Below are 57,671 nucleotides of genomic sequence, written 5' to 3' on the forward strand. Positions count from 1 at the left end.
TGGGGTTTTCGGTTTGCGAGGCATCGTCACTCCTTGGCGACATGTTATGCCTCAAACACGAAATTAATGACAGCCCCGTGGGGGTCGACGATCCTACCGTCGTCGTCATGACCCCGGGCATCTACAACTCCGCGTACTTCGAGCATGCCTTTCTGGCGCAACAGATGGGTATCGAGTTAGTCGAGGGGCAAGACCTGTTCGTCGAGGACAACCTCGTCTATATGCGAACCACCAATGGTGCGAAGCGCGTCGACGTCATCTATCGCCGAATCGACGACGACTTTCTCGACCCGTTGGCCTTCCGCGCCGACTCCACCTTGGGCGTGCCTGGCTTGCTCAGCGTCTACCGGGCGGGGCGCGTCACCTTGGCCAATGCCATCGGGGCCGGCGTTGCCGACGACAAATCCATCTACCCGTTCGTGCCGGACATGATCGAGTTTTACCTCGGTGAGAAGCCCATTCTCAACAACGTTCCGACCTACCAATGTCGTCGAGCGGACGATCTCGCCTACACCCTCGACAATCTTGGCGAACTCGTCGTCAAAGAAGTGCATGGTGCCGGAGGCTACGGCATGCTCGTGGGCCCGGCGGCCACCCGAGCCGAAATCGAGGCATTCCGCCAACGGCTCATCGCCAAACCCGACGGCTACATCGCCCAACCTACGCTCGCACTGTCCGCGTGCCCCACCTTCGTCGAGGCCGGCATTGCGCCGCGACACATCGACCTGCGTCCCTTCGTGCTCTCCTCCGGCAAAGGCGTCACCATGGTGCCGGGCGGACTCACCCGCGTTGCGCTTACCGAAGGCTCACTCGTCGTCAATTCCTCCCAGGGCGGGGGGACAAAAGACACCTGGGTACTCGAAAAATAAGCCACGTTCGCCGGACACGACAAAAAATCCTATCGGGAAGCCATCATGCTCAGCCGTACCGCCGATCACCTGTTCTGGATGGCTCGCTACATGGAGCGGGCCGAAAACACCGCACGCCTGCTCGACGTCAACTTGCAGAACCTGCTCTTGCCGCAAGATGCCATTGATGACGACGACGATGCCGACGGCGCCCGTGCGCACGCCGGCACCTTCAACGACGAGGCTGGCTGGCGCGCCACCTTGCGCATCTCCGAACTCGAGCCCGCGTTCAATCGCAAACATGGGCGTGCCACGCGTGCCAATGTCCTCGACTTCGTCGTACGTGACCGCGATAACCCGTCGAGCATCGCCTGTTGTCTCGAGGCGGCACGCGAAAACGCGCGCGCCGTGCGGGGCACGCTCACCACCGAACTATGGGAAACCGTCAACAGCACCTGGCTCGATTTTCCGCGCATGCTCGACTTGCTGGAGCGTGACCCGGCCCAACTTTTCGAATGGGTCAAAGTGCGCTCGCACCTCTCGCGCGGCGTCAGCTTCGGCACCTTGTTTCAGGATGATGCCTTCTACTTTACTCGGCTGGGACTATTCCTGGAGCGCGCCGACAACACCGCGCGAATTCTCGACGTCCGCTTCCACGAAGCCGTGCGCACCGACCGCGCAGGCCCCGACGCGTCCCATCCCACCGACTTCTACTACTGGTCCGCCGTGCTGCGCAGCGTGTCCGGCTTCGAGATCTACCGCAAAGTCTACCGAGACGTGATTACCCCAGAGCGCGTCGTCGAACTGCTCATGCTCAACGCGCACATGCCACGCTCCTTGCTCGCCTCGCTCAGCGGCGTATGCGAAAACCTCGCCACCCTGTCCAATGCCCAGTCCGGGGATGTGGAACGCTACGCGGGAAAATTACAAGCCGAACTCAAGTACACCGACATCCAGCAGATCCACCAACAAGGCCTCCACCCCGTCCTGACTGCATTCCTCGAGCGCGTCTCCGTGCTCGGCAACAAGATCAGCCAGACCTTCCTGATCCCGCTCGCCGCCTGATGCCATGCGACTGACCATCCGCCACGAGACCACCTACCGCTACGACACGCCGGTGCGTTACACCATCCAGCAGCTTCGGCTCACGCCGGTGGCGTCCGAAGTGCAGCGTATCGCGCACTGGCGGCTGAGCGCGCCCGGCAAACTCACGCCCGCGCGCGACGCGTTCGGGAACGACATGCATACCCTGGTGCTTCATCAGCCGCACAGCGAAATCCATCTCATGGCCGAAGGCGAGATCGACACCACACCGCTCATCGATGGACGGCTCGGCGAGACGACCCACGCCGTACCGGTGTTATCCTTCGCGAGCCCGACGCCGCTCACCGCGCGCAGCGACGCCATCGACGCGCTTGCCGCCGCCGCCGGTGTCGCCTCGCCGGGCGACCTGTTGGCGCTCGCCGCCACCATCTGCGAACATGTCGACTACGCATCCGGCATCACGGCCGTGACCAGCACCGCGGCTCAGGCACTGGCGCTTGGGCGGGGTGTCTGTCAGGATCACGCCCACCTGATGCTTGCCGTATGTCGAGCGCGAGGCGTGCCCGCGCGATACGTCAGCGGATATCTTGATCCCGGCGACGTGCCGCACGCGGCCAGTCACGCATGGGTCGACGTGTGGCTCGACGGGGCGGGCTGGGTCAGCATCGACGTGACTCATGCCTGCTTCGCCAGCGGCAACTACTGCCGATTGGCCGTCGGACGCGATTATGAGTCTGCCGCGCCCGTCAGAGGCATGCGCAGCGGCGGTGCGACAGAAGCGCTGCACGTATCGGTCACAGTCGATACCGTGCCGCTCGATCAACAACAATAGCTTTCAGCGTGCCTGGGCCGAGGGCCCCGCACGGCAAGACAGGAACGACATGACGTATTGCGTGGCCATGAAGCTCGATGCCGGGCTCGTCTTTCTCTCCGATACCCGGACCAATGCGGGCGTCGATCACGTGAGCACCTTTCGCAAGATGCTCGTGTTCGAGCGCGCGGGCGAGCGCGTGCTCGTCCTGCTCTCGGCGGGTAACCTCGCGCTCACGCAGGCCGTGCGCCAACAACTTGTCGAAGCGCGCGACACCGAAACGCTGTGGAACGCCAAAAGCATGACCGACGTCGCGCGTGTCGTCGGCCAGGCGATTCGAGACGTCCACACACGCGATGCCAAGGCGCTCGAAGCCTTCGGTGTCGACTTCAATTGCAGCTTTCTGCTCGGCGGGCAAATCGCCGGTGCGCCGAGCCGCCTTTATCAACTGTACTCCGCAGGTAACTTTATCGAAGCGTCGTCGGTCAACCCGTACTTCCAGATCGGCGAGTCCAAATACGGCAAGCCCATCATCGATCGGCTCGTCACGCCCGCGACCTCGCTCGACGACGGCGCCAAGTGCGCGCTGATTTCCATGGATTCCACGCTTCGCTCCAACGTCTCCGTGGGGCTGCCGCTCGATCTTCTCGTGTATGAAGAAAACAGCCTGCGCGTGACGCGGTTCGCGTTGCTCGACGACGAAAACGTGTACTACAAGATGATCCACGAATCGTGGGGGGCACGCCTGCGCCAAGTGTTCGACGAACTGCCCGAACCGCAGTGGGCTGCCAGCGAAGTTAGCGTGCCGGCATCGCTGCCGCCACGCGCCGCGCCTCCCGAAGGCGCGCCGGGCGCGGACGACGCGTCCAGCGTGCAGTCGCTCGCGCAAACGTTCTCGCTAAAGATGCCGAGCTGAGCCGTCGCGGCATGACCATAAAAAACGGCGTGACCGCGAAGTCACGCCGTTTTGCCGGGTAGCCAGGGGCCAGAGCCTCAGCGCGACGCTGCGCGCGCCAAGAGCGCGTCGCCTCGGTCACTGCGCCAATATAGCCAGACGCTGATGGCAAGCGTCAGCACTTCAGTGATCAACAGCGTGTACCAGATCGCCGCGCCGCCGAACCCAACATTGAGCAGCCAAAGAATGCCCAGCAGCAACACCCAGCTTCGCAGCATGGCAATGGCCGCCGACGGTCCCGGTGACTCCACGGCCGTCAGAAAGCCCGCCACAATCAAATTGCCGGCTGCGGGCAGAAACGCCAGCGCGTACCAAAGCACCGCGTGCTCGAGAATCGACCACGCCTGAACGCCTGCCGGCAAGAACAGGAACGTCAGCGGGCGAGCCAGTGTAGCCATGGCGACCGCCACCAGCACCGAGAACCCCATCACCGCCATGACGCCGAGCCGGAACGACTCGCGCAACGCGTTCAGATCGCGCGAACCACGGTAGAAGCTGATCATCGGCTGCATGCTTTGCACGAGCGCCACCATCGTCACCGTGGCACCGAGCGTCATGTATTCCAGAATGGCGTAGGCGGCCAGCCCGGGCTCGCCAAAGTTCCACAGAATGACGCGATTGAACGCGAACACGGTCACCGCCGGGGCGATCGCCCCCAGAAACTCCGAGGCGCCGTTGTACATCACGCGCCAGATATGGACTTCGGTGTCTGCGAAAGCCCGCGATGCAGGCACGACCTTCTTGGCCAGCACGAAGTGATAGGCGAGCATCACGCTGCTGGAGACCATCATCGACAAGCCGGTGGCGAGCGACGCCCCGTACATGCCCATCTCCTTCACCACGATGAACCAATAGTCCAGCGCCACATTGGCGAGCGCGCCAAGAAACATCGCGTACAGTCCGAATCGCGCCGCCGGCGCGCCTTCCACGCGCAGGAACAGCTCCATCGCGTAAAGACCGTTCGCGAAAAGCACGAACCAGCCCCATCCCGACAGAAAGCCCACCACGTGTTGTGTAATTTCGCCGTGTGCGCCGAGCGCAGCGGCGATTTCGTGACGGAAGTACAGCACCCCGGCGCTCATCGCGATACTGAAGGCGAGCATCACCCAGAGCACCTGCGAGAATGCGCGACGCGCCTGTGCGTCGCGTCCCTCTCCCAACAAGCGGGCAATGAGCGTGGCGCCGCCCACACCGATCATGACACTGAACGCATACGGGACATACAGCAACGGGACGACGAGATTGAGCGCTGCCAATGCCTGTTCGCCGACGTATCGACCGATGAAGATCCCGTCGATCAACGTGTAGACCGTGTATACCCAGCCGGAAAGAATGGTTGGAATCGCGAGCGACGTAAATTGTTTGAGCAGCGGCGTCCTTGTGCCCTGCGTGGATTGATGAAGAGTGGAATGAGACATGGTCCCCCCGATGACATATCGCCGCGTCGTGTCGGGACGCAGCTCACCGTGGCTTGCACATCGAAACTTCGAGATGGGAGATCGATCGGGCACGCGCAAGCGACGGCGCACCCGTCCCGCCCGCAACATCACGCGCAGCAGTGGCGCGCAGACGTCGTCAGGCAGTCAGATCGGACGGCGGAAACATTGCCTGGTGCAGATGCACCCAGACAACGCCTTGCCGGGAAGCGGAGAAAAGCAGGAAATTCATGATGTCTGATTCGTGATGCGCCTGCCGCTGTCGGCATCGCACCCGTAGTTTGACGTGATGGGAAGGTTGAGCGGATGCCGCCTTCGCAAATACGTCACGCCCGGACTGCCGGACGCGTACTACAGACCTGCGTACCCGTACCGAAGTTCCCAAGCGATTGTTTTGTCGGGGAACAGTCGCAAACGTGCACGTCACTTTCACCGCTTACAACGCCGTGCAGTGCATCAGCGCAACCTAACGCGATGACGTAAAAAAACGGGGCGCCGAAGCGCCCCAACATGGGTCCAGCAAGAAAGACGTTCGTGAAGGTTACTGCTGCGCGCCGCCGTTGAACCACGCGGCGATCTTCTGGCGTTCGTCGTCGGTCATCTGGGTCACGTTGCCCAAAGGCATCGCCTTGAGCGCCACCGCCTGCTGATAGATCCGCTGGGCGTTTTGCGAAATCTCGGCCGGCGTATCGAACATCACCCCTGCCGGTGCGCTGCCCATCATCGTCGGCTTGGCCGAGTGACACGTCGCGCAGCGTTGCGTCAGGATCGGCTGGATTTCCGAGAGCTTCACGTTCGACGCCACCGCTTCGCCATGCGCACCTGCGGCGGGCGTCGGGGCAGGGCGCGGTGCGGCGAACACGGCGACCCCGGCGAGCAGGGCCGCGCCCGCGACCGGCAGCACGTACAGATTCTTCCCCGCGTGACGCAGCACGAAGAACTGACGAATCATCGCGCCCGCAGCCATGATGATCGAAAGAATCACCCAATTGTGCGGATTGCTATACGTGAACGCGTAGTGGTTGCTGATCATGATGAACACGACCGGCAATGTGAAATACGTGTTGTGAACCGAGCGCTGCTTGCCCAGCTTGCCCCAGATCGGGTTCGGCACCTCGCCTTTCGACAGCGCATCGACGCTCTTGCGCTGTCCCGGGATGATCCAGAAGAACACGTTTGCCGACATCGACGTCGCCATCATGGCGCCGACAATCAGGAAGGCCGCGCGCCCGGCAAAAATATGCGTCGTGGCATACGTCGCGGCGACCACGAACAGCGCAACCGCAATGCCCAGCACCCGTTCGTTCTTGCCCAGCATGCGGCACAGGAAATCGTAGACAAACCAGCCGCCAATCAGAAACGCCACCGCAAGACCCACCGCCTGACCCGGCTGCAGATCCATCACGGTCTTGTCGATGAGATACGTCTGCGGCTGCAGCAGATACAGCGCACAGAACAGGCCAAAGCCCGAGAGCCACGTCGTATACGACTTCCACTTCGACCAGTGCAGGTCTTCCGGCATCTGCGGAGGCGAGTTCAGGTACTTTTGCGCGTGGTAGAAACCGCCCCCGTGCACCGACCACATCTCGCCGAACACGCCCTTTTGCTTGTCGTCGGCCGCCTTCGGCGGCTTCAGACCATTGTCCAGCATCACGAAATAGAACGACTCGCCAATCCAGGCGATGGCCGCTATCACATGCAGCCAGCGCAACAACAGATTGACCCAGTCGGTAATAAACGCTTCCATCTTATGTTCTCCTCAACTGCCTGACGTTCACGCTCGCGCTTATCAACTACCGCGATACGTGGAAAAGCTCCACGGCGACACCAGAAGGGGCACGTGGTAATGCTGGGAAGGCTCGGCCACACCGAAACGCAGCACAACGCGATCCACGAAGCGCGGCGACGGGACGTCCACGCCCTGGGCGGCGAAATAGTCACCTGCATGGAACACGAGTTCATATTCGCCCGCGACGAATTCCTCGCCTTCGAGCAGCGGCTTGTCGCAACGGCCGTCGTGATTCGTCTGCACGTCGCGCAGCGAGCGGCGCTCGCCGTCCACACGCCATAGCTCGACACGGATGCCCGCGCCTGGCTTGCCGTGCGATGTATCAAGTACGTGGGTAGTCAGTCGTCCCATGATGTCTCCTGTGATGGATGGATGCATTGTAGGGAGATGGCGGCGTGGCAACGGGCGCAATACCAAAGATAAAAACGCGCACATACCACGCCACGCCGGACAAATACGTGACAGGCATCCCTGCGACATGCCGACGTGCTCAGCGTACCCCGCATGCCCTGCGATGGGGATTTTTGGGAGCACTATTTGTTTCGTTTATCCGCCGTATAACGCCGTGCATATGATGTGTGTCCGCCACTGGACGCGCATCGCCCGGAAAGCCCAATGGCGACGTACCTGCCTCGGGAAAACCCGAGCGGCAAGATAAGCATTCAGGCATACGTTCCATGAAAAAAACACTATAGCCTCCGACGGTCTTGTCGCAAAAGGCGTCGACCTGCACCATTGAGTCACCCAAAAATAGCAATCAAACAGCCCCCCTTGGGACGGAGACGAAATGAGTGTGACAACCAACACCGTGGATCCGGTCGACGAGCGACTGCCGATCGGAAAACTGTTCATGCTGGGCCTGCAGCACGTGCTCGTGATGTATGCGGGGGCGGTCGCCGTGCCGCTCATCATCGGCGGCGCCCTTGGCTTGCCCAAGGACCAGATCGCTTTTCTCATTTCCGCCGACCTGATGTGCTGCGGCATTGCCACGCTGATCCAGAGCGTGGGCGTGGGTCGTTTCGGCATTCGCATGCCGGTCGTCATGGCCGTCACGTTCGCCGCGGTCGGTCCAATGCTCGCGATCGGCACCAATCCATCGCTCGGGTTGCCCGGCATTTTCGGGGCGACCATCGCCGCCGGTATCATCGGCACGCTGCTCGCGCCGGCCGTTGGCAAGCTGCTGCGCTTCTTTCCGCCCATTGTCACGGGCATTGTCATCACGTCGATCGGCCTGACCATCATCGGCGTGGGGATCAATTGGGCGGCGGGCGGGGTGGGCAATCCCGATTACGGCGACCCGGTCTACCTGGGGGTGTCCTTCGCGGTCCTCATCTTCATCTTGTTGATCACGCGCTTCGTGAAGGGCTTCTTCTCGAACATTGCCGTGCTGCTCGGTATTCTGTTTGGCTTCGCCATTGCGTTGATGCTTCACAAAGTCAATTTCGACGGCCTCGATCAGGTGAAGTGGTTCGACGTCGTGCTGCCGTTCCATTTCGGCATGCCGGTGTTCGATCCGTGGGCGATTGTGACGCTCACCATCGTGATGCTGATCACGTTCATCGAATCGACGGGCATGTTCCTGGCGCTTGGCGAGATCGTGGGCAAGCCGGTCGACGAGAAGGCGCTGGTCGCCGGTCTGCGTGTCGACGGCTTGGCCACCGTGATCGGCGGCCTGTTCAATACGTTCCCACATACCTCCTTTTCGCAGAATATCGGCCTCGTGGGCGTGACGGGGGTGAAAAGTCGTTGGGTGTGCGTGGCGGCGGGCGCCATCCTGCTCGTGTTCGGCTTCATTCCGAAGATGTCGGTGGTGGTGGCCTCGATTCCGCAATTCGTGCTGGGCGGCGCCGGCGTGGTCATGTTTGGCATGGTGCTCGCCACGGGCATCAAAATTCTGTCCAAGGTCGACTACTCGAACAACCGCTATAACCTGTACATTGTGGCCATCAGCATCGGCATGGCGATGATTCCGGTGGCGTCGAACAAGTTCTTCGCGAAGATGCCGGAACAACTCGCGCCGTTGCTCCACAGCGGGATTCTGCTGGCCACGCTCTCGGCAGTGATTCTGAACGCCTACTTCAATGGCTTCAAAGCGCCGGCCGCCAATGGCCACGGCGAGCAGAACGAGGCGGCGATGGGACTGGAGGCGCATTGATGAAAACGCTGCTCGTCACGAATGCCGACGTGCTGGTCACCATGGATGCGGGCCGCCGCGAAATTGCCCGAGGCGGCCTTTACATCGAGGACAACCGAATCGTGGCGGTCGGCACCCGCGATACGCTGCCCGACACGGCTGACGACGTGCTCGATCTGACCGGGCACGTCGTGATTCCCGGCCTGGTCAACACGCATCACCACATGTATCAGAGCCTCACGCGCGCCATTCCGGCGGCGCAGGACGGCGAACTGTTCAACTGGCTGACGAACCTGTATCCGGTGTGGGCGAACCTCACGCCGGAGATGATCCGCGTTTCGACCCAGACGGCCATGGCCGAGTTGCTGCTCTCGGGCTGCACCACGTCGAGCGACCACCTGTACATCTACCCGAACGGTTGCAAGCTCGATCACAGCATCGAAGCGGCCGCCGAGATCGGCATGCGCTTTCATGCCAGCCGTGGCAGCATGAGCGTCGGGCAGAGTCAGGGCGGGCTGCCGCCCGATCGTGTCGTGGAGCGCGAAGACGACATTCTCACCGACACGCAACGTCTCATCGAGACGTACCACGACGCAGGTCGCTACGCGATGCTGCGCGTGGTCGTGGCGCCGTGCTCGCCGTTTTCCGTGAGTCGTGACCTGATGCGCGAGTCGGCGACGATGGCGCGTCACTACGGCGTATCGATGCATACCCATCTGGCGGAGAACGTCAACGATATCGCCTACAGCCGCGAGATGTTCGGCATGACGCCGGCCGAGTACGCGCAGGATCTGGGCTGGGTCGGCCACGATGTCTGGCATGCCCACTGCGTGCAACTCGACGACGCGGGCATCGCGCTGTTCGCCAGGACCGGCACCGGCGTGGCGCATTGCCCGTGTTCGAACATGCGGCTCGCATCGGGCATCGCCCCGATTCGACGGATGCGTGACGCGGGCGTGCCCGTTGGGCTGGGGGTGGACGGATCGGCGTCGAACGATGCGGCCAACATGATCGGCGAGGCGCGCCAGGCATTGCTGCTGCAACGCGTGGGCTTCGGTCCGAGCGCGATGACCGCGCGCGAGGCCCTGGAGATCGCTACGGTGGGGGGCGCGCGCGTGCTGGGGCGAGACGACATCGGCGTGCTCGCGCCCGGCATGGCGGCGGACTTCGTGGCGTTCGACACACGTGGCATCGGCATGGCGGGTGGCCTGCACGATCCGGTGGCGGCGCTGGTCTTCTGTAATCCCGGACAAGCCGCCTACAGCGTGGTGAACGGGCGGGTGGTGGTGCGCGAAGGGCGTCTGGCGACGCTCGACCTGCCGTCGCTCGTCACGCGTCACAACGCGCTGGCGCGGCAACTGGCCGAGGCATCCCGATAAGGCCCTGCCGCACCGGCCGCACCTTCACGGTGTGCGGCGCGGCGCGGCAACGGGCCGGCGGGACGTCGGGGGTGGTGTGCCTGGACTCCGGGCATGCTGCCGTGCGGTTCGGCGGAGCGGTGGGGGCCGCTCCGCCGGTAAAAACCTCGCGGGAGCCCCGAGGCGAATCGATGGCGCAGGTAAGCGCGGGTAACGGCAGGTGACGACTGCGGCGACGGCCTAGGTCTGGGGGCGCATCTCAAGCAACGTCCGCGTGGCGTCGGAGATGACGCTGCGTAGCCAGCGCACCTCATCCGAATAGTGCGTGCGTTCGTGCCACAACTGGTAATACTGCATCGGCGGGAAGTCGATGGGCGCTTCGAGCACGGTGAGCGGCAGAAACTCGGCGTAATAGTCGGCGAACAGGCGCGTCGTGGTGAAGATCAGATCGGATTTGAGCAAAACGTAAGGCGCCAGATTGAAATACGGAATCGTCACGACCACATTGCGCTTCAGGCGCTCGCGCGCGAGGTGCATGTCGATCGCGCCGCGTTGCGCAACGGAATAGGGCGTCGGAGCGAGATGCGGGCTGGCGAGATACTGGTCGAGTGTGAGGCCGCGTTTGGCGTAGGGGTGCGTATTGCGCACCAGGCAAACGATCTGATCGACGAACAAGTTCGAGAGGTGAAGCTGCTCCGGCGGCTCGGGCCAGTTGCCGATCACGATGTCGACCTTGCCGTCTTCGAGGGCGTGCTCATAGTCGAAGGCGGGCCCCAGCGAATGGAGTTCGAGCTGGGCGTTGGGTGCCTGCTGGCGAAAGCGCTCGACGACTGTCGGTACGAATAGCGTATTCAGATAGTCGGGCGAGCCGATGCGGAACGTGCGTACTGTCGTCGCCGGATCGAAATTCGATTGCTGAACCGTGATGCGCTCAATCTCGCGCAAAGCGTTCTGTGTGGGCTCCAGCAGCGATTGACCGTACTCCGTGGGCACCATGCCCGATTTGCCGCGCACCAGCAGCGGATCGCCGGTGATGTCGCGCAACCGCCGCAGCGCCGCGCTGATCGCCGGCTGCGACTGGTTCAGCTTGACGGCCGCGCGCGTCACGCTGCGCTCGATCAGCAAGGTATGAAGGACGCGCAGCAAATAAGTGTCAATCGGTTCGCGGTTCTGGCTCATAAGGAATATAACAATCCGCATATGTCGGACTGTGAATTGCATAAGGAAATCATTATGAAGCACAATTCCCATACGCTTCTATAGCGGAAAGCCCCTACCGGCGACCTTGGCGCCTGTCGTTCGCGAGGCGACAGGCGCTGTAACAACGTTAATCGCGGGCTGGCTGCACGGTCGGGTCCCACGCGAGTTTGCCCGCGTCGGGGGCGGCGACCGACAGCGGCTGCTGTGCCGAGCCCGCGTAAAACACGAGCAGTTCGGCACCGGCATCGCCCGTCCGTCCTCGATGGGGCACATCGACCAGTTCCATGATTGTCTGCCCGGCGGTAAACGAGCGTTGTGTGCCGTTATCGGCGCGCTCGACGGTCAACTGGCCCGACGTCACATAGCCAATGGCGGGCATGGGGTGGAGGTGCCAGTCCAGCCGGGTGTTCGGGGCAATGGAGATACGCACGAGCGTGGGTTCAGGAACGCCGCTCGGGTAGGCCGTGTAGGCGGTCTGGTCCCATGATGACGAGGATTTGACGAGGATTTCGGTGCTCACGCCGGAGGGGCGGGCCTCGGCACCGGCCAGCGCCGAGGTCGTCAACAGCGGGGCGGCGCTCAGCAGGGCAAGGAGCGCGCGGCAGCGGGCATGCAAGGCGCGTGAGGCGGTCATCGAAAAGCGGATAGCGGTCATGGCTGGAATGAGAGTGTGGATGTGGGCGATGGAATCGCCGGAGCGAGCCCAAAAAAATCACGAGGAAAGATCGAGGAAAGGGCAGAAAAAGGAAAAAAGCCGGCCGCTCCGGCGTGTTTGACCGCGTCGGTCGGCGCGTTGCGGGTGCTAATGCCGAACCTGCGCAGACTCAAGCGCACGCATACGCGCAGGCACAGGCGCGGACGACGCACCGATTGACGTGGCTTCGGCCAGCGTAAGGCAGTCGATGGCCTGTCGGCCCCTGCGTACGCCACAATTCGGATGCTTCACAACCGCTGGGGGCGGCCCGGGGCGCATGACATGCATCGGTGTTAAAATGTCAGGTTTCGTGGCGCAATTTCGTGCCGCCGCACCTCATCACCCGGATACCACCTGTGCTGTCTACTGCCAATATCACGATGCAATTCGGCGCGAAGCCGCTCTTCGAGAACATCTCCGTCAAGTTCGGCGGGGGCAACCGCTACGGCCTGATCGGCGCCAACGGTTGCGGCAAATCGACGTTCATGAAGATCCTTGGCGGCGATCTGGAGCCGAGCGGGGGCAACGTCATGCTCGAGCCGAACGTTCGCCTGGGCAAGCTCAAGCAGGACCAGTTCGCGTATGAAGAGATGCGCGTGCTCGATGTCGTGATGATGGGACACACCGAGATGTGGGCGGCCATGAGCGAGCGCGACGCCATCTACGCCAATCCGGAGGCGACGGACGACGACTACATGCACGCGGCCGAGCTCGAGGCGAAGTTCGCCGAGTACGACGGCTACACGGCCGAAGCGCGTGCCGGCGAACTGTTGCTCGGCGTGGGCATTCCGACGGACCAGCATCAGGGGCCGATGAGCAATGTTGCGCCGGGCTGGAAGCTGCGGGTGCTGCTCGCGCAGGCGTTGTTCTCGAATCCGGACGTGCTGCTGCTCGACGAACCGACCAACAACCTGGACATCAACACGATCCGCTGGCTGGAAGACGTGCTCAACGAGCGCAACTCCACCATGATCATCATCTCGCACGATCGCCACTTTTTGAATGCCGTGTGTACGCACATGGCGGATATGGACTACGGCACGCTGAAGATCTACCCGGGCAACTACGACGACTACATGCTCGCCTCGGCCCAGGCCCGTGAACGCCAGATGGCGGCAAGCACGAAGGCGAAGGAGCGTATCGCCGACCTGCAGGACTTCGTACGTCGTTTCTCGGCGAACAAGTCGAAGGCGCGTCAGGCGACAAGCCGTCTCAAGCAGATCGACAAGATCAAGGTGGAGGACATCAAGCCGTCGTCGCGTCAGAATCCGTTCATCCGCTTCGAGTTTGAGAAGAAGCTGCACAATCTGGCGTTCGAATTCGAAGGCATTTCGAAGTCGTACGATCGTCAGATCTTCAAGAACGTCTCCGGCGCCGTGCGCGCAGGCGAACGTGTGGCGATCATCGGCGAGAACGGCGCAGGCAAGACTACGCTGCTTCGCAGCCTGATGGCGGCGTTGCCGGTCGACGCGGGCGATGTGAAGTGGGCGGAGAACGCGAACATCGGTTACATGCCGCAAGACACGTCGGAAGCGTTTCCGCAAGACCTGACGCTCACCGACTGGATGACGCAGTGGGGCAAGGAGGGAGACGACGATCAGGTGATTCGTGGCTCGCTCGGCCGTCTGCTCTTCGGTGGCGACGACGTGCGCAAATCGGTGCGTGTGCTCTCCGGGGGCGAGAAGGGCCGCATGATCTGGGGCAAGCTGATGCTGGGCCGTCACAATGTGCTGATGATGGACGAGCCGACCAACCACATGGACATGGAGTCGATCGAGTCGCTGCAGATCGCGCTCGACAAGTATCCGGGCACGCTGGTGTTCGTCTCCCATGACCGGGAATTCGTGTCGGGCCTGGCCACGCGTGTCATCGAAGTGAAGAACGACGGTACGCTCATTGATTACCAAGGCACGTACGACGAATATCTGGCGAGCCAGGGCGTGGAAGTCTGAGTCGCGTTCGGCCTCCGTCGTTCAAACGAAAGAACCCGCTTCGGCGGGTTTTTTCATTGGCGCTGCGGCGTTCCAGTTCGCCGAGCGGTCTGACGGTTCAACCGTCCTTTCCGTCAACCCGCGCCGTCACCAGATAGGGCGCATAGCGCATCAGATAGACGGCAAATGCCGCTAGCCAGCACACGCCCGCTGCGTCAATCCAGACGCTTGTGGCACCCCTCGCCAACCAGGGGCCGAAGACGCGCAAGAGCGCCGCGGCAATGATCAATCCGTAACCGGCCATCTCGAAGCGCCCGGCGATCAGCGCGCGGCCGGTATGTCCCAGTGCCGTGCGCGTGATCATGCCCATGATGGCGCACCCGATCGCGCCGACCGTCAAGGCGTGGATCGCAAGGGAGTGCGCAATCGTTCCAGCCGCCGCGAGCGCCAGAAGCGCAAAGCCGATCGGAATCCACGCATAGGCCACATGCAGGATCGCCAGTATCGGTCGAGGCCCGACACGCCAGGAACGCCATCCTGCCAGCCGGATACCGTGAATCAGCACCGTGAATCCGGCGCACACGATCGTCACGGCGGGCACCGACAGGAATGCATCTGCGAGGAGCGTGATGACGACGCTCGGGGCGGCCAGCGTTTCAATCCATTTCCAGCGCTTCGCGGAATAGCCCGGCACCGCGTTCGTGGTGAACATCGGCACCACGCGCCCCGCGATCACCGTCACGAACATGACGACCAGTCCGATGGCGGCGTAAGCGGCCTGTAATGAGAGATCAACGCGTCCTTGCCACGCCCACCAGTGGAAGAGGGCGTTCAACGCGCCGAAAGCGCCGAGGGCGACGGGGAGAAATAGGTTGCGACGATTGTTCGCCTTGATCAGCACGCGCATCAGCACGATGGCAACCACGGGAAGAAAAAGGGAATCGACGCCCGCAGCGAGCCATTCCGGCCCGTAATAAACAAGTACGCGTCCCGCTGCCCACAAGCCCCACAGCCACATAAGCGGTGCACCCCGAGGCGTATCGAGCGAGGTCCACGCGCGAACCGCGGTGAGCAAAAATCCCACGATGATGGCGGCGAAGCCGCCAAATATCATCTCGTGAACGTGCCAGACGAGGCCGTTCATGGGCGCGGCCCGACCGGCGACCGGATAGCCGTGAAGCGCGGCCAGCCATAGCGCAATGGCCAATGCCGCAAAGCCTGCGCCGCCTAGGTAAAACGAGCGAAAGCCAAGCCGAAGCAGGGGCAGCCCGGGGACCGATTGCGACGATGGTCTCGTGGTGGGTTGGCTGATTGACATCGCGACCTCCGCGATAAGATGTATTGTAAATACATCTTATCGCATCATTGGGCGATCTGGGAGAAATGTCCTTATGGGGGCGGCGTGACGATAGCGTTATTTGGCGAATGGGGCGGGCCCAATACCCTGACGAGAATGCGTGCCTTTTGGACACCCGATGCCGTAGACGCGTTGGCCCGATGTGGGCAATCGGTGCTTGCGTCATCTGAGCGCAACTTAGGAATCGCGGAAGCTGCGTGTCGGAGTCGACTGATTTCGTCGCAGGCGTGCGAGATGCGTGGGCGCGCGGACTACAATGATCGCTCGTCGGGAACCTCCCAGCAGGAGACATCGCATGATCACGTACGACAAATTTTTCATCGACGGCCGGTGGGTGACGCCGGTTGGGCGCGCAACGCTGGACGTCTTTCATTCGGCGGACGGGACGCTCATGGGCCGCATTCCCGAGGGCGCAACGGACGACGTGCAGGCGGCCGTTGCCGCCGCGCTGAATGCGCGCGATCGCTGGGCGGCCACGCCGCCTGCCGAGCGGGCCGTCTACCTGCGCAGGATTGCTGCGGGCCTGAAGGCTCGCACGGACGCGCTCGCGCAAGTCATCACCGGTGAGACCGGCATGCCGATCAAGCTGGCTCGCGCCATTCAGGTGGGCGGACCTGTCTATCACTGGAATCAATACGCTGAATTGGCCGAAACATTCGAATTTGAAGCGCACGTCGGCAATTCGCTGGTGGTGCGCGAGCCGGTCGGCGTGGTGGCGGCGATCACGCCGTGGAATTACCCGCTGAATCAAATCACGCTGAAGGTGGCGCCGGCCCTGGCGGCCGGTTGCACGGTGGTGCTCAAGCCGTCGGAAGTGGCGCCTTTCAACGCATTTATCCTGGCCGAGGTCATCGCCGAAGCGGGGCTGCCGCCGGGGGTGTTCAATCTGGTGACCGGGCTCGGGCCGGTGGTCGGTGAGGCGTTGGCGCGGCATCCGAACGTCGACATGGTGTCCTTTACGGGATCGACGCGGGCAGGTAAGCGCGTGTCCGAAGTCGCGTCGCAGACGGTCAAACGGGTCGCACTGGAACTCGGCGGGAAATCGGCATCGGTCGTGCTCGACGATGCCGATCTCGCCGCCGCGGTCAAAGGCACGCTCAACGCCTGCTATCTGAATTCCGGCCAGACGTGTTCGGCGCACACGCGCATGCTCGTGCCTGCCTCACGTTATGAGGAAGTCAAGGCATTGGCGAAGGAGGCTGTCGCGCGCTTCACGCTGGGCGATCCGCGCGAGGAAACGACGCGTCTCGGACCGTTGGCGTCCGCCGCACAGCGCGAACGAGTTCAGACCTATATCCGCAAAGGTCTGGCGGAAGGCGCGGAGTTGATCGCGGGCGGGGATGCTGTGCCGGCCGGCTTCGAGGCGGGGTTCTTCGTACAGCCGACGGTGCTGGGCCGCGTGGCGCCCGACGCGACGGTCGCGCAGGAAGAGATTTTCGGTCCGGTGCTCTCGATCATCACGTATCAGGACGAGGCCGACGCCGTGCGTATCGCCAACGACTCGATCTACGGGCTGGGCGGCGGCGTGTGGTCGGGCGACGAGGCGCGCGCGGTGCGGGTGGCGCGTCAGATCCGCACGGGACAAGTGGATATCAATGGCGGGGAATTCAACGTGAGGGCGCCGTTCGGCGGATTCAAACAGTCCGGGCACGGACGTGAGAACGGCGTGTACGGCTTCGAGGAGTTCCTCGAGTACAAGTCGCTTCAGTTCAAGGCTGCGAAGTCGTAGAGCGGCTCTCGCAAAAACGCATCGCCTTGCCCTCGCGGGTGATGCGCGCCCACACGGCGGCCTTCTCGGCGTCGGTCAAGAATACCCAGTTCGACACTTCGTCGGCGGTGCGCCCGCAACCCTTGCAGACGTCGTCGAAGAGCGTCGAGCAAACGCCAATGCAGGGGCTGTCGGGGCGGTCGTGCAATTCGGACATAGGGGGCGTGTCGGCCAAAGGCGGGATGGGCGTTCAAAGCAGGCGCCATTATCGCATTGATGGCCCGATTGCCGTTGAATCCCCTACGGCAGGGGCTTGGCGGTGGACATGCTGGTGAGTTTCAGGTGGGGGCTGGGGCCGGCCCAAGGGATAGCCATAAGGACGATTTATGTTGCGTAGCTGGCAACTGTTTGCGCTGGGCTCGGCGTTCTTTGCCGCGCTGACGGCGGTTTTCGGAAAGCTCGGGGTGGCGCAGGTCAACTCGAACATGGCCACGCTGATACGCACGGTCATCATCTTCGCCGTGACATTGGCGATCGTGGGCATGCGCGGCGAGTGGCAGCGGCCGGCGAGCCTGAGCGCAAACACATGGTTGTTTCTGGTGCTCTCCGGCGTGGCGACCGGTTTGTCGTGGCTTTGCTACTTCCGTGCGCTGCAGTTGGGGCCCGTGTCGGGCGTTGCGCCGCTCGACAAGCTCAGCGTGGCGATGGCGATGATCATTGGTTGGAGCGTGCTCGGTGAACCGTTCTCGCTCAAGGAAGCCCTTGGCGGTGCGCTGATCGTCGCGGGCGCCCTCGTGCTGGTGTTCTGAGCTTTTGCTGGGGATGATGTCGACGCGGGGCACCGGGCGGCGGTCCGGTGACGATCCGCCCCAGCCGGACGTTCGCTTGGCTACCAGCGGAATACGCTATACCCGATCCGCACCTGCGACCGAGAGTGGCGGTTGTAGTCCAGCATATCTTCGCCATAACCGGTGAAGTAACCGAGCCACAGGTAGCCGCCGGTGCCCGGTATCAGCTTGCCCAGCGGATAGGTCACCTGCAGGTCCACGCTGCCATAGTTGCGTTTCATGCCCTTGCGCAAGGTCGCGCCGATCTGCCACCCGTTCGGTTTGCCCCACAACACGAGCAGATCCAGGTAGCCGCGGTAGTCCTGGATGTCGGGGTTGTCTTTCTTTTCGAGATACGCATAGAGCTTCGGCGCCACCGTCCAGTGGTACTCGGCGGGATTGCCGAACTTGAAGATCGGTTTGACGAACAGTGTGTTGATGCTGCGAGAATCCTCGCCCGCCTTGCCGTTGGACTCGTGCTCGAACCCTGCCGCGACGCCCAGCGACGAGAACCAACTCGCGCGCACGCCGGTGTCGGGGACGTAGTAGAAGAGGCTTGGCCGATAGTTCGAGTCGCGAAACGGGGCCGATTCGGCCTCCAGATCCCAGACCGATAGCTGCGTATAGCCGAAGTACAGGTTATCGAGGAAGGCCTTCGAGGCGGGATTTTCCGGCTTGAGGATATGGAACTTGAAGCTGAGCTGGAAGCGTGCGTTGGCGTCGCCATTCTTTCCGAATGCGATGTACATCGGCTCATTCGAGGAGATGCGCGCAAACTCGGCGTCGCTGGTCGGTGCAATCGCGTCGGGAGCGGTGCTGGCGAGGGCGTCGGAGGCGGCCGCGGTGAGCGCAGCGGCTGACGCGGACGCACCGACTGCGGTACCCGGCACGGCACCGCTGCCGCGTGGGACCGGGGTGGCGGCGACCATCGGCTGGGTCGGTGCGGCACGATCGAGCACGATCGTGGTGGTCGAGGCATCCCAATCGACCGGCTCGACGCGCACCGAGCCGCGTAGCTCCTTCGGCAGGTCGGCGGCGTATGTGATGCGCCGGAACTGGCCGCTCGAGAGTGTCACGTGCGCGGGCGCGAGTGCCGCGCGCTTGAGGGAGATCAGCGTGGGTTTAAAGTCGTCGTTCGAGATACGCACGACGATCTTGTTCGGCAACGCGAGCGTCTTGTGCCCCGGGCCGTCGTGCGTGGCCAGCAACGTCAGTTGCAACGGCGCACCGCCCGAGAGGGCGCGCGGGGGTTGCAAGAGCGATAGGTCGGCACGTGCCGCGGTGCTCAGGGTCAGGCAGAGGGTGGCGGCAACGAGTGAAATGGCGCGAAACGGTGATGGGGCGAATGCATCGGGATTCGTCTTGGGCATCGGACCTGTCTGGGTTGGCGACCCCGGGCCCGTGAGCCCGATGTCTGGGTCGACTCGCCCCGGGCGTAGCCGGGGCGGGCTTTCGGTGGACGGCGACGATTGCACCGCGCACCGACCCGGGGGGGCCGGTTGAAGGCGGCGGGCGCGCTTACAGCCGCCCGTGCCAGTCGCGGATGAACGTCTCGATGTGTCCTGGCGGTAGGGGGCGCGTGCAATGATACCCCTGCCATGCGTGGCAACCCATCGACGCGAGCGCATCGCGCTGGGCAATGGTTTCGACGCCTTCCGCCACCGTCTCGATTTCGAGCTTGCGAGCAATGGCGATGATGGCGCGAATCAACTCGGTGTCGTAGCCGCCAAGCAGCACGCCGGCCACGAACTGGTAGTCGATCTTGACGGTGCCGAACGGCCAGCGCTTGAGCCGCACAAAGCTTGAATAGCCGGTGCCGAAGTCATCGAGCGAGAGGCGCACGCCCATCGCCACGAGTTCGTTCATCAGCGTTGCAGCCTCGTCGAGGTGCGAGATCAGCGACGACTCGGTGATCTCGATTTCGAGCTTGTCCGGCGGGACTCGATGGTGCTTGAGGGCGTAGCGGATCGTGTCCAGGGTGTGCACGCGCATTTGTTGCGCTGACAGGTTCACCGCCACACGCGGATACTCGTGACCGTTCGTATGCCATTGATCGAGCTGACGGCAGGCTTCGTGCAGTGTCCAGTCGCCGATCGGGCCGATCACGTCGCAACGCTCGGCAGCCGGGATAAATTCGCCCGGCATGATCAGTTCGTCGTCGCGCTGCCAGCGGATGAGCGCCTCGAGTCCGGTCAGCCGGTGCGTGCGCATGTCGATCTGTGGCTGGTAGTGCAGCCGGAATTCCGACCCCGACAGCGCGCGCTCGATGGCGTTGCGCCAGTGATGTTCGTTGCCGGCTTCGTCCGGCGGATTGACACTGTCTGTGGGCGTCGCCGGGGCTTCGGTCACGAGAAACCGCGAGGCGCTCTCGCGAATCGCCTGGTCGGCGACATCCGACGTGTGCTCAAGCAGTGTGGCGGGCCACACCGGCACCTGGGGCAGATGGGTGATCCCCGCCGAGATGATCGGGTAGAGCAGGCCGTCACCGCAGGGCACCGGCGATTCGCCGGCGCGAATGAAGCGGCGGGTGATCTGTATCGCCGCGTCGCGGCTGCCGAGATCGCGCAGCAAGATGGCGATCTGCTGATCGGACACGCGACCGATGATGTCGCGGCGACGAATGCGCGAACCGACGCGAAACGCAACGGTGGCGAGCAGATCGGCGTCCGAAATGGCCGGTTGGCGGGTCGCCATGCGCTGACCGCGGCCCACGTGCAGCACGACCAGCGCACAATGGCAGCCCGGCGGGTTTGGTGTGCGCAACTCCAGGCTAAGGGCGCGCAGGAGCCGCTGGCGATCCAGCAGTAGGTCGGCGAGCACGACTTGCCGTCGCAACGCGTTGGTATCGTTCATCTCGGCAAGCAGGCAGACGTCGCCCGTAAGGTTGAACGTTTGTCATCGCCGCGGGCAGCGCCACCCGGCAGAGGAAGCTCACGCGTCGAACAGGTCGTGCCGCCAGAAAGCCCTTGAATCATGTTCTGCATAAGACGCGAAAATGTGTCGGCCGTCGTGCGAGGAGGCGGATAAGGCTTGCCGGCCATGGCACCGCGTTCCTCGCGCTCGGGCAGACCGCGCACTAGGCGTGGCCCGACAAGAAGCTCGTGCCCGGTCGGGAAACCGGGTCCTATGTCCATTAACGGCACCCGTCGTCGAAAATTGAGTTCGGGTTTTACCTATGGCCGGGACGACTGGGTTGCGCCAGCCACTCGCGACCGCGAAGCATGACATCCCAATAAATCTTTGGCAGCACGTACTTTTTCAGCATCCACGCGATACGGTTCGCTTTCGTGCCGTCGAGGGGGAACGTGGGCATGAGCTTGCCGCCATAGCCAAATTCCGCGAGCACGATCTTGCCGTGTTCGACCGTGAGCGGACAAGCGCCATAGCCGTCGTAGTGCATGGGCAGCGGGCGGCCGTCCATGGCGGCGAGCAGGTTCTCGGCAACGACAACCGCCTGCTTGCGTGCGGCGGCCGCCGTCTTCGCGTTGGGTGCGGAGATGGCATCGCCCGCGCCGAAAATATTGGCAAAGCGCGCGTGGCGCAGTGTGGCCGGATCGACTTCGCACCAGCCGGCCGCGTCGGCCAACGGGCTTGCGCGCAACACATCCGGTGCACTTTGCGGCGGGACGACGTGCAGCAAGTCGAAGGGCTTGTCGACGAATTGCGATTGACCGTCGGCGTCGAAAATCTCGAAGCGGGCCACGCGACGTTCGCCATCGACCGCCCGCAGGTGCGAGAGATGATTGAGCGAAATCTCGTAGCGCTTGACGTATTCCATGAGCGCGGGGATGTAATCCTTCACGCCAAAAAGGGCCGGGGCCACAAGATGGAATTCAATCTTCGTCTTGTTGTGCACACCGTTCTGACGCCACGTGTGTGCCGACAGATACATGGCCTTTTGCGGTGCCCCTGCGCACTTGATCGGCATCGGCGGTTGCGTGAACAGCGCATTGCCACCCTTGAAGTCACGCACCAGCGACCACGTGTAGGGCGCGAGATCGAAGCGATAGTTGGACGTGACACCGTTACGTCCGAGCGTGTCGGTCAGGCCGTCGATGGCCTCCCAGTTCAGTTGCAGGCCCGGCGCCACGATGAGGTAGCGATAGCCGAGGCGACGACCGTCCGAGAGCAGGATTTGCTGGTGGTCCGGCGCGAAAGCGGTGACAGCCGCCTGAATCCACGTCACGCCGTTGGGAATGACGCTCGACATCGGACGCGCCGTGCGTGCCGCATCGAACTCGCCGGCACCGACGAGCGTCCAGGCCGGCTGGTAGTAATGCGTGTCGGCAGGGTCCACGATCGTGATCGAGAGCGACGGACGGCGGCGTCGCAGACTGGCCGCCACGGAAATCCCCGCCGCCCCGGCACCCATGATCACGATGTCGGCGGTGCTTTCCGTCGCGGGGGTGGGCGTAGCGGATACATCGCTGGACATAAGGTCTCCGACAAATAAGCAAAATTGAAACGGATGCCGACATATCGATGGCCATCCTGAACGCCGCGCGATGGCGGCTCACACGAATAGGTTCCTACCTGCGTGTTCGTGTGCGGGACATTGTATATAGAAACCGTGTCGGTTTGCCCTTGTTTTCAGGGGAAATGCCGCCATTCTTCATAATCGTCGCCACGTTCAGGGTGAACCGAGCCGAGGTTGGCGAGCGAGTGGCGAGCACGCGCGAGGTGCTGTCAAGGCGTGCACACTTTGTCGTGACAGGTGATGCCGATACCCGCAGGCGTTGGCAGAGGGGCGCCGCAGGACAGCGACGCCCGCGACGCTCACATGGGCGAGTGATTGTGGTCGCAGGCGACTTCGATCGGATCGGTTTCGCTGTGGCACGCGCAGGCTTCGCCATGCGCGCCTTGCATGAGGGCACGCAAGATGCCGCAATCGCTGGTTTCGTGGCGGCTATGGCATTGCGCCTGAAGGTGCAGCAACTGTTGTTCGAGCGCCTGCAACTCGTGAATGCGGGCATGCACGCGAGTAAGGTGGGCTTCGATCAACTGGTTCGCGTCTTCGCACGTCACGTTCGTGTCGTGGGCGAGTTCGCCGAGTCGTTTCGCATCGGCGAGCGGCATGTCGAGCGAGCGGCAGTGGCGGATGAAACGCAGCGCTTCAAGATGGTCGTCGCCGTAGGCGCGATACCCGGCGTCCGTGCGCGGCGGGGCCGCCAGCAGGCCTGCCCGCTCGTAATAGCGGATCGTTTCGACATCGGTGCCCGCCGCGCGGGCCAGTTCTCCGATTTTCATGCTTGACTCCGTAGTGACTACAGGGTTTTGAATGGAGGGTAACACGAATCAGTCAATCAGGAGTTCCCATGTCCCACCCCTCGGATTCGGCCCGTCTGGCCGGCTCGACGGCGACAGATCACCCCACGCATGACTCCGGTCATCGTCACGATCACGGGCATCGGCACGACCCCTCGCACGCCAACGATAGCGAACACGGCCACTCGCACGGCCACTCGCACGACCACGACCGCGAACATGCACACGATCATGTCGCCCCATGCGCCCCAAGTTCCGCGCATGCGCACGACGATGCGTCGTGTTGCGCAGACGCTGCGCGTTTTGCGCCGGACGAACCGATGCCAGCGACGGGGGCGCCGCAGGCCCGTTTCCGAATCGATCAGATGGATTGCCCGACGGAAGAGCGTCTCATCCGCGATCAGCTTGAGCATCGGCCCGGCGTCGATGCGCTGTACTTCAACCTGCTCAAGCGAGAATTGACGATCGTTTTCGACGACAACGCGTCGTCGACCGACGTTGCCCGGCATGGGGAGGCGGTCGCCGACACCTTGCGAAAGCTTGGCATGACGCCGGTGCCGCTGGCCGCCGGCGACACCAATGCACCGCCGCCCCCCGCGAGCCGAAAGGCAGACATTGCCCGTCTGGTGGCGGGCGTCTTGCTGGCTGCGGCAAGCGAGATCGCGGTCTGGTCCGGCGTGCCTGAGCACAGTCCCTGGGTCGGCGCTGTGGTCGTGGCCGCCATTCTCGCGTGCGGACTACCAACGCTCAAGAAAGGCTGGATCGCGCTGCGTCACCTCACGCTGAACATTCATTTCCTGATGTCGCTCGCTGTGATTGGCGCGATGTGCATCGGTCAATGGCCGGAAGCGGCGATGGTGATCGTGCTGTTCGCCTTGTCGGAAAAGCTCGAAGCCGCATCGCTCACGCGTGCCCGCCGCGCCGTCGAAGCGCTGATGCGCCTGGCGCCCGATCGGGCGTCCGTCGAACAGCCGGACGGTACCTGGTTGGATGTGCCCTCGGCGTCACTTGCGGTGGGCACGCGCGTGCGTGCACGGCCGGGGGATCGCATTGCCATCGACGGCGTGATCGAGCAGGGCAGTTCGGCGCTCAATCAGGCGTCGATCACTGGGGAGAGCGTCCCCGTCGACAAGACGGTGGGCGACGAGGTCTACGCGGGCAGCATCAACGAAAGCGGTTTGATCGTGTATCGCACGCGCGTTGCGCCGGGCGATACGACGCTTGCGCGCATCGTGCGTATCGTGGAGACCGCACAGCAGCAACGTTCACCGACGCAGCGTTTCGTCGACAAGTTCTCGCGGATCTACACGCCGGTTGTCGTGCTGTGCGCGTTGCTCGTCGCGCTCCTGCCGCCGCTGGCCTTCGGTCTGGCATGGTCGCCCTGGATCTACAAGGCGCTGGTGATGCTGGTCATCGCGTGTCCGTGTGCGCTCGTGATTTCTACGCCGGTCACGGTCGTGAGCGGCCTGACGGCTGCTGCTCGTGCAGGCATTCTGATCAAAGGCGGTTCGTTTCTGGAAACCGGCCGTCTGATCCGCGCGGTCGCGCTCGACAAGACGGGCACGCTGACGCGTGGCGAGCCGCGCCTGACCGACGTGGTGCCGTTGGGCGAAACGTCACACGACGAGGCACTTACGCTCGCCGCCGCGCTCGACGCGCAGACCACCCATCCCGTGGCGCGCGCCGTGGTCGACGGTCATACGCGAGCGGGTCTTGGCGCATTACCGTCGGTCACGGAGGTCGAAGCACTCGCGGGAATGGGCGTGAAGGGGCGTGTCGGTCAGACCCTTTACTACCTCGGCAACCATCGTCTGATCGAATCGCTCGGCGTGTGCAATGCGCACGTAGAGGCGACGTTGGCACGTCTCGAGGCGCAAGCCCGCACGGCCATCGTGCTGGCCAGCGAAACGCAGGCGATCGCCGTGTTGGCGGTGGCCGACACGCTGCGCGCGGAAAGCCGTGACGCCATCGCGCGTCTGGCTGCCATGGGTGTTCACACGGTGATGCTGACCGGGGACAATCGTGCGACCGCGGAAGTGATCGGTCGGCAGGCGGGCGTGAGCGACGTGCGTGCCGAAATGCTGCCGGAAGACAAATGGCAGGCGGTGTCGGCCTTGCGAGAGACATACGGGTACGTGGGCATGGTCGGCGACGGTATTAACGACGCCCCTGCGCTCGCAGCCGCCGACGTCGGTTTCGCGATGGGGGTGGCCGGCACCGACAGCGCGCTGGAGACGGCCGACGTCACGCTGATGGACGATGACCTCCACAAGCTGCCGGCCTTCCTGGCGCTGTCGAGGCGTGCCGCAACGGTGCTCAAGCAGAATATTGCCGTGGCGCTCGCGATCAAGGCCGTGTTCTTCGCGCTGGCGGTGGTCGGGCTGGCGTCGCTGTGGATGGCGGTGTTCGCCGATGTGGGGGCCAGTCTGCTGGTGATTGCAAACGGCATGCGCCTGCTGCGCACGAAGGTGGCGTGAGCGCTCAGCGGGCGCGCATGCCGCGCTCCAGCGTGTGCGCATCCGGCAACTGGCCCAGCACGTGCGCCGCGCGGCTTGTGGTGTTGACGATGATCGTATCGAGGCGTCGGATCATGGCACTGCGCTGCGCGTCGTGCAACGGCATGGCTTCGCACATTCGCTGCGCGACGACGGCATCGTTGAGTTGCCCAAGGAGCGTCTGTGCGGCATGCAGTGTGCTCTCGTAGGGCGAGCCGACCGATTTGCGCAGCCAGGGCGCCAACAGTTCGGCGCTGTAACGGGCCTTCTTGATCTTCACGCGCAACGCGTGCAACTGCTCGGTGTCGAGCATGGCCAACTGGCGACAATCCGGAAACAGCGCGATGTATTGGGCGCGCAGCATGTTGCGGGCATGCTGCGCCAACGCGCGCGACCGCTTGCCTGGCGTACGCGAGGGGCGTCGCAATGCCTTGGCCGAGCGAATCTTGCATCGGCCGTCCTCGCGCATCCCGAAGGCGCTGAGCAGCAACCCATGCAATGCCTGTTGGCGCTCGCCGGTCAATGCCGCGGCAACTTGTGCGCGGGCGTCGCGGCGCAGGTGTTCCACGTGCCTGTCCACCTCGGGCCAGTCGATGTCGGGCAAGTCGGCGCGCAACGCGGGTAATGTCGTTGTCACTAACACATCGGTATCTCGCGCAGGGCCCATCGATTGCCCCAGCCAGCGCAATTCCTCGTTCAACCGATGGTGCCAGCGAGGCTTGAGCCACGGCGAAAAGACATCGATCAACGCACGCAGACGACGTATCGCAATTCGCAACTCGTGCACGACCTCGGCGTCGATGGATGCGATGTCGCTGTCTTCGCCCGCCTTCGGTAGCGATGGCCATGGTTGCAGGATCTGGGCGGCGAGGGTGACGAGCAGGCGTGCGGCGGACATGCGCCGCATGCGCCCGGCGCCAAGCGCCGTGCGCGTCTCCGTGGGGGCCTGGCCGGCAGCGGGCGGTCCCTCGATGGCGGCGACGATGGCCGCTGTCGTCACGCGTGTCATGTCACGCAACATAGCATAGTTGCCTGGGGCCAAGCGCCAAGGAAGTCCGATGCGACAGGGTGGCGCGGGGGCTGCGCGAGGTGCGGCGATTCGCAAAAAGCCATCGGCAACGCGCGTCAGGACGGCGGGTGTTGACGGCAGGGGAAGACAACAGGAGAGTCGCTGCCGGAGTGGGGCAGGACACGACGCTGGGAGCGTCTCGTCGCGGGCGCCCGGTGCCCGAGCTGCGGTGTGCAGGACACCCGCGAGGCACGCAGCGTCACATCAGTCGTGGACCTCGCGAGAGGATGACGTGACGCCTATCCATTGCTGCACAGCGCGGCGCGGCCATGCGAGCAAAAAAGATAGGCCGGCCCGAAGGCCGGCCTGCGCGCAACTGGTTTTACTTCTTGTTCACAGCGTCCTTGAACGCCTTGCCAGCCGTGAACTTCACGGTCTTGGCGGCCGGGATCTTGATCGCTTCGCCGGTCTTCGGGTTGCGGCCGGTACGTGCGGCGCGCTTGCCCGAACCGAACGAGCCGAAGCCGATCAACTGGACCGCGTCACCCTTGGCGACGGCCTTCTTGATGGTCTCGAGCAGAGTGTCGAGGGTTTCGCCAGTTTGAGCCTTGCTAGCACCCGTAACACCGGCGACGGCGTCGATCAGTTCCTGTTTGTTCATGTGTGTTTCCCTTGAGAGGTGGTGAATACCGGCGACAACTCTAACACTTTCGCCATTTGGCGAGTGTCGGTGTTGTATCCGCGCCATAAGGCACGCGGCACATGCCAGAAAGTCGCCATCGCGACACGTCACGCAAACGCGATCCTAAGATCCATCCCGTCACGCCTCGAGAGGGCGCCGACACTGGCCGGGCAGCCGCATTATAGAGCCATCGGCGGGCTGTGGGCCAGTGCTGACAACGGTTTGCGGCGATTTTGTTGTGCGATGCCGCGTACTTTCTCGTTCATGATGACAAAAACCCGGTAACTACGGGCATCTCCGGTCATGCGCCGGCGCAATCCCTTGCTGGGCGGGCTTTGGGGGTTTCCCTAGCCGATGGGGGCTTGCGTACTGGCGCGACTTTTGGTTGGCGTCAACTTGCCCCGCGAGCGGCTCGATGCGTCACATCGGTCGGAATACGAAGGACTTCGCGTGTTCGGTCGAGTCGACGCGCTGCGTTGGCGCACGATTCCGCCAAAACCCTTGCGGTCCGATGGGGACAAATGAAAGCAATTCCCGTTTGAGGTAAAATAATGGGGTTTTCCCGCCCAAAACCGGAAGTGCGTCTGCCAGGCGCGCCTGGGGTCCGGGCATCGGGGCCATCAAGGACGGCTCGCGCATTCGCATGTCAGGCGATTCGGGCATTAGTTCCGTCGATGTGCCGCGCCCCGCCCGTCGTCATACGTCAAGCCAATATGAGTACTCAGAATCAACAGACCGTGCTGGAAGTCCACCACTGGACTGATACGTTGTTCAGCTTCAAGACCACTCGCGACGCTTCGTTCCGTTACGTCAATGGCCAGTTCACGATGATCGGGCTGGAAGTGGAAGGCAAACCGCTGCTGCGCGCCTACAGCATGGCGAGCGCGAATTACGAGGAAGAACTTGAGTTCCTGAGCATCAAGGTGCAGGACGGTCCGCTGACCTCGCGTCTGCAGCACTTGAAGCCGGGCGACAAGGTCATCGTTGGCCGCAAGCCGACCGGTACGCTCATCGACGACAACCTGTTGCCGGGCAAGCATCTGTACCTGCTTTCGACGGGCACGGGCCTCGCGCCGTTCATGAGTATCATCCGCGATCCGGAAGTCTACGATCGCTACGAGCACATCATTCTGGTTCACGGCTGCCGCTTCACCAGCGAATTGGCGTATCGCGATCTCATTACGCAGCATCTGCCGGCGCACGAGTATCTCGGTGAGTACGTGCGCGACAAGCTGATCTACTATCCGACGGTGACGCGCGAAGAGTTCGAAAATCAGGGCCGTATCACGGAGCTGGTTGAGTCGGGCAAGATGTTCGCCGACATCGGTTTGCCGGAATTTTCGCCGGAAAACGACCGCATCATGTTGTGCGGCAGCCCGGCCATGCTCAAGGACACCCGCGAGCTGCTGGAGAAGCGTGGCTTCGTGGAAGGCCACAACCACGCCCCGGGGCATTACCTCGTCGAGCGTGCATTCGTCGGCTAAGTCCGTCGGCCCCTATGCTCAAGGCAGCGCTTGCTTCCTTGGGACGAAAAAAAACCGCTCAATCGAGCGGTTTTTTTTGTCATCGCAACCGGTTAGAACTGGTTCATGGTGTTGTCTTTCCCCGCTGCCTTGAGGGCCGCAGCGCCGCTGAAATACTCCTTGTGGTCGTCGCCGATGTCCGAGCCGGACATATTCTGGTGCTTCACGCAGGCGATGCCCTGGCGAATTTCCTTGCGCTGCACGCCGGCCACATAGCCGAGCATGCCCTGATCGCCGAAGTATTCCTTGGCCAGGTTGTCGGTCGACAGTGCGGCGGTGTGGTACGTCGGCAGTGTGATCAGGTGGTGGAAGACACCGGCTTCGCGCGCCGCATCGGCCTGGAACGTGCGAATTTTTTCGTCGGCGACGGCCGCCAATTCGGTGTCATCGTATTCCTCGCTCATCAACTGGCCGCGCTCGTAGGCTGAGACATCCTTGCCGGCCGCCTTCATCGCGTCATACGTCTGCTGGCGGAAGTTCAAGGTCCAGTTGAACGATGGGCTGTTGTTGTACACCAGCTTGGCGTTCGGGATCACTTTGCGAATCTCGCTGACCATGCCGGCGATCTGGGCGATATGCGGCTTTTCGGTTTCGATCCACAGCAGGTCGGCGCCGTTTTGCAGTGCGGTGATGGAATCCAGCACGCAGCGTGCTTCGCCAGTGCCAGTGCGGAACTGGAACAGGTTGCTGGGCAGGCGCTTGGGACGCAGCAGCTTGCCGTCGCGCTTGATGACGACGTCGCCATTGCCGAGGGCATCCGCCGAAATTTCGTCGCAATCAAGGAAGGAATTGTATTGGTCGCCCAAGTCGCCCGGCGTGTGGGTCACGGCGATCTGCTTGGTCAGGCCGGCGCCCAGCGAGTCGGTACGGGACACGATAATGCCGTCGTCCACGCCCAGTTCCAGGAAGGCGTAGCGAATCGCGCGAATCTTGGCGAGGAAGTCTTCGTGCGGCACGGTGACTTTGCCATCCTGGTGACCGCATTGCTTCTCGTCGGACACCTGATTCTCGATCTGAATGCAGCATGCGCCGGCTTCGATGAACTGCTTGGCCAGCAGGTAGGTGGCTTCCGCGTTACCGAAACCCGCGTCGATGTCGGCGATGATTGGCACGACGTGGGTGACGTGGTTGTCGATTTTTTCCTGGATGGCGGCCTTGGCAGCCCCGTCGGCCGCGTCCAGTTGGCGGAACAGGCCGCCGAGTTCGCGGGCGTCCGCTTGGCGCAGGAACGTGTACAGCTCGCGGATCAACGCGGTGACGGAGGTTTTTTCGTGCATCGACTGGTCCGGCAGCGGTCCGAACTCCGAGCGCAGTGCTGCAACCATCCAACCCGACAGATAAAGGTAGCTGCGGTCGGTGGTGTTGAAGTGCTTCTTGATGGAGATCATCTTCTGCTGGCCGATGAAGCCGTGCCAGCAACCCAGCGACTGGGTGTACTTGGACGGGTCCGCATCGTAGGCGGCCATGTCGGCGCGCATGATCTTGGCCGTGTACTTGGCAATGTCCAGACCCGTTTTGAATCGGTTCTGGGCACGCATGCGTGCGGCATATTCGGGATTGATGGCATCCCAGGCGCTGCCTTGTTTCTGCTTCAAACCAGCCACAGCGGTGATGTCGTCTTGATATTGGGTCATGTGCCTCTCCTGAGAGCAAAGCGCGTTTGAATAAAGGGTTCAGCGTGTCGCCCCCGTATGTCGAAGCGAACTGCATGACGAAATGGTACCGCCGTTTGGCGCGATTGGGTCAAGTCTTATATAAGACATAAGAGTTAATTTATGCTTATTTTTCAATGACATATGTGCGATATTTCGCAATTCGAAACACGTTTTCGGGTGACGGAAAAATGAGGTGAGCGAAATTTCGAGGGAATTCCGCAATGTGAAATGCGCTTTCGTTGGCTGGAGACGGGACACGCGCCGATGGCGTGAGCAACGAGCGCTGGCGGAATGATTGTGTGGACGTCTGTTGAGACGAGGCGACGTTCCGACGGGCGATGAATGGCGCGATCCAATGTGGGGACAAGCGCGCTACGCAAGCCGCCAGCCGGACCCGGCTGGGGCCTGACTCATCTTGGAAGGCGGCGCGCCTCGGATCGACCGGCAGCCGGTCAGGCGCGCGTCGACGTGGCCGTGCGTGCGACTCGCTGCTAGGGCCTGGCGCTCAGGTCAGCGCTGGCTTCTGAGGTCGGGGCAGCGGAAGTCGGCGCGGGTCGTGCCCACACGCTGTAGGGATCGCCGCGGCGGGCGCGTTTCCAGGTCGCGCACGCGAACAGTGCAAAGCCGCCCGCGAAGACGATCGCGACGAGGTCAACGCCGGCCAGCACCCAATCGCCCGCAGCCATCGAGCGCACGAGATTGTCCGGCGTGAGCACGGCGTCGGCGGCCGGGATAATGAGGCAGACGAGCGCCGTCGCTGCAAGTAGTCCCGTGGCTGCCACCGCCGGCGCCGCGAGCGCGGCGAAAAGCATCGAGGCGGTGAGCGTGGCGATGAAGATTGAGAGCGCCGTCATGTCGGGGGCGACGATCGCACCGACGAAGGCCGCGGCAATCCCCAGGCATGTGCCGAGAAACACGCCGGCGGTGGCCTTGGCCATCCCTCGCAGATGGGCGGGTTGTACGGCTGCGTTGCGCTTGCGACGCGATTCGAGCCAGAGCAGGTTGCCACTGTAGACGAGCACCGCACCCATCAGGCCCAGGACGAAGTACACCCAGCGCATGGCATCGCCCGCGAAGTTACCGAAGTGGGCGCCGTAGATCATGCTGAGCATCGCGTGGTTGGCGTCCCGTGCGCCGGGACTGTGCTGACCGACGATCGCCCCGTCGTTCAGGCGCACGGCCACGGCAGAGAACACTCCCAGCGAGTCGCTGGCTTCGCCGTAGACTTCGGCCACCGCGTCTGGCTTGCCGTAGCGGGTCCACGCTACGGCGGTCGCCTCCATGCCGGGCGCCGCGTGCTCGGCGCGGGCGAGCAGGGCCGTGAGACCAAGCGGCTTGCCGTCGACCGGTGCGATCGTTGCCGGCACTGCGCCCGTTATCTGCGGAATTTGCGACAGCAGCTTGTTATCGAACGTCACGACGTTGAACGCCATCATCAGCGGCAGGAGGAGGCACAGCAGCGCCCCTGTCAGCGCGAAGACAATATGAAACGGCAGACTCAGCACGCCGATGGCGTTATGCGCGTCCTGCCAGAAGCGCTTCACGTTGCGTCCCGGGCGCAACGCAAAGAGGTCTCGCGTGACGCGCGGCAGATGCACGATCACGCCCGAGATCAACGCCATGCCGTAGAACAGCGACACCACGCCCATCAGATATAGCCCGTAGGTCGGGATCGACAGCGAGTAGTGCAGCGCATTGATCGTGCCCGACAGGCCCGGGCGCGCATCGCCGATCACGAGCGACGGCGCGGTACCCTCGGCGTTAGCGGGCAAGCGTGCCTGTTGCCATTCGCCGTTCGGTTCCTGCCAGTAGGCAAAGGGCGTTGGCGAGTGATTGGGCAACACCACGCCCATCTGCTCGCGCGCGGCCGGGAATTGCATGCGAACCCGCTCGGCGAGCTGTTCCGTTTGCGCGAGCGAGAGCGGTGCATGACGCGTGGCGGGCTGCTCCCAGCGTTCGATCTCATGATGGAAGACGGTCAGGGCGCCGCCGAGCATGGCGATGAACAGCGCGAAACCGGCGACGATGCCGGCCCACGTGTGGACACTCAGATATTGGCGAAGGGTTTGGGCGCGCATTGAACAATCCTTACCCGACGGCGTGCGCCAACAGCAGCGCAACCCAGGCGACGACGGTGGTGGCGCCAAGGCCAACCCACGCGTGTTTGGCGGTGCGGCTCGCGTAGGCGACGGCACACAGGCCAAGCCACAGGAGCGGGAAGAGGGCGATGACGGGAATCACCGCCGTTTGCCAACCGGCCGGCGTCAGGTGGGCGATAGCGCCGCACAGCGCCATCGCCGCGAAGCCGCCGAGCACCAAGCCGGCGAAGGTTCTACTCCACATGAGTGTTTCCGCGCAAAGAGCGCCAGCCGCCCACTGCATACGGCCAGAAAAGCTGGCCGAAACACAGCGACATGAACGCCGCCGCGATGCCGGCCGAAGGGCCGGCCGCCAGCCACCAGCAACCCAGGCTGGCAATAGCGGCCAACAGCGAGAGTGACCGGGCGGGCTGTGCAGCCAAACGTCGTGCGCGCACACGCTGGTGCTCAGAGGTGAGATAGCAAGCGCCGCCTGCCAGCCATGCCAGGGCAATAGCCAATCCAATCAACATGCTCGGGAATCACATGAAAATATGGCCCGCAGGCGAAGACGTCACCCTTTGGCGACGCGACGGTCGAGGCCGATCGAAAACGGTTCCGCGCAAACACAGCGTCCACACATTTTTGGGTGATGATGCGAATGTTAACAAAAACGATTCGCATTTATAACATGAATCATCAAAATCCCGAAATAGCGCGCCTGGAAATGGGGTGCCGCGCCTGAGCACACGTCAGGTGGCAGGTGGCAGGTGGCAAGCGTCGGGCGCCAAACGCCAAACGCCAAGCGCCAAGCGTCAGGCGTCAGGCGTCAGGCGTCAGGCGTCAGGCGTCAGGCGTCGAGCGGCAAGCGTCGGGCCGCCTCGCCTCATCAGGCCGGGCGGCGCTCCAGCAACACCGGGATCGACTTGGAGGTCGGCGTCCCAGCACCCTCAGCGATGGCGTCGAGCGGCACCAGTCCGTTGGTCTCGGGGTAGTATGCCGCGATGCAGCCACGCGGAATGTCGTAGGCAACGAGCAGGAAATCATCGGCGCGACGCGCAATGCCGTCGTGCCAGACACCCACGAGGTCAACGTGCTCGCCTGCACGAAAGCCTCGCGCATCCAGATCTTCCGAGTTGGCGAAGACAACGCGGCGCTGTCCGAACACCCCACGATATCGGTCGTTCAGGCCGTAGATTGTGGTGTTGTATTGATCGTGGGAGCGAATCGTGGCCAGTTGCAGCACATCGGCGCCACGCTCACCCGCCTGGCGCCGTGCCACGTCGATCGGCATCTCGTGCGGCAGCGGGTGTGTCGTGAAGTTGGCGCGCGCGTTGGCGGTCAGCCACTGACGCGTTGACGGCGGCACGGGCAGCCGGAAGCCCCCCGGATGGCGCACGCGACGATTGAAGTCCGCAAAGTCATCAAAGGTGGCGGCCATGGCGTCGCGAATGCGATCGTAGTCCTCCACGTACCAGTGCCAATCTTCGACACCGCCGAGCGCGCGGCCCATCGTTGCCTGCGCGATGCCCGCGACAATGGCCGGTTCGGAACGCAGATGCTCGGACGCCGGGGCGTTGATGCCATACGACAGGTGCACCATGCTCATCGAATCTTCCACCGTGACGCCTTGCACCGCCCCTTGCTGCATGTCGATTTCGGTGCGGCCCAGACACGGCAGGATCAGTGCATCGCGCCCATGGACGAGGTGGCTGCGATTGAGCTTTGTCGCCACGTGTACAGTCAGGTCGCACTGGCGAAGCCCCTCCCAGGTGCGCGGCGTGTCGGGTGTGGCCATCGCGAAGTTGCCGCCCATGCCGATGAAGACCTTGACGCGGCCGTCGCGCATGGCCGAGATCGTATCGACGACGCTCAACCCGTCGCGTCGCGGCGGCGCAAACGCGAACGCTTGGCCAAGCCGGTCAAGGAAGGCGGCCGACGGCTTTTCGTTGATGCCGACGGTACGGTCGCCCTGCACGTTGCTGTGACCGCGCACGGGACACAGACCCGCCCCCGGGCGTCCGATGTTGCCGCGCAGGAGCATCAGGTTGACGATCATCTGAATGGTCGCCACGGCGTGTTTGTGCTGCGTAATGCCCATGCCCCACGTCGCAATGACGCGCTCGCCGCGCAGATAGACGTCGGCAATCTGGCACATCTGGGCTTGCGAGACACCGGAAGCGCGCGTGAGATCGTCCCAGCGTTCGCTGCGTACGTCGGCGGCGAAATCGTCGAAACCGTGTGTGTGTTCCGCGATGAAGGCATCGTCGAGCAGCGCGGATTCGCCATTGGCGCGCGCAAGGGCGTCGCGCTCCAGCACGCGCTTGATGACGCCCTTCACGAATGCAAAGTCGCCGCCGCACGCCGGCGTGACGTAATGACTGCTGATCGCGGTGCCGCCGAGGCTCAGCATTTCGGCCGGACTTTGCGGGTCGGCAAAGCGTTCCAATCCGCGTTCGTGCAGCAGATTGACCGACACGATGGTCGCGCCGCGCCGGGCTGCCTCGCGCAACTCACCGAGCATGCGCGGATGATTGGTGCCCGGGTTCTGGCCGAACAGCAGCAGCGTATCGGCCTGTTCGAAGTCGTCGAGGGTAACGGTGCCCTTGCCGATGCCGATCGTGGGCGGCAGGCCAACGCTCGTCGGCTCGTGACACATGTTCGAGCAGTCGGGAAAATTGTTCGTGCCGTACTGGCGCACGAAGAGCTGATAAAGGAACGCGGCTTCGTTGCTGGTGCGACCGGACGTATAGAACGCTGCCTGATCGGGGTCGGGCAGGGCGCGCAAGTGCTCGCCGATCAACGCGAAGGCGTCGGTCCAGGCGATCGGTGCATAGCGGTCGGTGGCGGCATCGTAGCGCATGGGGTGCGTGAGACGGCCGTAGCCTTCGAGCGTGTAATCGTCCAGCGCGAGCAAGTCGGTCACACTGTGCTCGGCAAAAAAGTCAGGGGTGACGCGGCGCTTGGTGGCTTCGGCGGCGACCGCCTTGGCCCCGTTTTCGCAGAATTCGAACGTCGAGGCGTGTTCGCGATCCGGCCACGCGCAGCCCGGGCAATCGAAGCCGCTGGGTTGGTTTGCGCTGAGCAGTGTGCGGGCGCCTTTGAACGGAATGCCTTGGGTGACAAGTTGAATGGCAACGTTCTTGAGGGCTCCCCAGCCGCCGGCGGGGCGATCGTAAGGGGCGATTTTCGAGGCGGACATGGTGCGTTTTCTGACGAGAAGAGGTGGCGCGGCGCGTCGGCATCTGGGGAATGCTTCGGCCATAGACAAACGGTTAACGTTAAATAGGCAAAATGATGCATAATTTAACGATGTTGCAACGGTATTTGGGTGCCGACGTCGATCTGGAAAGCCCCATGAATTCGACGTTTTCAGGCATCTTATCAGGATATTGCATAAACTGATTTATGCAATTAATAGCATATAAGGTGAGTCAATGAAGCAGATATCGATCGCCCCGCAACTCCGGTTTCACCACGACGGCAACGATCTTCCGCTCGACAAGGTGCTGTCGCTACTCGCCGAGGTGCAGGCGCACGGCAACCTGCAGGCGGCCAGCCAAGCGCTCGGGCAATCGTATCGAGGTGCGTGGGGCCACGTGAAGGAAGTCGAGGCGCTCATGGGGGCGCCCTTGCTGACGATGGCGCGTGGCCGTGGCGCGGTGCTCACGCCGCTTGCTCAGCGGCTGCTGTGGGGGCAAAAGCGCCTGCAGGCTAGGCTCGGCCCCCTGCTGGAGACGATGGCGTCGGAGTTGCAGACCGAGCTTGACGATCTGCTGTTGCAGGACAGCGACCAACTGCGGCTGTTTGCCAGTCATGGGCTGGCGATCGCGGCGCTGGTCGATTTCGCGGGGCGCGCGGGCCTGCCCATCGAAGTGAGCTATCGCGGCAGCATCGAAGCGATTGCCGCGCTCGCGAAGCACGAGTGCGAGGTCGCGAGTTTTCACGTGCCGATCGGCGCGCTTGCAGAACCGGTGCTCGATCACTATGGGCCCTTGCTCAAGGGCAAGTCGTATCGGGTGGCCGACGTCGCTTCGCGCCGTCTCGGGTTGCTCGTTGCACGCGGCAATCCGCTCGGCATTCATACGCTGGCCGACCTGCCGCGCACGGGGGCGCGCTTCGCGAACCGGGAGCGCGGATCCGGCACCCGAATCATCTTCGATCTGCTGCTCGCGCGTGAGGGGATCGATCCGGCTGCCGTGGCGGGCGCGGAGAACATCGAGTTCACGCACGCCGCCGTGGCGGCGTACATCGCCAGCGGACGCGCCGACACGGGTCTCGCCATCGAGGCAGCGGCAAGCCAGTTCGGGCTCGATTTCCTGCCAATCCTGACGGAGCGCTATTGCCTGATGTTTCCCGAGACCGGCAGCGAGTCCGCGCATTTGCGGGCGCTGCTGGAAATTCTGCAAAGCGACGCGTATCGGCAGGCGGTGCATGCCATCCCCGGCTACAGCGAGGCGGCGACCGGTAGCATCGCCCCGCTGTCTGAGGCGTTTCCCTCGTTGGGTTGAAAAATAATATGCAATGATATGCATATGTTGCGCCCGAGCATCGGTCGCGTCGAACGGCCAGCCGGCGCGGTTCATGCGGCTTTGGCATGCTGCTGTGCAGCGAGCGTGGGAAAAGCGAGCAACGCAAGCTATCGGTGTTTCCACGAGGCTTGTTGGGAGGGGACGTTTGGACTAATGTCCTAACTGTCGAGCCCCCAGAAACGCGCCGCCATCATATGCAACGTAGAACATATGAGGCGCCGTTTCGCCCCAGGAGACATACGAGATGGTGTCCACCCCTCACGCGACGCTCGCGCCGCTGCTGGCTCGCCACGCCGGCCGTGCGCACGAGTTGTTGCCGCTGTTGCATGCCCTGCAGGACAGCGACGGTTACGTCGACCCCGCCCATGTGCCGGCGATCGCCGCCGCGCTGAATCTTTCTCGCGCCGAAGTACATGGCGTGATTACCTTCTATCATCACTTCCGCAGCGCGCCGCCGCCCCCGATCGTGGTGCAGGTCTGCCGCGCGGAGGCCTGTCGCAGTCGGGGTGGCGAAGCGCTCGTGGCCCATATCGAGGCGTCTACCGGCGCACCCGTGGACGGCGCGCCGTGTCGCGGCGTCGGCGTCGAATCGGTGTATTGCCTCGGGCAATGTGCGTTGTCCCCGGCCGTGATGATCAACGGCGAACTGCACGCGCGCGTGAGTCCGGCGCGCTTCGATGCGCTGCTGCCGGCGCGCAAGGCAGGTGACCATGTCTGAGTCTTCGAAGCGCGGTCCGTACCGCGTGTATATCCCGCGCGATTCCGCTGCGCTCGCCTTGGGCGCGGACCGGGTCGCCGCCGCTGTGGCAACGGAAGCCACCCAGCGAGGCATTGCCGTCGATATCGTGCGCAATGGCTCTCGTGGGCTGTTTTGGCTCGAACCCCTCGTCGAAGTGGAGACCCCCGCCGGGCGCATCGGGTACAGCAACGTGCAGGCCGCTCAGGTCGCCGCCTTGTTCGATAGCGGCTGGCCCGCATGTGCTGTTCAGGACGCCGAGCGCGAGGTTCCCGCGGACAATCCCGACGGGAGTTGGGGCGCCCCCATGCCTGCCTGCGTCGGTCGGGTCGATGCGATTCCGTATCTGGCGCGGCAACAGCGCCTGACGTTCGCGCGCATTGGCGTGACCGACCCGCTCAGCCCGGTGGACTATGAAGCGCACGGTGGCCTGGTCGGACTGCGCGCATGCCTGGCGCTCGACGCGGCCGCAGGGTGCCAGACCGTGCTCGACTCGGGCCTGCGTGGACGCGGCGGCGCGGCGTTTCCGGCGGGCATCAAGTGGCAAACCGTCAGCCGCGCCCAGGCGGCAACCAAATACGTCGTCTGCAATGCCGACGAAGGCGACTCGGGCACATTTGCCGATCGGCTCATCATGGAGAGCGATCCGTTCGTTCTCATCGAAGGGATGGCCATCGCAGCGCTCTGCGTGGGGGCGAGCGAGGGCATCATCTACGTGCGCAGCGAGTATCCGCATGCCATTGCGGCACTCGAGTCGGCGATTGCCGTCGCGCGCCGGGAAGGCTGGCTCGGCCCGGACGTGCTGGGCTCGGGACGCGCTTGCGAGTTGCGCGTCGCCAAGGCGGCGGGCGCTTATATCTGCGGCGAGGAAACGGCGTTGCTCGAAAGCCTGGAAGGCAAGCGCGGCGTGGTCCGGGCGAAACCGCCGATTCCCGCGGTGGCCGGACTCTTCGGGCAGCCGACACTCGTCAACAACGTCGTAACCCTCGCGAGCGTGCCGTTCATCTTCGCGCACGGCGCCGACGCCTATCGCGAGTTCGGCATGGGCCGCTCGCAAGGCACGCTGGCGGTACAACTCGCGGGCAACGTGCGTCGCGGCGGACTGGTGGAGCTGGCGTTCGGCGTGACGCTGCGCACGCTGCTCGACGAGTTCGGCGGCGGGACGGCCAGCGGGCGCCCTGCCAAGGCCATTCAGGTCGGGGGCCCGCTCGGGGCGTATCTGCCAAGCGCGCAGTGGGACGTGCCGATGGATTACGAGGCGTATGCCTCGCTTGGCGCGGTCGTCGGTCACGGCGGGGTGGTCGTCCACGACGACACGGCCGACCTCGCGGCGTTGGCGAGTTACGCGATGCAGTTCTGTGCGCACGAGTCGTGCGGCAAATGTACGCCGTGCCGCATTGGTGCGACGCGCGGAGTCGAGGTGATCGACCAGATCCGACGCGGGGACACCTCCGTGCGTCAGGTAACACTGCTGCGTGATCTGTGCGACACGATGGTGGCAGGGTCGCTGTGCGCGATGGGCGGCATGACGCCGTTCCCGGTGCGCTCGGCGCTCGAACATTTCCCGGCCGACTTCGGTCTGCCCGATGGCGCCGGGCGCGCCGAAGCCGCCTGACGCGCATGCGTCAGGCAGGGAGGAGAACACATGATTCATCCGAGCACCTCAGTGACCCCGGGCCACGACCTGGACATGGGCACGCCGCTGCGTGAGAGCGATGTCGGCATTACCCTCGAAATCGACGGCGAGCGCGTAACCGTGCCGGCCGGCACGTCGATCATGCGGGCGGCGGCGGGCCGCGACGTCAACATCCCCAAGCTCTGTGCGACGGATTCGCTCGAACCGTTCGGATCTTGCCGCTTGTGTCTGGTCGAGATCGAGGGGCGGCGCGGATTTCCCGCCTCGTGTACGACACCCGTCGAGCCGGGCATGAAGGTACGCACGCAGTCGCCGGCGCTGCAGGATCTGCGTCGCAACGTGATGGAGCTTTACATCTCCGATCACCCGCTCGACTGCCTGACCTGCGCGGCCAACGGCGATTGCGAATTGCAGGACATGGCGGGCGTCACGGGGCTGCGCGAGGTGCGCTACGGCTTCGAGGGCGAAAACCATATTCACAGCGCGAAGGACGAGTCGAATCCGTATTTCACGTATGACCCGTCGAAATGCATCGTCTGCAACCGTTGTGTGCGGGCGTGCGAGGAAACGCAGGGCACGTTTGCGCTGACGATTTCCGGCCGTGGCTTCGAGGCGCGGGTTTCGGCCGGGCAGGATCAGCCGTTCATGGATTCGGAGTGCGTGTCGTGCGGCGCGTGCGTATCGGCCTGCCCGACGGCGACGCTGCAGGAAAAAAGCGTCATCGAGATGGGGCAGCCCGAGCACGCGGTGGTTACCACGTGTGCGTACTGCGGCGTGGGCTGCGCGTTCAAGGCGGAAATGAAGGGCGGGGAAGTCGTTCGCATGACCCCGTACAAGGATGGCGGGGCGAATGAGGGCCACGCCTGCGTGAAGGGGCGCTTTGCGTGGGGATACGCCACGCACAAGGAGCGCATCACCAAGCCGATGATCCGCAGCAAGATTACCGATCCGTGGCGCGAGGTGTCGTGGGACGAGGCGCTGGACTACGCGGCGTCGGAGTTCCGGCGCATTCAGGCGACGTATGGGCGCGATGCCATTGGCGGCATCACGTCGTCGCGTTGCACGAACGAAGAGACGTATCTCGTGCAGAAGCTGGTGCGTGCCGCGTTCGGTAACAACAACGTCGACACCTGTGCGCGCGTGTGTCATTCACCGACCGGTTACGGGCTCAAGCAGACGCTCGGCGAGTCGGCGGGCACGCAGACGTTCAAGTCGATCGAGCACTCGGACGTGATTCTCGTGATGGGCGCCAATCCGACCGATGGGCATCCGGTGTTCGCCTCGCGACTCAAGCGTCGTGTGCGCGAGGGGGCGAACCTGATCGTGATCGATCCGCGGCGCATCGACATCGTCGACGGGCCGCACGTGAAGGCCGCATTCCACTTGCCGCTGCGCCCCGGAACGAACGTGGCAATGGTCAATGCCCTCGCGCATGTGATCGTTACCGAAGGGCTGCTGGCCGAGGACTTCATCGCCGAGCGCTGTGAAGACCGTGCCTTCGCGCAATGGCGCGACTTTGTGGCGCTGCCGGAGAATTCTCCCGAAGCCGTGTCGGTCGTCACCGGCGTTGACGCCGAGCAGATCCGCGGCGCGGCGCGTTTGTACGCCACGGGCGGCAACGCGGCAATCTATTACGGACTGGGGGTGACCGAGCACGTTCAGGGGTCGACCGCGGTCATGGGCATTGCCAACCTGGCGATGGCCACCGGGAATGTCGGGCGCGAGGGCGTTGGCGTGAACCCGTTGCGCGGCCAGAACAATGTTCAAGGGTCGTGCGACATGGGGTCGTTCCCCCATGAACTGCCCGGTTATCGCCACGTCTCCGATACGTTGGTACGCGAGTCGTTCGAGGCCGCTTGGGGCGTCCCGCTGCAGGCCGAGCCGGGGCTGCGGATTCCGAACATGTTCGACGCGGCGGTGCAGGGCAGCTTCAAGGGGCTTTACTGCCAGGGCGAGGACATCGTGCAGTCCGACCCGAACACGCAGCACGTGGCGGCGGCGATGGAGGCGCTGGAGTGCCTCGTCGTGCAGGATATCTTCCTGAACGAAACGGCCAAGTACGCGCATGTGCTGCTGCCGGGCACGACGTTTCTCGAAAAGGACGGCACATTCACGAATGCGGAGCGGCGTATCTCGCGCGTGCGTCGGGTGATGGCGCCGCTGCCGGGCATGGCGGACTGGGAGGTGACGATCGCGCTGGCGAAGCGACTGGGGTACGACATGCCTTATACGCATCCGTCGCAGATCATGGACGAGATCGCCCGATTGACCCCGACGTTCAGCGGCGTGAGCTACGCGCGTCTCGATGAAGCCGGCAGTCTGCAATGGCCGTGTAACGACGAGGCGCCCGACGGCACGCCGATCATGCACGTGCATGCGTTCGTGCGCGGCAAGGGACGCTTCATCATCACCCGATATGTGCCGACGGACGAGAAGGTTACGCCGCGCTACCCACTGCTGCTCACCACGGGGCGCATTCTCTCGCAATACAATGTCGGCGCGCAGACACGTCGCACGCACAACGTGGCCTGGCACGATGAAGACCGGCTCGAAATTCACCCGGTCGATGCGGAGGATCGCGGCATCAAGGACAACGATTGGGTCGGCATCCGCAGCCGCGCGGGCGAAACAGTGCTGCGTGCGGTCATCAGCGAGCGCATGCAGCCGGGCGTGGTGTACACGACCTTCCATTTCCCGGAGTCGGGCGCAAACGTTATCACGACCGACAACTCGGACTGGGCGACCAACTGTCCCGAGTACAAGGTGACGGCCGTGCAAGTGCTGCCGGTGGTACAGCCCTCCGCATGGCAGTCGGAATACTCAACCTTCAACCGCACGCAGCTCGCGCTGCTCGATGCGGCCCATGTGCCCTCCGAACCGGTACCGGCGAAGTAGGGCGCGTTCGGTGAATTGACGTGGAGTCAGCGTTTGACGATGTTCAACCCATTAGGTGACCGGGACGACCGGCAGCCCGCAGGCGAACCGCAGGGCGAGCGTGCGGGGCCGGGCGATGCCGACGTGATCGACGAGACGGTTGGCGGACGTGTCGCGCCGGTGTGCGACGCGGCGCCAGCCGTGCTCGACCCGGACAGTCTCGCGCCGAGTGCGACCGTTGCCGTGCGGCGCTTCCGTCATGGGACGTGGCAGTCGGCGAGCGACGAACTGGCCGAAGAAGTGCCCGTAGCGCTGGAGTTCAATGGCATCTCCCACGTGGTGATGCTCGCCACGCCTGCAGACGTCGACGACTTTGCCTTGGGGTTCGCGTTGTCAGAGGGCATTCTCAACGACCGGCGCGAGTGCTACGGCATTGACGTGACGGCAACGACACAGGGTGTGACGGCGCATCTCGATGTCTCGTCGCGCGCGTTTGCCGGACTCAAGGAACGGCGCCGCAATCTCACGGGACGCACCGGCTGCGGACTGTGCGGCACGGAAAGTCTCGATCAGGTTCTGCGGCCGTTGCCGGCCGCCGGTGCGCCGCTGCGTGTGTCGCACGCGGCGCTGGCCGCCGCGTATGCCGGGCTGGCGCGCCATCAGCCGCTGAACGGCGTGACGGGCGCCGTGCACGGCGCGGCCTGGTGCTCGCCGCAGGGCGAGATACTTTGCTTGCGTGAAGACGTCGGCCGGCACAACGCGCTCGACAAGCTGATCGGCGCGCTCGCGCGCAGCGGACAGCCGTTCAATCGCGGCTTTGTGCTGATGACGAGTCGTGCGAGCGTCGAAATCGTGCAAAAGGCCGCGCAGGTCGGCATTCCGATGGTCGCGGCCGTTTCGGCGGCGACGGCCCTCGCGGTGCAAACGGCAGCGGCGGCGGGCGTGACGCTGGTCGGCTTCGTGCGCGGGGAGCAGTGCGTGATCTACACCGGCGGGGCGGCGCTCGACGCCAGCGCCTGACGCCAACAAACGAGCAGGAGCTTCCTGATGGACGGTAATAACCTCGTGCGCATGGCCAATCGCATCGCGGACTTCTTTGAATCGTTACCTGATCGCGACGAAGCGCTGGATGAAGTCGCCGCGCATCTGCACAAGTTCTGGGATCCACGCATGCGCGCCGAGATCCTCGCACTGGCCGACACGCCGGTCTCGGCCGAGATGCACGTGCTGGTGCGTGAAGCGCTCGTCCGCCATCGTGAGCGGCTGACGCCGGCCGGGTGAGGCCGGTTCCAGGCGAAGATATGTCGCTCGCAGTATAGTGGGAGCTGCCGTCGCGCTTCGGCGCGGCTTTACCCGCGGAGGACTTGATGAGCGATACCCAGACGCGCAAGCCGGTCCAACAGAAGTCTGAGCCGGAGGACGTCGTGGAACGCGACCTTGATGAAGCCCTTGAGGAGACGTTTCCGGCAAGTGACCCGGTTTCCATCGAAATCGACAAGCCAAAACGGGCGCCCAAGTCGACATCGGGTGACTCGACAGGTCCCGCGGGCGGGGCTGGCGGCCGAAAATAAATCTCGGCCCGGTGGTGGTTTGCCGCCCGGCCGGGGCGAATTCGTGGCAAAATTCCGCGCCTGACTCTCTCAGGCTGGGACTGTAGGAATTCAATGGCGGCAGGTACGGTAAAAAAAGTTCGACGCTACGCGCTGGAAACCATCGATGTGATGGGGCAGAGCGGACTGGGTGTCGTCGAGCGCCCGGACGGGCGTTTCGTCATGTATCCGGAGTACTGGACGCAGACGCAGGCGCTTAGCCAGAAGATGCGCACGTTGTACCGCCGAAATTGTCAGCTCGAGTACCAGTTGGCGAAGCTCACGCGCGAACTCGATCGACTTCGCACTGTAGTCGATACGCCGCGCCCTGTCGGAAATCCGCAAGCATCACTGCCCGGCACCGACGTGCCGCAGCCTGAACTCGCCCTTGAGCGCAAGCCCGCCGCCGAACTACCGCCGCGACGACGCAAACGCGCCGCCTGAGTCCGCCGTCTCGGAAAGCCTGCCGAGCCAGTTGTCCCGATCGACTTCGTTACGCCACCGAATTTCCCTCAACGCGCAGTTACTTGTCCGCTTCGCCGACCATCATGGCGCTTACCGCATCGCAACTCGAAACCTTCCGTAACGACGGTTATCTGATTCTCCCGCGCTATGTGGCGCAGGCCGACTGCGAGGCGATGCTGGCCGACGCGCGCGCGCAACTGGCCTCGGCCACGTTGCCGCTCGAGTTCGAAGCCGATGTGGGCTATGCAGGAGCACCGGCATCGCGTGACGCGCAGGGTGGCCAGACCGTTCGTCGTCTGCTCAAGGCCTACGATCGTGGCGATGCGCTGCGTCGCTGGGCAACGCGTCCGGATCTGGTCGAGTCGCTCGCGCAAATCTTTGGCGAGGATGTAGTGCTCACGCTCGCGCATCACAATTGCGTGATGACCAAACATCCCCATTTCGGCACGGCGACCGGTTGGCATCGCGATATTCGGTATTGGTCATTCCCGCAGAATTCGCTGATCTCCGTGTGGCTGGCGTTGGGGCCGGAAACGCGTGAGAACGGTGCGCTACGCTTCATCCCCGGGTCGCATCGCGAACAACTCCAGCCGCACCAGCTCGATTCGCTGGACTTCCTGCGTCCCGACGAGCCCGACAATCAGCCGCTCGTCGCACGGGGTCGGCAGGTGGCCCTGGCGCAGGGCGATGTCGTGTTGTTTCACAGCGGTCTGTTCCACGCGGCCGGGCGCAACGAGGGCGATACCACGAAATTCTCCGTCGTGTTTGCGTATCGCGGCGAGAGTAATCCGCCAACGCCGGGCACACGCTCCGCGTCGGCCGGCGAAGTCGCACTGGGCCACTGACGTGCCTTGCGCCGGGAACGCCCGTTCTCCGGCGTCGCCAATCATTTTGGGCGCTTTCCTAATTCGGTCTGCACCTTTTCCCGCGTAGACTCTCCGGCCACCCTGATGGTGTTGTGCGCTGGCACTTCTGAGTCGCATCGTCCCGACGTCGATGTCGTGCCACGCCGGTAATCTGCCTGACGCCATTCCATACAAGTGTCGTGATGCGCTGCGGTCGACCCCGGTTGACACGGCGTGCACGGCCGTTTCCGGAGGAGCCCCGTGTCCCATTTGCCTGATACGCCCGTAGTACCGCCCGTCGCCTCCGCGTGTGCCACGCCCGACGCGCTCGCCGTCGCCGGCCGCGCCACTTGGGGATCGCGGCTGGGCTTTATTCTCGCGGCGGCCGGTTCTGCCGTGGGACTTGGCGCGGTATGGAAATTCCCCTACGTGGTGGGCAAGCACGGCGGTGGCGCGTTCCTTGCGGTATATCTGGGCTGCGTGCTGACGCTTGGCGTCGGGCTGCTGCTTGCCGAAATGGCGATCGGCCGGTTGACGGGCAAGTCGATCACGACGGCGCTGCGTGAATTGGGCGGGCGCCGCTGGGCCTGGGTCGGACGCATTGCGACATTCAACGCGTTCGCGATTCTGTCGTTTTACGTCGTCGTGGGTGGCTGGACGGTGGCGTATCTCGTCCGGGCCATGACCGGCACGGTGCTGGCCAACGACACCGAGCGTCTGGTTGGCGAATTCGCGGCGTTCATCGCGGATCCGGTCGCGTCGCTGACCAGCATGGGGGTCTTTCTCGGGCTGACGACCGTCATTGTTGCCGCGGGTGTGCAAAAGGGCATCGAACGGGCAGGCAAGTGGCTCATGCCCGCGCTGTTCCTGCTGATGCTGCTGGTCATCGCGCGCGCCCTCACCCTGCCGGGCGCGATGGCCGGTGTTGCCTGGTTCCTGACGCCGGACTTTTCCGTCATATCCGGTGCCACGCTGCTCGAAGCGCTGGGTTTGGCGTTCTTCTCGTTGTCGCTCGGCGCGGGCATGATCGTGGTCTACGGCTCCTATCTGCCCAAAGACGCACGCCTGGCCGGTTCGGCCGTTTGGGTGGCGACGCTTGCGACGCTGGCCTGCTGCCTCGCCGGGCTGATGATTCTGCCAGCGGTGTTCGCGTTCGGCGTGGCGCCCAACGCAGGGCCTGGTCTGACCTTCATCACGATGCCCGCCATTTTCGCGCAGATGCCATTCGGCCATCTCGTGGCGATCGCATTCTTCCTGCTGCTCCTGTTTGCAGCACTCACGTCCGCCGTTTCGCTGTTCGAGCCGGTCGTCGCATTTCTCATCGACGAATATCAATGGCGCCGCGGACCGGCCGTGGCGGCGGTGCTGGTGGCCACGTTCGCCTTCGGCGCCCCCGCCGCATTGTCGTTCGGTGTGTGGTCGGACATACGTATTTTCGACCGTACGATTTTCGAGCTGATGGACTACGCGACTGTCAATCTGCTGATGCCCGCGGGCGGGTTGTGCGTGGCATGCTTCGTCGGCGTACGGATTTGGCCAACGGCGCGCACCGTACTCGATGGCACGCGAGCGCAATGGTTCGTGCCTGTGTGGCGAGCGCTATTACTCGTGCTCACGCCGATTGCCATCGTTGGCGTGTGGTATCAGAGCCTCTGATGCGCACGACGGACCGTCGCGCGCATCCGCGACTTGGACAACCTACGCGACGCGCCAGCGAATCACGCGACCGGCGTTCGCATGGTCACCCATTCTTCGGCGGCGGTCGGATGTACCGCCAGCGTGCGGTCGAAGTCGGCCTTCGTGGCGCCCATCGTCAGGGCTACGCCGAGCAACTGCACCTGTTCGCCGGCGTGATCGCCTACCATGTGGGCGCCGACGATCTTGTCGGTGGCGCCGTCAACGAGCAGTTTCATCAGCACCCTTTCCTGACGGCCCGACAGCGTTGCCTTGAGGGGCCGGAACGACGCTTTGTACACCTGAAGCTGTGCATAATCGGCGCGCGCCTCGCTCTCGGTGAGACCCACCACACCGATCTCGGGGGTGCTGAACACGGCCGTCGGAATCCGCTTGTGATCGACGCGTGTCGTGCGCTCCCCGAACACCGTGTCGGCGAATGCCTGTCCTTCGCGAATCGCCATCGGCGTGAGGTTGACGCGGTCGGTGACGTCGCCCACGGCGAAGATCGACGGCACGTTGGTGCGCGAGAACTCATCGACGATCACCGCGCCCTTTTCATTGAGCGCCACACCGCTCGCGGCCAGGCCGAGACCTTGCGTGTAAGGCACGCGTCCTGCGGCGCTGAGCAGCACATCGGTGTCGTGCTTGCTGCCGTCTGACATCGTCACGCGCAATTGGCCCGGCGCTTTGTCGACGCGTGCCACGGTGCGCTCGAGCAGGATTTCGATACCGCGGTCGCGGTACGCGGCTTCGAGCGAGGTGCGAACGTCGTCGTCGAAGCCGCGCAGCAGGTGCGGGCCGCGATGCACGAGTGTGACCTTCGAGCCGAGTCCGGCAAACACGCCCGCGAACTCCAGCGCGATGTAGCCGCCGCCGATGATCGTGATGCGCTCGGGCAGCGATTCAAGATGGAACACTTCGTTCGACGAAATCGCATGTTCGCGGCCAATGAAGTGCGGCTGGTCCGCCGGTTTTCCCCCGGTGGCGATCAGGATGTGCCGCGCCGTGATGCGCTCGCCCGTGGCGGGCAGCACGACCGTGTTCGGACCTTCGACCACGGCCCGCGCCTCGACGAGTTCGGCGCCCGCGCGTTCGAGGTTGGCTCGATAGATGCCTTCGAGCCGCGCGATTTCGCTGTCCTTGCGTGCAATGAGCGTTTTCCAGTCGAACGTGGGGGAGGGCACTTGCCAGCCGAAACCGGCGGCATCTTCGAACTCGTCGGCGAAACGGCTCGCATAGACGAGCAACTTCTTCGGCACACAACCGCGAATGACGCAGGTGCCGCCGACGCGAAACTCCTCCGCGACTTTCACACGGGCGCCGTATTGCGCCGCGACGCGTGCTGCGCGCACACCGCCCGAACCGGCACCGATTACGAAAAGGTCCACATCGAACTGGGGCATTGCTGACTCCTGTTGGTCGTGCCGCGCGTCGAACCGTGGCAGCGCAAGTGCGCGCAGCGTGTCGACGAGCACAGCTTCTGGCGATGAGCGATTGTGCCAGAGACCGGCTCGGGACGTCGGCGGGCCACCCCGATTTCAGAGCCGTCCGAGGCCGGAGTCGGCGATTGCCGCATCGCCGGCGCCGATCGCATGCGGACGTGTCACGCGTAGCCATCCGATGTTTCTGAAATGAAACAATTCGTGGGTATCGCCGCGGCAGCGCACATGTCACGGAAATGGAAGTGTCTAAGAATCAATGGGTTGTGGATCGTGGTCCGAAAGTTGCTCTGAATCGCTCGGGACAGGCGGGATTGACCGCAGACAGAAGACGATGTGGACGAGGATGTCATGACGAAGTCGCTCTTTCGCCTCATGGGCGCCATGCTAGCGCTGGCGTGGCTGTGTTGCTTCTGGATACCGGCATCGGCACATGCCGCGAATCCGTCGGGCACCCTGCGTCATGCGGGGGCATCGGCGAGCAAGAAGACCACGGCCGCACACACCTGGCATGGCGTCCGGCTGTCGCGGGCCGCACGCATGAAGCGTGCGGCCCGAGCGCCCGAATTCGCACCGCCGGGCGCCCCGCCGCCGGCACTCGTCGGTGTCGCGCCGGCCCCGTGGCACGATGTGTTCACGGATGCAGGCGTCTGGGCGTCGGATCCGATTGTCGTGAGCGGAGGCACGCTCGGCGGCATGCTGGGGAATGCCGGGGTGACGCGATCCGACGACGGCATGGTCACCGGACCTCACGCCGGGCTGACGGGCCTGTATCAAACCGTCTGGCATCGTGCGCTGTCCAATCCTGCATCGACCACACAACTCTTCGCCGGTGCGCCTGAATACTTCGGGCTGCATTTCTAACCCCATCGGGTGCTTGTGCTCCATCTGCCCCATCGCGGCCGACCGGCCGCGTCGCGGGACACCCATGCATTTCCGGTGCGATACGGGCAATGCGCATGCCGCATTCCCCGCCGAGTTGATCGGTATCCGATGCGTTATGCGCGCCGAGTCGCGCGTCGCGCGCTGCGCATTGCACCCGCGCCGGCCCTGCACCCCCAGCCTTTCAGGCACATTGGCGCGCCTTGCGCTCAAGCTTGCCTCGCCAAGCGCAATGCGGTTAGCATGAATCCGCAGCCAACGTGTGGCATTCCCTCAGCACATGCCGACGGCGGGCATGCCATTCCGTCCCCCAGCCCCCTTATGAGCCCGCCTGATGCGTCCGTAAAACATCATCCCCAGAGGAAAGCGATACCCATGCGTGGCGACCGATACCTTTGCGCGACGCGCACGCAACGCAACGTCAAATGCGAATCGATTTAGGCGATGTCCGCGGCATCGCAGGGAGAAGTGAAAGGCATGGCATTACTCAAGGTCGACGTGGTGAGCACCGAGCGGGCGATATTTTCGGGCGAGGCCCGTTTCATCGCGGTGCCCGGCACAGCGGGCGAATTGGGTGTGCTCCCCGGGCACACGCCGCTGCTCACGGGCGTGCGTCCCGGCACGGTGAGGATCGAGGCGAGTGACGGCACCGATACGTTTCTTTACATCGCAGGCGGTTTCGTCGAGATTCAGCCGAATCGGGTGACGATTCTGGCCGACACCGCCATCCGCGCCGAGAGTCTTGATGAAGCCCGCGCCGAGCGCGCGCGCGAGGAGGCCAAGGCGGTGCTCGAAACCCAGGCGAGCAATATCGATTACGCCAAGGCGCAAGCGGAGCTGACGGAAGCTGTGGCGCAATTGCAGGCCATTCGACGCATTCGCAAGCAAAAGGGGTCTCGCTGAGCCAGTGACACGGCGCATCGGCGCCAACGCCAACGCCAGCAAGACGGGCAGTCCTCACGGGCTGCCCGTTTTTTTTCGCCCCTCGCTCCCGAGGTGCAACCCCCTGAGGTAAACCCCGAAGCGATTCGACTTGCGCCATCTTTTTGAAATAACTATATTTCTCTCAGATAACAGTTATTGCACTGAGATAACTGTTTAGTGAGAAATGCGTTCATCGCATGATCGTCATCTCAATGCCCGCGTGATGCCACGCGTGGCGTGCCCTTGGAGTTCAAATGAGCGAGACAGCAAAGCAATCGGAGCAGGAAGTTCTTTTCACGCAGGTCGGTCGTGTCGCGGTGATTACGTTGAACCGCCCGCAGGCGCTCAACGCCTGGACCATCGCCATGCGCGAACTGATCATCGATGCGCTCGAGCGGTTCAATACCGACGACAGCGTGGCCGCAGTGATCATGACCGGGGCGGGGCGCGCCTTCTCCGCGGGGCAGGATCTGGCCGAGGCAAAGCATTTCGACGGTGACACCGCCATCGAATGGATCAAGGGCTGGGAGCACTATTACGACGTGATTCGCAGTCTGAAGAAACCGCTTGTCATGGCGCTGAACGGTACGGCAGCGGGTTCGGCCTTCCAGGTGTCGCTGCTTGGCGACATTCGCGTCGGCCATCCAGGCGTGCGCATGGGCCAGCCGGAGATCAACGCCGGGATCGCCAGTACGACCGGCCCGTGGATCATGAATCACATGCTCGGCCTGTCGCGCACCATCGAACTCACGCTCACCGGCCGTCTGATGGAAGCTGACGAGTGCCACCGCCTCGGCTTGATTCATCACCTCGTACCGGAGGAGAAGGTGTTCGAGAAGGCCCTGGAGATCGCCTCCGAGCTGGCCGAAAAGCCGCCGGTGGCCATGCGCCTGGACAAGCAGCGCTTTCGCGAGATGACCGAAGGGACGTTCCAGGATGCCATCGCCGCCGGTATGCGCATTCAACGCGAGTCGTATGAATCGGGCGAGCCGGCACGCATGATGGCGGCGTTCTTTGCCAAGCGTGCGGCCAAGGCCGAGACAGCGAAGGCCTGAGCGCTTCCGTCCACTGTTCAATCACGTCGCGCCGCTCGGCATTGGGCTCAGCATTGCCGGGCGGCAACCATGACAGGGCATGCGCACCGCGTCTGTCCACACGCTAGCGGAGTTTCTAATGTCACATTCGCACGACCCGCAAAACCCGTCCCGTCGCCGCCTGCTGCAGCTGGCCGGCACCGCCGCGCTGGCAGGCGCTTTGCCGTTGGCCGCATCGCGCACGGCGTATGCCCAGGCACGCCAATTGATCGTCTCCGATCCGGGCGGCCCGTACACGACGGCGTACCGCCGCGCGTTCTACGATCCGTTCGAGAAAGCCACCGGCATCAAGGTGGTGAGCGTGGCGCGCGATTCGCAGCCGGTGGCGCAGTTCGCCGCGATGGTGCAGACGAAGAACTTCGTGTGGGATGTGACTACGCTCACGCTCTCCGCCGACATTCCGTATCTGGAGTCGAAGGGCTTTCTCGAGCCCATCGGCATGAAGGTCGCCGATTTCCCCGGCATCATGCCCGAGGCGGTGACGCCCGACTGGCTGGGGGTCGACGTGTATTCGACCGTACTGGCCTACCGCACCGACAAATTCCCGAAAGACGCGCCGCAGACGTGGGCGGACTTCTGGGACGTAAAGCGCTTTCCGGGCCGCCGCTCGCTGCGCCGCAGCCCGCTCGACACGCTCGAGCAGGCGCTCATGGCCGACGGTGTGTCGATCGACAAGCTCTACCCGCTCGATCTCGACCGCGCCTTCAAGTCGCTCGACAAGATCAAGCCGCACATCGATCTTTGGTGGACGTCTGGCGCGCAGGCCATGCAAGCGATCCAGAACGGCGACGTCGACATGATGTCGACGTGGAACGGTCGCGCGCAGGCCGCCATCGACAACAAAGCGCCGGTGAAGATCGTCTGGAACCAGGGGCTGTATTCCATTGAAGGGTGGGGCATTCCGAAGGGCACGCCGCGCGCCGAATTCGCACGGCAGTTTGTTCGGTTCTGCGGCGACCCGGCACGTCAGGCGTTGATTACCCAGGATCTTGCGTACGGTCCGACGAACCTCAAGGCGTTCGACGCGATCCCGAAGGATCGCGCCCCGTTGATGCCCACGGCCCCGGCCAATTTGAAGGGCATGCGTTTGCCAAGCCCGCAGTGGTGGGCCGAGAACCGTACGAAGGCGACGGAGCGTTTCAACGCATGGCTGTTGTCGTAAGCCGTCAAGCACCGCGAAGCAGGAAGAGACGACTATGAGTACCAAACTGGAAACCATGGGTCTTGCCAAGACGTATCGCGAGACCCCCGCGCTCCTGCCGACCGACCTGCGGGTCGCGGCGGGAGAATTTCTGACCTTGCTCGGCCCGTCGGGCTCGGGCAAGACCACGCTGTTGCAGATGATTTCGGGGCTGGTCGAGCCGAGCGCCGGGCAACTGCTCATCGACGGGCGCGACGCCACACACGAAGCGCCCGGCAAGCGCGGCATCGGGATGGTGTTCCAGAGCTACGCGCTTTTTCCGCACATGACGGTCTGGGACAACGTGGCGTACGGCTTGCGCATGCGCAAGCTGCCGCGCGCCGAACTGGCGCCGGCCGTCGACGCCGCGCTCGCGATGGTCAAGATGCAAGCGTTCGCGCAGCGACTGCCGTCGGAGTTGTCGGGTGGGCAGCAGCAGCGCATTGCGCTTGCCCGTTGCTTCGCGTTCCGTCCCTCGATCATCTTGCTCGACGAACCGCTCGGCGCGCTCGACAAGAAATTGCGTGAGCACATGCAACTGGAAATCCGGCGTCTGCACCAGGAGTTGGGCGCGACGTTCATCTACGTCACGCACGATCAGGATGAGGCGCTCACGCTGTCCGACCGTATTTGCCTGATGAATCAGGCGCGCATTGAGCAGATCGGTACGCCGTCGCAGTTATACGACCGCCCGGCAACGCGCTTCGCCGCGGATTTCCTCGGCCATTCCAATTTGCTCGACGGCGTGGTCGAGCGCATGGACGACGGCCGTGTTGCGCTGCGTGTGGGCGAGCGTTGGGTACCGATCGGCCCGAGTCCCGACTTGCCCGCTGCGGGAGAGGCCAGTCTACTGGTGCGCCCGGAGGCGGCGCGTCTGACGTCGCCCGAAGACGGCACGCTCGCTGGCACGATTCGCCAGGTCGTTTTCGTGGGCTCGGATACGCGCGCCATTGTCTCGCTGGGGCAGGGGAACGATGGGGCGCAGGGGGCCGACTTCACCGTGCGCTGCCCGCGCGACCTGACGCCGCGCGTCGGTGAGCGCGTCGGACTGGCGTGGGATCACGGCCGTGCGACGCTGCTCACGCGCTGAGCAAATTTCGTCAACGCCCTCGTCATCCGCTTCAGGAGTTTTTGTCATGTGGCTTGTTCAGCGCCTACCTCAGGCGGGGCCTCGTATTGCCTGGCCGCGACAGGTGGCCCGGTGGTTGCCGGCCTTGCCCGCGTTGCTGTTCCTCGTGGTGTTCTTCATCGTGCCGGTCGTCGAGATTCTGCAGGGCGGCCTCTACGATGCCGACGGCGTGCTGTCCGTCGCTCAGTTTGCCCGCATGACGCACTCGGCCGTGTACATCAAAGTGCTGGCTTCGACGTTCTGGATTGCGTTTCTTACCGCCGGGCTTTCGGTCCTGCTCGGTTATCCGGTGGCGTATCTGCTCGCGCGGCTGTCGGCGCGCTCGCGTGAGCGCTGGTTGCTATGGATCGTGCTGCCGTTCTGGACCAGTTATCTCGTCAAGACGTATGCGTGGATGCTGCTGCTCTCGAAGACCGGCCTGCTCACGGTCGTGGCCACGCATCTCGGGCTGATCGATAGCGCGGGCACGCTTGCGCCGTCGCTCACCGGTGTGCTGATCGGCATGGTGCACGCGATGCTGCCACTCGCCGTCATGACGATGTTGCCGATCATGCGCGGCATCAACATGCAGCTGGTGCAAGCGGCGCAAACGCTCGGGGCTGACCGCGCGACGGGCTTCTTCACCGTTTTCCTGCCGCTGTCCGGGGCGGGTGCGGCCGCCGCCGGGTTGCTGGTCTTCATCACGAGCCTGGGTTTCTTCATCGTGCCCGCACTGCTTGGCTCTCCGCGCGAATCGATGGTGGCGCAGCTCGTCATCTCGTCGGTACTCGATCTGTTCGACCTGCGCTTTGCCGGCGCGCTCTCGAGCGTGCTGCTGCTGTGCTCGATTGTCGTGTTCTTCGTGTACGACCGCGTCGTGGGGTTGTCGTCGCTCGCCGGCGAAGCGCCGGAACGTCGTGCGGGGACCGGTGGGCGCATGTTGCCCATGCTCATCGCCATTGGGCGGCTCGCGGGCAAGGTGTCGCTCTCGGGCGGACGCCCGCGGGCGGGGGGGGGCTTCGGTCTCAAGGCGTACACGGGGGCGGTCGTGTTCGCCCTGGTGTTGCCGATTGCGTTTGTGGTGCCGCTGGCCTTCACCAAGCAGTCGTTCGTGGCGTTTCCCCCGCAACTCTTCACAGTGAAATGGTTTGTGGCGTTCATCGAGTCGAGTGTGTGGCAGGCGGCGTTGCTGCGCTCGCTTGGCGTGGGCTTCGCCACGGCGACACTTGCCCTCATCCTCGGTTTCGGCGCCAGCCTGGCGCTCGTGCGGCTGCCGTCGCGGTGGCGCAAGCCGCTGTTCGCCATGTTCATCGCGCCGTTGATCGTGCCGCGCATCGTGGTCGCCGTCGGCTTGCTGTATTTGTTTGCGCGCTGGGGGCTCGCCGGCACCAATGCCGGTCTCGTCATCGGCCACACGGTGCTTGCGATTCCCTATGTCGTGGTCACGCTTTCGGCGAGCTTCAAGCGCTTCGACTGGCGGCTCGACGATGCCGCCAAGATGCTCGGTGCATCGGCCTTTACCCGCGTGCGCACCGTGTTGCTGCCGTTGCTCGCGGCGAGCCTGGGATCGGCATTCCTGTTCGCCTTCATCGTGTCGTTCGACGACCTGACCATCGCCATCTTCGTGTCTGGCGGCATCAACACCACGCTACCCAAGCAGATGTGGGACGACATCCAGTTGGCCGTCACGCCGACGCTGGCTGCCGTGGCGACCTCGCTGGTGTTTCTGATGGTGTTCATCGTCTGGCTGTCGTCGATCTTTAAACGCAAGCGCTATTGATATCTGCGGAACTCCGTATGTCCATGTCCAACGTTGCCCGAGTCGCGCCGGTGAATGCGCAGACGTTTTCTTCCGTGCATCCTTATACGAAGTACTTTCCCCAGCGGGCCGAGGGCGACCGGCTCGATGTCGTACCGCTGCTCTTGGCAGGGCTCCACGGCACGTCGGCCAAGCCGGTCGTCGTGTTCGAGGGTGAAGCCATCGACCGGGCCCAGATGGCCGCGCGCGTGGGCGCCATGCAGGGCTGGCTTGCCGCGCAAGGCCTCGTGCCGGGCGACCGCGTGGCGGTGATGCTGGGCAACAGTGCGGCGCAGGTGGCGTTGATCTATGCGCTCATGCTTTCCGGTCTGGTGTGGGTGCCCGTCAACACGCGCCTGAAGGGCGACGGTATCGAATACCTGCTCGGCCACGCCAAGCCGACGCTGCTCATTGCCGAACCGGCCTTCGCCGACGTGCTCGACGCGGGTGCCACCCTCGCGGCACAGCAGCCGGGGCACCACGGGACACGCGTCGTGCGTCACTGGCTCGCGGACGTCATGACCCAGGCCGCGGCGTACATCGGTACCGCGCCAGCGGCGGCGGAGCTCACGCCCGCGTCGGTGCTGTGCATCATCTACACGTCGGGCACCACCGGCGCGCCCAAGGGGGTGCTGTTCACGCACCGCATGATGCGCATCGCCAGTGAGGCGGCGCTGCGCGTGGCCGACGCGCACGACGGCGACCGGCTGTTTCTGTGGGAGCCGCTGTGCCATATCGGCGGTGCCCAGATGCTGCTGCTGCCCTTTCTCGCCGATCTCGAGATGCACGTGGTGGAGCGTTTCTCGGCCAGCCGCTTCTGGCAGCAATGCGCCGCCGCGCAGGCCACGCATCTGCACTATCTCGGTGGCATCCTCGACATCCTCATGCAACTGCCGCGCGAGGCCCAGCCGGCGCAGAACTCATTGCGCGTGGCGTGGGGCGCGGGCGTGTCGGCGAGCGCCTGGCAAGCCACACGAGAGCGTCTGCAATGCGCGTTGCGCGAATGCTACGGGATGACGGAGTGCTCGAGCTTCGCCACCCTCAACGACGCGGATGTGCCGGGTGCCATCGGCCACGCCCTGCCGTGGCTGACGCTGGCGTTGCTCGACGACGCGGGACAGCCCGTGCCCGACGGCGAACCCGGTGAGATCGTGCTGTCGAGCGACGTGGAAGGCGTCTTCCTGCCCGGCTATCTCGATAATCCGGAAGCCACGTCGAAGGCGTTGCGCGACGGCAAGCTTTTCACGGGCGACAGTGCGCGGCGTGGCCCCGACGGCAGCCTGGTCTTCATCGGCCGGCGCACGGACAGCATGCGGGTGCGCGGCGAGAACGTGTCGGCCTGGGAAATCGAGCGTGTGTTTGCGCGACATCCGGCGGTGGTGGCCTGTGCCGCCATCGGCGTGGCAAGCGACATCGGGGAGCAGGATGTGATGCTTTACGTCCAGTTCCGCGACGGCCAGACACTCGACTGGACGGTACTCGCGCAATGGGCCGCCGACAAACTCGCCAGCTACCAGCGGCCGCGTTACTATCGCGCCACCGAAGGTTTCGAAACGACGCCTTCGGAGCGCATTCGCAAGCATCTTCTCTCGCGCGATACCTCGCAGGCGTGGGAGGTGACGGAGGCAACGTAATCCGTGTGGGCAGCGCGGTCGTCACCGGCGCGGCGACGATGACGGTGATTCTGGCGTTATCGGTATAAGATAGACTGTTATTTTTATGAGATAATTCGTCCCTGCCTGCCCCATTTCCTCGATATCGTGGCCACCACCAAGACACCCCGCACCCGCGCCAAAGCGGCAATCGCCAGCGAGATAGCTACTGCTCCCGCCCCATCGACCGAATCCACGCTTTACGTGCAGTCCGTGGAGAAGGCGATGAAGGTGCTGACGGCGTTCGACGGGTCGAAGCGCCATCTGTCGCTTTCGGAAATCGCCGCGGCCACGGGGCTGGACATCAGCGCGGCGCAGCGCTTCACCTTCACGCTCTCGGCGTTGGGCTATCTGCTCAAGGACGCGCAGAGCAAGAAGTACGAACTCTCGCCGAAGCTGCTGGACTTCACCTATCACTACCTCGTCTCGAACGAACTCGTG

46 protein-coding genes and 3 pseudogenes (1 of these 49 running past the window's edge) are annotated in these 57,671 nt (G+C 63.8%); 30 read left to right on the forward strand and 19 right to left on the reverse strand.

All coding sequences use genetic code 11. The annotated features are described in order from the left end of the window. The 4 genes from PCE31106_RS15135 to PCE31106_RS15150 form a co-directional block, all read left to right on the forward strand. On the forward strand, window positions 1-869 hold an 869-nt coding region (locus PCE31106_RS15135; protein WP_254441079.1), incomplete at its 5' end, for a circularly permuted type 2 ATP-grasp protein. A gap of 45 nt (window positions 870-914) precedes the next feature. After that, window positions 915-1,913, forward strand: a complete 999-nt coding sequence (locus PCE31106_RS15140; RefSeq protein WP_130025839.1) for an alpha-E domain-containing protein — start codon at window positions 915-917, stop codon at window positions 1,911-1,913. A 4-nt stretch (window positions 1,914-1,917) separates the two neighbouring features. Beyond that, the gene (locus tag PCE31106_RS15145; protein WP_150563836.1) at window positions 1,918-2,724 is read left to right on the forward strand and encodes a transglutaminase family protein; all 807 of its coding nucleotides are present in this window, start codon (window positions 1,918-1,920) and stop codon (window positions 2,722-2,724) included. 49 nt (window positions 2,725-2,773) lie between these two features. Beyond that, window positions 2,774-3,619 carry a proteasome-type protease gene (locus tag PCE31106_RS15150; protein WP_150563837.1) on the forward strand — a complete coding sequence of 282 codons (846 nt, stop codon included), beginning with the start codon at window positions 2,774-2,776 and terminating at the stop codon, window positions 3,617-3,619. A 77-nt stretch (window positions 3,620-3,696) separates the two neighbouring features. On the opposite strand, the gene PCE31106_RS15155 is transcribed toward PCE31106_RS15150, so the two are convergent. The 3 genes from PCE31106_RS15155 to uraH form a co-directional block, all read right to left on the reverse strand. Continuing rightward, complete coding sequence (locus PCE31106_RS15155; RefSeq protein ID WP_150563838.1) at window positions 3,697-5,076, reverse strand: MATE family efflux transporter; 1,380 nt, start codon at window positions 5,074-5,076, stop codon at window positions 3,697-3,699. Between the two features lie 559 nt (window positions 5,077-5,635). Further along, on the reverse strand, window positions 5,636-6,841 hold the full coding sequence (locus PCE31106_RS15160) for a urate hydroxylase PuuD (protein WP_150563839.1): 1,206 nt from the start codon (window positions 6,839-6,841) through the stop codon (window positions 5,636-5,638). Between the two features lie 42 nt (window positions 6,842-6,883). After that, window positions 6,884-7,234 carry a hydroxyisourate hydrolase gene (uraH, locus tag PCE31106_RS15165; protein ID WP_017234290.1) on the reverse strand — a complete coding sequence of 117 codons (351 nt, stop codon included), beginning with the start codon at window positions 7,232-7,234 and terminating at the stop codon, window positions 6,884-6,886. A 436-nt stretch (window positions 7,235-7,670) separates the two neighbouring features. Here uraH and PCE31106_RS15170 point away from each other — a divergent pair, with 436 nt between their 5' ends. Beyond that, window positions 7,671-9,038, forward strand: a complete 1,368-nt coding sequence (locus PCE31106_RS15170; RefSeq protein ID WP_150563840.1) for a nucleobase:cation symporter-2 family protein — start codon at window positions 7,671-7,673, stop codon at window positions 9,036-9,038. Beyond that, window positions 9,038-10,396: an 8-oxoguanine deaminase gene (locus PCE31106_RS15175; RefSeq protein WP_150563841.1), complete on the forward strand. Its 1,359-nt coding sequence runs from the start codon at window positions 9,038-9,040 to the stop codon at window positions 10,394-10,396. The genes PCE31106_RS15170 and PCE31106_RS15175 overlap by 1 nt, the downstream gene beginning before the upstream one ends. A 219-nt stretch (window positions 10,397-10,615) precedes the next feature. On the opposite strand, the gene PCE31106_RS15180 is transcribed toward PCE31106_RS15175, so the two are convergent. Together PCE31106_RS15180 and PCE31106_RS15185 are read right to left on the reverse strand one after the other, a co-directional pair. Continuing rightward, entirely contained in the window at window positions 10,616-11,554 is a 939-nt protein-coding gene (locus PCE31106_RS15180; protein WP_017234293.1) for a LysR substrate-binding domain-containing protein, read from the reverse strand. A 148-nt stretch (window positions 11,555-11,702) separates the two neighbouring features. Next, entirely contained in the window at window positions 11,703-12,209 is a 507-nt protein-coding gene (locus PCE31106_RS15185) for a cupin domain-containing protein (RefSeq protein ID WP_150563842.1), read from the reverse strand. 416 nt (window positions 12,210-12,625) lie between these two features. Between PCE31106_RS15185 and PCE31106_RS15190 the strand changes: the two genes are divergently transcribed. After that, the gene (locus PCE31106_RS15190) at window positions 12,626-14,221 is read left to right on the forward strand and encodes an ABC-F family ATPase (RefSeq protein WP_026132012.1); all 1,596 of its coding nucleotides are present in this window, start codon (window positions 12,626-12,628) and stop codon (window positions 14,219-14,221) included. A 97-nt stretch (window positions 14,222-14,318) separates the two neighbouring features. Here the strand turns inward: PCE31106_RS15190 and PCE31106_RS15195 are convergent, their stop codons facing one another. After that, on the reverse strand, window positions 14,319-15,518 hold the full coding sequence (locus tag PCE31106_RS15195) for an NnrS family protein (protein WP_150563843.1): 1,200 nt from the start codon (window positions 15,516-15,518) through the stop codon (window positions 14,319-14,321). Window positions 15,519-15,852: 334 nt separating this feature from the next. Between PCE31106_RS15195 and PCE31106_RS15200 the strand changes: the two genes are divergently transcribed. Then, a complete protein-coding gene (locus PCE31106_RS15200; protein ID WP_150563844.1) occupies window positions 15,853-17,286 on the forward strand; it encodes an aldehyde dehydrogenase family protein in 1,434 nt (477 codons plus the stop codon). Here the strand turns inward: PCE31106_RS15200 and PCE31106_RS15205 are convergent. Then, window positions 17,267-17,482, reverse strand: a complete 216-nt coding sequence (locus tag PCE31106_RS15205; RefSeq protein ID WP_150563845.1) for a DUF1289 domain-containing protein — start codon at window positions 17,480-17,482, stop codon at window positions 17,267-17,269. The two genes, PCE31106_RS15200 and PCE31106_RS15205, sit on opposite strands and share 20 nt — an antisense overlap. 169 nt (window positions 17,483-17,651) lie before the next feature. Between PCE31106_RS15205 and PCE31106_RS15210 the strand changes: the two genes are divergently transcribed. Further along, window positions 17,652-18,074 carry an EamA family transporter gene (locus PCE31106_RS15210; RefSeq protein WP_130025850.1) on the forward strand — a complete coding sequence of 141 codons (423 nt, stop codon included), beginning with the start codon at window positions 17,652-17,654 and terminating at the stop codon, window positions 18,072-18,074. 80 nt (window positions 18,075-18,154) lie between these two features. Here PCE31106_RS15210 and PCE31106_RS15215 read toward each other — a convergent pair whose 3' ends face one another. From PCE31106_RS15215 to PCE31106_RS15230, 4 genes and pseudogenes are all read right to left on the reverse strand, one after another. Continuing rightward, window positions 18,155-19,462, reverse strand: a complete 1,308-nt coding sequence (locus tag PCE31106_RS15215; protein ID WP_150563846.1) for a phospholipase A — start codon at window positions 19,460-19,462, stop codon at window positions 18,155-18,157. A gap of 148 nt (window positions 19,463-19,610) precedes the next feature. Continuing rightward, window positions 19,611-20,945 (reverse strand): putative bifunctional diguanylate cyclase/phosphodiesterase, encoded by a 1,335-nt coding sequence (locus PCE31106_RS15220; RefSeq protein WP_150563847.1) that lies wholly within the window; start codon window positions 20,943-20,945, stop codon window positions 19,611-19,613. Between the two features lie 316 nt (window positions 20,946-21,261). After that, window positions 21,262-22,497: pseudogene (locus PCE31106_RS15225) on the reverse strand (NAD(P)/FAD-dependent oxidoreductase); the annotation flags it as partial. A gap of 371 nt (window positions 22,498-22,868) precedes the next feature. Next, window positions 22,869-23,339 carry a Cd(II)/Pb(II)-responsive transcriptional regulator gene (locus PCE31106_RS15230; RefSeq protein WP_150563849.1) on the reverse strand — a complete coding sequence of 157 codons (471 nt, stop codon included), beginning with the start codon at window positions 23,337-23,339 and terminating at the stop codon, window positions 22,869-22,871. A 68-nt stretch (window positions 23,340-23,407) separates the two neighbouring features. Here PCE31106_RS15230 and PCE31106_RS15235 point away from each other — a divergent pair, with 68 nt between their 5' ends. Continuing rightward, window positions 23,408-25,834, forward strand: coding sequence for a heavy metal translocating P-type ATPase (locus PCE31106_RS15235; RefSeq protein WP_150563850.1), 2,427 nt, complete (start codon window positions 23,408-23,410; stop codon window positions 25,832-25,834). Window positions 25,835-25,838: 4 nt separating this feature from the next. On the opposite strand, the gene PCE31106_RS15240 is transcribed toward PCE31106_RS15235, so the two are convergent. After that, window positions 25,839-26,873 carry a CHAD domain-containing protein gene (locus PCE31106_RS15240; protein ID WP_150563851.1) on the reverse strand — a complete coding sequence of 345 codons (1,035 nt, stop codon included), beginning with the start codon at window positions 26,871-26,873 and terminating at the stop codon, window positions 25,839-25,841. Between the two features lie 370 nt (window positions 26,874-27,243). Then, window positions 27,244-27,522 carry an HU family DNA-binding protein gene (locus tag PCE31106_RS15245; RefSeq protein WP_017234305.1) on the reverse strand — a complete coding sequence of 93 codons (279 nt, stop codon included), beginning with the start codon at window positions 27,520-27,522 and terminating at the stop codon, window positions 27,244-27,246. Window positions 27,523-28,256: 734 nt separating this feature from the next. On the opposite strand from PCE31106_RS15245, the gene PCE31106_RS15250 reads away from it, so the two are divergent. Further along, entirely contained in the window at window positions 28,257-29,027 is a 771-nt protein-coding gene (locus PCE31106_RS15250; RefSeq protein ID WP_026132014.1) for a ferredoxin--NADP reductase, read from the forward strand. A 92-nt stretch (window positions 29,028-29,119) separates the two neighbouring features. On the opposite strand, the gene PCE31106_RS15255 is transcribed toward PCE31106_RS15250, so the two are convergent. The 5 genes from PCE31106_RS15255 to PCE31106_RS15275 form a co-directional block, all read right to left on the reverse strand. After that, window positions 29,120-30,700 carry an isocitrate lyase gene (locus PCE31106_RS15255; protein ID WP_150563852.1) on the reverse strand — a complete coding sequence of 527 codons (1,581 nt, stop codon included), beginning with the start codon at window positions 30,698-30,700 and terminating at the stop codon, window positions 29,120-29,122. Window positions 30,701-31,212: 512 nt separating this feature from the next. Further along, window positions 31,213-32,799, reverse strand: a complete 1,587-nt coding sequence (locus tag PCE31106_RS15260) for a PepSY-associated TM helix domain-containing protein (RefSeq protein ID WP_150563853.1) — start codon at window positions 32,797-32,799, stop codon at window positions 31,213-31,215. Window positions 32,800-32,809: 10 nt separating this feature from the next. Further along, on the reverse strand, window positions 32,810-33,064 hold the full coding sequence (locus tag PCE31106_RS15265) for a hypothetical protein (protein WP_150549752.1): 255 nt from the start codon (window positions 33,062-33,064) through the stop codon (window positions 32,810-32,812). Then, the gene (locus PCE31106_RS15270; protein ID WP_150563854.1) at window positions 33,054-33,332 is read right to left on the reverse strand and encodes a hypothetical protein; all 279 of its coding nucleotides are present in this window, start codon (window positions 33,330-33,332) and stop codon (window positions 33,054-33,056) included. The genes PCE31106_RS15265 and PCE31106_RS15270 overlap by 11 nt, the downstream gene beginning before the upstream one ends. A gap of 356 nt (window positions 33,333-33,688) precedes the next feature. Next, window positions 33,689-36,001: an FdhF/YdeP family oxidoreductase gene (locus PCE31106_RS15275; RefSeq protein ID WP_150563855.1), complete on the reverse strand. Its 2,313-nt coding sequence runs from the start codon at window positions 35,999-36,001 to the stop codon at window positions 33,689-33,691. A gap of 235 nt (window positions 36,002-36,236) precedes the next feature. On the opposite strand from PCE31106_RS15275, the gene PCE31106_RS15280 reads away from it, so the two are divergent. From PCE31106_RS15280 to PCE31106_RS15325, 11 genes and pseudogenes are all read left to right on the forward strand, one after another. Continuing rightward, window positions 36,237-37,310, forward strand: coding sequence for a substrate-binding domain-containing protein (locus PCE31106_RS15280; protein WP_150563856.1), 1,074 nt, complete (start codon window positions 36,237-36,239; stop codon window positions 37,308-37,310). Window positions 37,311-37,575: 265 nt separating this feature from the next. After that, entirely contained in the window at window positions 37,576-38,049 is a 474-nt protein-coding gene (locus PCE31106_RS15285; protein ID WP_017234313.1) for an NAD(P)H-dependent oxidoreductase subunit E, read from the forward strand. Beyond that, window positions 38,042-38,303: pseudogene (locus PCE31106_RS24640) on the forward strand (formate dehydrogenase); the annotation flags it as partial. The gene PCE31106_RS15285 and the pseudogene PCE31106_RS24640, both read left to right, overlap by 8 nt. A gap of 74 nt (window positions 38,304-38,377) precedes the next feature. Beyond that, a pseudogene (locus PCE31106_RS15290) lies at window positions 38,378-39,682 on the forward strand (complex I 51 kDa subunit family protein); the annotation flags it as partial. A 30-nt stretch (window positions 39,683-39,712) separates the two neighbouring features. Beyond that, complete coding sequence (gene fdhF / locus PCE31106_RS15295) at window positions 39,713-42,598, forward strand: formate dehydrogenase subunit alpha (RefSeq protein ID WP_150563858.1); 2,886 nt, start codon at window positions 39,713-39,715, stop codon at window positions 42,596-42,598. Window positions 42,599-42,631: 33 nt separating this feature from the next. Then, complete coding sequence (gene fdhD, locus PCE31106_RS15300) at window positions 42,632-43,597, forward strand: formate dehydrogenase accessory sulfurtransferase FdhD (protein WP_174975212.1); 966 nt, start codon at window positions 42,632-42,634, stop codon at window positions 43,595-43,597. Window positions 43,598-43,624: 27 nt separating this feature from the next. Next, window positions 43,625-43,858, forward strand: a complete 234-nt coding sequence (locus tag PCE31106_RS15305; protein WP_017234317.1) for a formate dehydrogenase subunit delta — start codon at window positions 43,625-43,627, stop codon at window positions 43,856-43,858. An 86-nt stretch (window positions 43,859-43,944) separates the two neighbouring features. Continuing rightward, window positions 43,945-44,148 (forward strand): hypothetical protein, encoded by a 204-nt coding sequence (locus tag PCE31106_RS15310; protein ID WP_017234318.1) that lies wholly within the window; start codon window positions 43,945-43,947, stop codon window positions 44,146-44,148. Window positions 44,149-44,241: 93 nt separating this feature from the next. Further along, window positions 44,242-44,610 carry a hypothetical protein gene (locus PCE31106_RS15315; protein ID WP_017234319.1) on the forward strand — a complete coding sequence of 123 codons (369 nt, stop codon included), beginning with the start codon at window positions 44,242-44,244 and terminating at the stop codon, window positions 44,608-44,610. Window positions 44,611-44,714: 104 nt separating this feature from the next. After that, on the forward strand, window positions 44,715-45,476 hold the full coding sequence (locus PCE31106_RS15320) for a phytanoyl-CoA dioxygenase family protein (protein ID WP_039830415.1): 762 nt from the start codon (window positions 44,715-44,717) through the stop codon (window positions 45,474-45,476). Between the two features lie 261 nt (window positions 45,477-45,737). After that, the gene (locus tag PCE31106_RS15325; protein ID WP_254441081.1) at window positions 45,738-47,132 is read left to right on the forward strand and encodes a sodium-dependent transporter; all 1,395 of its coding nucleotides are present in this window, start codon (window positions 45,738-45,740) and stop codon (window positions 47,130-47,132) included. 62 nt (window positions 47,133-47,194) lie between these two features. Here the strand turns inward: PCE31106_RS15325 and gor are convergent, their stop codons facing one another. Continuing rightward, complete coding sequence (gene gor, locus PCE31106_RS15330; RefSeq protein ID WP_150563859.1) at window positions 47,195-48,556, reverse strand: glutathione-disulfide reductase; 1,362 nt, start codon at window positions 48,554-48,556, stop codon at window positions 47,195-47,197. A 387-nt stretch (window positions 48,557-48,943) separates the two neighbouring features. Between gor and PCE31106_RS15335 the strand changes: the two genes are divergently transcribed. The 8 genes from PCE31106_RS15335 to PCE31106_RS15370 form a co-directional block, all read left to right on the forward strand. Further along, a complete protein-coding gene (locus tag PCE31106_RS15335; protein WP_150563860.1) occupies window positions 48,944-49,456 on the forward strand; it encodes a hypothetical protein in 513 nt (170 codons plus the stop codon). A 495-nt stretch (window positions 49,457-49,951) separates the two neighbouring features. Then, window positions 49,952-50,377 (forward strand): F0F1 ATP synthase subunit epsilon, encoded by a 426-nt coding sequence (locus PCE31106_RS15340; RefSeq protein ID WP_026132016.1) that lies wholly within the window; start codon window positions 49,952-49,954, stop codon window positions 50,375-50,377. A 275-nt stretch (window positions 50,378-50,652) separates the two neighbouring features. Beyond that, entirely contained in the window at window positions 50,653-51,453 is an 801-nt protein-coding gene (locus PCE31106_RS15345) for an enoyl-CoA hydratase/isomerase family protein (protein ID WP_150563861.1), read from the forward strand. A 118-nt stretch (window positions 51,454-51,571) separates the two neighbouring features. Further along, the gene (locus tag PCE31106_RS15350) at window positions 51,572-52,654 is read left to right on the forward strand and encodes an ABC transporter substrate-binding protein (RefSeq protein WP_150563862.1); all 1,083 of its coding nucleotides are present in this window, start codon (window positions 51,572-51,574) and stop codon (window positions 52,652-52,654) included. Window positions 52,655-52,688: 34 nt separating this feature from the next. Then, window positions 52,689-53,762: an ABC transporter ATP-binding protein gene (locus PCE31106_RS15355; RefSeq protein ID WP_150563863.1), complete on the forward strand. Its 1,074-nt coding sequence runs from the start codon at window positions 52,689-52,691 to the stop codon at window positions 53,760-53,762. Between the two features lie 46 nt (window positions 53,763-53,808). Then, the gene (locus tag PCE31106_RS15360; protein ID WP_150563864.1) at window positions 53,809-55,560 is read left to right on the forward strand and encodes an ABC transporter permease subunit; all 1,752 of its coding nucleotides are present in this window, start codon (window positions 53,809-53,811) and stop codon (window positions 55,558-55,560) included. Window positions 55,561-55,577: 17 nt separating this feature from the next. Continuing rightward, the gene (locus tag PCE31106_RS15365; protein WP_150563865.1) at window positions 55,578-57,212 is read left to right on the forward strand and encodes an AMP-binding protein; all 1,635 of its coding nucleotides are present in this window, start codon (window positions 55,578-55,580) and stop codon (window positions 57,210-57,212) included. 168 nt (window positions 57,213-57,380) lie between these two features. Beyond that, on the forward strand, window positions 57,381-57,671 hold the start of the coding sequence (locus PCE31106_RS15370) for an IclR family transcriptional regulator (RefSeq protein WP_254441087.1). It continues 516 nt past the right edge of the window; only the first 291 of its 807 coding nucleotides appear in the window; its start codon is at window positions 57,381-57,383; the stop codon falls past the right edge of the window.

The sequence above is a fragment of the Pandoraea cepalis genome, assembly GCF_902459665.1.
In the GTDB taxonomy this organism is placed as follows: Bacteria; Pseudomonadota; Gammaproteobacteria; order Burkholderiales; family Burkholderiaceae; genus Pandoraea; species Pandoraea cepalis.

Excerpts from the sequence above, each read along its gene's own strand:
- PCE31106_RS15175 (WP_150563841.1), top strand. The coding sequence starts at position 9,038 with ATGAAAACGCTGCTCGTCACGAATGCCGACGTGCTGGTCACCATGGAT.
- PCE31106_RS15245 (WP_017234305.1), bottom strand. The coding sequence starts at position 27,522 with ATGAACAAACAGGAACTGATCGACGCCGTCGCCGGTGTTACGGGTGCT.
- PCE31106_RS15315 (WP_017234319.1), top strand. The coding sequence starts at position 44,242 with ATGGCGGCAGGTACGGTAAAAAAAGTTCGACGCTACGCGCTGGAAACC.
- PCE31106_RS15220 (WP_150563847.1), bottom strand. The coding sequence starts at position 20,945 with ATGAACGATACCAACGCGTTGCGACGGCAAGTCGTGCTCGCCGACCTA.
- PCE31106_RS15340 (WP_026132016.1), top strand. The coding sequence starts at position 49,952 with ATGGCATTACTCAAGGTCGACGTGGTGAGCACCGAGCGGGCGATATTT.
- PCE31106_RS15360 (WP_150563864.1), top strand. The coding sequence starts at position 53,809 with ATGTGGCTTGTTCAGCGCCTACCTCAGGCGGGGCCTCGTATTGCCTGG.
- PCE31106_RS15140 (WP_130025839.1), top strand. The coding sequence starts at position 915 with ATGCTCAGCCGTACCGCCGATCACCTGTTCTGGATGGCTCGCTACATG.
- PCE31106_RS15215 (WP_150563846.1), bottom strand. The coding sequence starts at position 19,462 with ATGCCCAAGACGAATCCCGATGCATTCGCCCCATCACCGTTTCGCGCC.
- PCE31106_RS15335 (WP_150563860.1), top strand. The coding sequence starts at position 48,944 with ATGACGAAGTCGCTCTTTCGCCTCATGGGCGCCATGCTAGCGCTGGCG.
- PCE31106_RS15240 (WP_150563851.1), bottom strand. The coding sequence starts at position 26,873 with ATGTTGCGTGACATGACACGCGTGACGACAGCGGCCATCGTCGCCGCC.
- PCE31106_RS15320 (WP_039830415.1), top strand. The coding sequence starts at position 44,715 with ATGGCGCTTACCGCATCGCAACTCGAAACCTTCCGTAACGACGGTTAT.
- PCE31106_RS15310 (WP_017234318.1), top strand. The coding sequence starts at position 43,945 with ATGAGCGATACCCAGACGCGCAAGCCGGTCCAACAGAAGTCTGAGCCG.
- PCE31106_RS15155 (WP_150563838.1), bottom strand. The coding sequence starts at position 5,076 with ATGTCTCATTCCACTCTTCATCAATCCACGCAGGGCACAAGGACGCCG.
- PCE31106_RS15275 (WP_150563855.1), bottom strand. The coding sequence starts at position 36,001 with ATGTCCGCCTCGAAAATCGCCCCTTACGATCGCCCCGCCGGCGGCTGG.
- PCE31106_RS15160 (WP_150563839.1), bottom strand. The coding sequence starts at position 6,841 with ATGGAAGCGTTTATTACCGACTGGGTCAATCTGTTGTTGCGCTGGCTG.
- PCE31106_RS15265 (WP_150549752.1), bottom strand. The coding sequence starts at position 33,064 with ATGTGGAGTAGAACCTTCGCCGGCTTGGTGCTCGGCGGCTTCGCGGCG.
- PCE31106_RS15305 (WP_017234317.1), top strand. The coding sequence starts at position 43,625 with ATGGACGGTAATAACCTCGTGCGCATGGCCAATCGCATCGCGGACTTC.
- PCE31106_RS15195 (WP_150563843.1), bottom strand. The coding sequence starts at position 15,518 with ATGTCAATCAGCCAACCCACCACGAGACCATCGTCGCAATCGGTCCCC.
- PCE31106_RS15200 (WP_150563844.1), top strand. The coding sequence starts at position 15,853 with ATGATCACGTACGACAAATTTTTCATCGACGGCCGGTGGGTGACGCCG.
- PCE31106_RS15260 (WP_150563853.1), bottom strand. The coding sequence starts at position 32,799 with ATGCGCGCCCAAACCCTTCGCCAATATCTGAGTGTCCACACGTGGGCC.
- PCE31106_RS15255 (WP_150563852.1), bottom strand. The coding sequence starts at position 30,700 with ATGACCCAATATCAAGACGACATCACCGCTGTGGCTGGTTTGAAGCAG.
- PCE31106_RS15230 (WP_150563849.1), bottom strand. The coding sequence starts at position 23,339 with ATGAAAATCGGAGAACTGGCCCGCGCGGCGGGCACCGATGTCGAAACG.
- PCE31106_RS15270 (WP_150563854.1), bottom strand. The coding sequence starts at position 33,332 with ATGTTGATTGGATTGGCTATTGCCCTGGCATGGCTGGCAGGCGGCGCT.
- PCE31106_RS15345 (WP_150563861.1), top strand. The coding sequence starts at position 50,653 with ATGAGCGAGACAGCAAAGCAATCGGAGCAGGAAGTTCTTTTCACGCAG.
- PCE31106_RS15235 (WP_150563850.1), top strand. The coding sequence starts at position 23,408 with ATGTCCCACCCCTCGGATTCGGCCCGTCTGGCCGGCTCGACGGCGACA.
- gor (WP_150563859.1), bottom strand. The coding sequence starts at position 48,556 with ATGCCCCAGTTCGATGTGGACCTTTTCGTAATCGGTGCCGGTTCGGGC.
- PCE31106_RS15250 (WP_026132014.1), top strand. The coding sequence starts at position 28,257 with ATGAGTACTCAGAATCAACAGACCGTGCTGGAAGTCCACCACTGGACT.
- PCE31106_RS15350 (WP_150563862.1), top strand. The coding sequence starts at position 51,572 with ATGTCACATTCGCACGACCCGCAAAACCCGTCCCGTCGCCGCCTGCTG.
- PCE31106_RS15365 (WP_150563865.1), top strand. The coding sequence starts at position 55,578 with ATGTCCATGTCCAACGTTGCCCGAGTCGCGCCGGTGAATGCGCAGACG.
- PCE31106_RS15205 (WP_150563845.1), bottom strand. The coding sequence starts at position 17,482 with ATGTCCGAATTGCACGACCGCCCCGACAGCCCCTGCATTGGCGTTTGC.
- PCE31106_RS15280 (WP_150563856.1), top strand. The coding sequence starts at position 36,237 with ATGAAGCAGATATCGATCGCCCCGCAACTCCGGTTTCACCACGACGGC.
- uraH (WP_017234290.1), bottom strand. The coding sequence starts at position 7,234 with ATGGGACGACTGACTACCCACGTACTTGATACATCGCACGGCAAGCCA.
- PCE31106_RS15145 (WP_150563836.1), top strand. The coding sequence starts at position 1,918 with ATGCGACTGACCATCCGCCACGAGACCACCTACCGCTACGACACGCCG.
- PCE31106_RS15210 (WP_130025850.1), top strand. The coding sequence starts at position 17,652 with ATGTTGCGTAGCTGGCAACTGTTTGCGCTGGGCTCGGCGTTCTTTGCC.
- PCE31106_RS15180 (WP_017234293.1), bottom strand. The coding sequence starts at position 11,554 with ATGAGCCAGAACCGCGAACCGATTGACACTTATTTGCTGCGCGTCCTT.
- PCE31106_RS15170 (WP_150563840.1), top strand. The coding sequence starts at position 7,671 with ATGAGTGTGACAACCAACACCGTGGATCCGGTCGACGAGCGACTGCCG.
- PCE31106_RS15285 (WP_017234313.1), top strand. The coding sequence starts at position 37,576 with ATGGTGTCCACCCCTCACGCGACGCTCGCGCCGCTGCTGGCTCGCCAC.
- PCE31106_RS15150 (WP_150563837.1), top strand. The coding sequence starts at position 2,774 with ATGACGTATTGCGTGGCCATGAAGCTCGATGCCGGGCTCGTCTTTCTC.
- PCE31106_RS15185 (WP_150563842.1), bottom strand. The coding sequence starts at position 12,209 with ATGACCGCCTCACGCGCCTTGCATGCCCGCTGCCGCGCGCTCCTTGCC.
- fdhF (WP_150563858.1), top strand. The coding sequence starts at position 39,713 with ATGATTCATCCGAGCACCTCAGTGACCCCGGGCCACGACCTGGACATG.
- PCE31106_RS15355 (WP_150563863.1), top strand. The coding sequence starts at position 52,689 with ATGAGTACCAAACTGGAAACCATGGGTCTTGCCAAGACGTATCGCGAG.